The organism is Flavobacterium sp. (genome assembly GCF_017744675.1).
Taxonomy (GTDB): Bacteria; Bacteroidota; Bacteroidia; order Flavobacteriales; family Flavobacteriaceae; genus Flavobacterium.
The window spans coordinates 810,746-864,906 of sequence record NZ_JAGIAV010000001.1 but is presented as its reverse complement, the minus strand read 5'-3'; the positions used below and the strand labels follow the sequence as shown (position 1 = coordinate 864,906).

Sequence of the window (54,161 nt, the reverse complement as noted above, 5' to 3'; positions counted from 1 at the left end):
AGATTGCTTCATTCCTCGCAATGACAAGCAAAAAAAAATAAAAAAGGATATTCTCTCGAATATCCTTTTCTTCAAAAAACTATAAAACTTCTATAAAAAAATTATAGACTGTATTTGATACCTAATGTTAATCCTAAACCAGAAATACCAACGTAAGAGCTTAACTCATCCATTGGTTTACTTTGATCAACACCATTTGGATTAGTCAAAGCATTGTTTGAATTTGTGTCTAAGCGATCTACATAATGAGTATGATTTGAAGCCGTTGAACCAACTCTAAAGTTTGTATTAGTATTTAATTTATCCACACCGTTTTCAGTATATTCCGTTGTTTCTTTCGTTTTACCATGTACTGTAAAGTTACGGTATTCTAATTCAGCAAAAGCAGATAGGTTTTTTCCTAATTTATAAGAAGTACCTAAAGCCGCCATAAAACCAATTGTAGCATTAGGTTTCACCACATCTTTTGAGTATGCATCAGTTTTAGCAACTTGATTTGCGCCGACGAATGTTGTATATTCTCTATTTGTTTTAATATCCAATGTCCCATGTACAGGAACAATAACTCCAACTTTAGTGTAAGGTTCAAAACCATGAGCCTCTCCTAGAAACATTACAATTGCAGGAGCCAAATCAAAAGCTTTAATTTGTCCCTCTGCTGTAAAACTCACATAGGTAGCTGGAGTAGTTGCACTTGCTGTAGTTGGATTAGCAAGTCTATTTGTTGTTTGAGACATTGTTTTCTCATTACTAACATAATAGTTAGCAGACAATTCAACTCCTAAACGTGTAGAAAAACGGTAACCTCCAGTAATTCCACTTCTAAAACCTTGTCCAAAAGAACCTGTTACACTTTCTCTTGAAACCAATCTATTATTAGCTAAAGTACCTTCATAAACATCCCTATTTGGTAGTTGACCACCAACAACTGGAAATTCTGTTGAAGCTGTTTGATTGAAATATGATGCTCCTAATTTGAAATACCAGCTTTCTGGTTTTTCTGCTTTTTCTGTTTGCGCCATTGTGGTCATTGAGCAAACTAATAATCCTAATAATAATAGGTTCTTTTTCATAATTTTGATTTATTGATTTATACAAACTTAGACTATATTTAACATATTCTTATAGTTTGCAAAGTTAGACTTGGAACGAAAACGTTGTAATTTTGGGCAATATTACTAAAAAAGTATTATGCATGCATATTTTTAACACAAAAATTTAACATGTGTTTAAAATTTAACTGTTAATTTTTTAGTTCAATTTAAAATTAATCTGCATTTTCTCCAGTTCCTGCAATAATTCAGCTGAAATTTTAACCTTCAAGCGACGGCTTGGCATTGTCAATTTGGTTACTACTTTTATCTCTTCTACTTCATTTACAGCCTGTATTTTTGTATCCTCTAGTGCGACATCTTCATTTTCATCATCTCCATCAAAAACAGCATCTTCAGAATCTTCAAAGTCTGTTGGTGTTTCTACCTCAACCAGTTTTTTTATTTTTTCTAATTCCATGATTTCAAAAGTCACAGAATTCTCTCCTTTATTTTCATTAAATAAATGACTCAGTTTATGTATAAATTCAGGGTGAAGGTCCTTAATATTTAGTAAAACAATTAGTTTCTTGGCGAATGCTTCTAGAATATCCTGCAATTGGCGAATCTCTACAAACTGCATTCTAGGATCAGACTTTTTACCTGTATCGTGATTTACCCAACCATCTTTGATCAATATTTTCAAAAAGGCAAAATTGTTCTGAATTAAGAAATGGCGGAATTTTAAATATTCTTCCCCAAAAATCTTAAACTCATAACTTTCATCATAACCCTCTAAATTGAAAGCTGCCCAACCTTTTCCGTTTTTGGCAACACGATGCTGCACGTTATTGATAATTCCGGCAAAATGTAAATTCTTTCCAACATATTCATTCATGCTTTTCAATGCTTCTAATCGGGCATTGCAGAAGTATTTCATCTCAAACCTAAAATCATCAAGCGGATGCCCAGAAATATAGATTCCGACAACCTCTTTTTCTTTAGCCAGTTTTTCCATTGTACTCCAGTCTTCACATGGCGGCACCACCGGTTCTGCAATTTGCACTTCACTTGTTTCTCCAAATAAACTTACCTGAGATGAGTTTTCATTTTCCTGAAATTTCGATCCGTAGCGCATTGCTTTTTCATAGAAAGTGATTCCGTCACCATCATCATGGAAATATTGCGCTCTGGTAGTTCCTTCAAAAGAATCAAAACCACCTGCTAATGCTAAATTCTCAATCGCTTTTTTGTTGGCTGCACGAAGGTCAATTCGCTTCGCTAAATCAAAAATCGATTTATATCTTCCGTCTTTTCTGTTTTCTACTATAGTCTCTACAGCTCCTGCTCCTACTCCTTTAATAGCTCCCATTCCGAAACGAACAGCATAGTCATCGTTTACCGTAAATTTATAGTACGATTCATTTACACATGGGCCCAAAACCTGCAATCCCATACGTTTACATTCTTCCATAAAGAAAGAAACCTGTTTGATATCGTTCATGTTATTTGAAAGTACTGCTGCCATATATTCTGCAGGAAAATGCGCTTTCAAATAAGCCGTCTGGTATGCAATCCATGCATAACAAGTCGAGTGCGATTTGTTGAAGGCATAACTCGCAAAGGCTTCCCAGTCTTTCCAAATTTTTTCCAGAATCTTAGCGTCATGACCTTTTGCAGCAGCTTGCTCAACAAACTTCGGCTTCATTTTATCAAGTACATCTTTCTGTTTCTTACCCATCGCTTTACGCAAAACGTCGGCCTCACCCTTTGTAAATCCTGCCAAAGACTGAGACAAAAGCATTACCTGCTCTTGGTAAACTGTAATTCCGTAGGTTTCTGATAAATATTCGGCACACGCATCTAAGTCATATTTGATTTCTTCGTCACCATTTTTTCTTCGAACGAAAGACGGGATATACTCTAAAGGCCCTGGACGATACAAAGCGTTCATCGCAATTAAATCTCCAAATACCGTTGGTTTCAGATCTTTCATGTATTTCTGCATCCCAGGCGACTCGTATTGGAAGATTCCAACAGTTTCACCTCTTTGGAAAAGCGCATACGTTTCTTCATCATCAATTGGAAAGGTATCTGGATCCAGTTCGATTCCTGTTCTGTATTTTACCAGTTTTACAGTATCTTTTATCAGTGTAAGGGTCTTCAGACCCAAGAAGTCCATTTTCAGCAATCCGGCACTTTCTGCAACCGAGTTATCGAACTGTGTTACATATAAATCTGAATCTTTTGCTGTTGTAACCGGAACATAGTTTGTAATATCCGACGGTGTAATGATTACACCGCAGGCGTGAATACCCGTGTTACGCATCGATCCTTCAAGGATTTTTGCCTGCTGAATGGTCTCTCCTGCCAAATCATCTTCATTGGCAATCGCGATTAATTCTTTTACATTGTCAAATTCGTCAGAACGAAGCGCTTTTTTAACCTCTTCTTCACTTTCTGAAATAAAACGCGCCAAATTCCATTTTGACGGCATCATTCCCGGAATCAGTTTTGCAATTCTATCGGCTTCAAATAAGGGTAAATCCAATACACGAGCCGTATCACGAATTGCCGATTTGGTTGCCATTTTACCATACGTGATAATTTGTGCTACCTGTTTTTGACCGTATTTGTTGATTACGTATTCCATTACACGTCCACGACCCTCGTCATCAAAGTCGATATCAATATCGGGCATCGATACACGGTCAGGATTTAAGAAACGCTCAAAAAGTAAGTCGTATTTAATGGGGTCAATATTGGTAATTCCGAGACAGTAAGCAACCGCAGATCCGGCTGCAGAACCACGTCCTGGCCCTACCGAAACGTCCATTTTTCTAGCTTCGGCAATGAAATCCTGTACAATCAAGAAATAACCTGGATATCCAGAATTCGAAATCGTCATTAACTCAAAATCCAGACGTTCCTGAATCGATTCGGTAATTTCACCATATCTTCTCTTAGCTCCTTCCATGGTGAGATGACGTAAATAAGCGTTTTCACCGCGAACACCATTATCTTTTTCATCTTCTGGATCAACAAATTCGTCTGGAATATCGAACTTCGGAAGCAATACATCACGATAAAGTGAATATCCTTCCACTTTATCTATAACTTCCTGAATATTTATAATCGCTTCTGGCAGATCGGCAAAAAGCTTTTTCATCTCGTCTTGCGACTTGAAATAATACTCCTGATTTGGAAGTCCGTAACGGTAACCACGACCACGACCAATTGGCGTAGCTTGCTTTTCACCGTCTTTTACACACAGCAAAATGTCGTGTGCATTGGCATCTTCTTTATTTAAATAATACGTATTGTTAGTTGCAATCAGCTTGACATTGTGCTTTTGAGAAAACTCAATCAAGGTTTTGTTAACACGGTTTTCATCTTCCTGATTGTGGCGCATCACTTCCAGATAGAAGTCTTCGCCAAATTGTTCTTTCCACCAAATTAAAGCTTCTTCCGCCTGGTTTTCACCAATATTCAAGATTTTACTCGGAATTTCTCCATATAAATTCCCAGACAAAACCATGATATCGCCTTTGTATTGCTCAACGATCTTTCTGTCAATTCTAGGAACATAATAAAATCCGTCAGTATAGGCAATCGAAGCCATTTTGGCCAAATTGTGATATCCTGCTTTATTCTTAGCCATTAAAACAACTTGATAACCGTTGTCTTTTTTGCTCTTATCTAAGTGGTTGTCACAGATATTAAATTCACAACCTACGATTGGTTTGATTTCAGTTTCTGTTGGCTCTTCTCCAGCTTCAACCAAAGCTTTATTTTTAGCGGAAGCTCCTTTATTGTGGTTCATAACAGCACTCACAAAATGGAAAGCTCCCATCATGTTTCCGGTATCTGTCATTGCCACGGCTGGCATTCCGTTTTTAGCGGCAGCTGCCACAATATTTCCAACACCGATTGTCGATTGAAGAACCGAAAACTGGGTATGATTATGTAAATGTGCAAATTTTGCTGCTTTGAAATCAGCTTTATCTTCTTCTGAAACAACAGTCTGCTGACCTTCTCCCGCTAAAGCTTTCAGCTGTTCTCTGATTTTATCAGAAGCCGCTTTTAGATTAATATGCTTTAAACCAATAAGCTGAAATGGCTGCGGATTTCTTTGTTGAAAATCTTTGAAATACTCCTTTGGAACATCCAGTTCTTCTTTGGTGAAAATTTCTCTTCTAACCAATTCTAAGAAACAACGCGTAGTTGCCTCAACGTCGGCAGTTGCATTGTGCGCTTCCGCGAAAGGCTGATCGAAAAGATAGCTGTGCAACTCCGTTAAAGTTGGAAGTTTGAATTTTCCTCCACGACCTCCAGGAAGCTGCAATAAAGAAGCAGTAACTTCGGTACAGGTATCCAGAACGGGAATTGAAGCCATAGTAGAATCTACTCCCATTCTATGGAATTCGGCTCCCATAATATTAACGTCAAAACCTAAGTTCTGACCTACAATAAATTTTGCTTTTCCTAATGCAATATTGAATTTCTCTAAAACTTCAGCCAAAGTGATTCCGTCGGCTTCAGCCAATTCAGTCGAGATTCCGTGAATACGCTCAGCATCATAGGGAATATTAAATCCTTCTGGTTTTACTAAATAATCCTGATGCTCGACAAGCTGTCCCATTTCGTCATGAAGCTGCCAAGCGATCTGTATACATCGAGGCCAGTTATCAGAGTCAGTTATTGGGGCATCCCAGCGTTTTGGTAATCCGGTGGTTTCGGTATCGAATATTAAATACATAGAATTATAAAAAGTCAAATTTTAAAGCTCCAAATTTCATATCTTTCACATTGTAAACTATTGACAACATGAAACATAACAAAATACGAAATGAAAAATGGAAGAAATTCAAATTTACGCTTTTTTTGGAGAAATAACGAAACGAAAGTTGTTAACAAAAACGTTAAATGAAATCCGTCAAATGCAATTCTTAAAATTTTAAACACAGAGAAACATAGATTTTAGTTTTGTAAAAAAGAAATTTTAGAAAATCTAGATTTTCACACATAGCTATGTGTATTTAAATTGAGTGAAACGCCTTTGTAGGCATAGAGAAACTATGTTTCTATGTGTTTAAAACAATTACACTCAAAGTTTTTTAATCCAAAAAACTCCGATTATTCATTTTGAACACTCATTGCTTCAAAATGAACACTTTTAAACTGCAGTGTATACTGAACTTTGCTTCATCAAATTATAACAATAAAAAATAATAATCATGAAAACAATTTTTATCACAGGCGCATCATCAGGTTTAGGAAAAGCAACAGCAAAATTATTCCACGAAAAAGGATGGAATGTAATCGCAACCATGAGAACTCCAGAGAAAGAAACAGAACTTTCTCAATTAAAGAATGTAACGCTTTTACCTTTAGACGTTACCAATTATGACCAAATACAATCAACCGTTCAAAAAGCACTTGAAATTAGCGATATAGATATTGTTTTCAACAATGCTGGCTATGGTTTAATTGGCCCTTTGGAAAGCCTTACAGATGATCAAATTACAAAACAGCTCAACACTAATTTATTAGGAGTAATTCGCGTTACAAATGCTTTTATTCCGTATTTCAGAGAAAGAAAAAGTGGTTTGTTTATTTCTACAACTTCTATTGGCGGGCTTATCGCTTTTCCTTTAAGCTCAATCTATCATGCAACAAAATGGGGACTTGAAGGCTGGAGCGAAAGCATGGCTTACGAATTAAATCCGTTTGGAATAAACATTAAAACAGTTTCTCCAGGCGGCATTAAAACTGAATTTTTACACGGTTCTCTCGACACAGGAATTCAGCCTGAATATGAAACATTGTCAAATAAATTGTTTGCCAATGTTGACACGATGTTTGAAATGGCGTCAACAGCAGAACAAATTGCCGACGTAGTTTACGAAGCCGCAACCGACGAAAAAAAACAATTAAGATACGTTGCCGGAGAAGATGCAAAAGCAATGTACAAACAAAGACTAGAAGTTGGAGACGAAGTTTTTCGTACTGAATTTAGCAAACAATTTTTTGGAGAATAATAATTCTTATCAAGCTCCAGCGGAGCAGAATATTTATAGAAATCCATCAGATTCAAAAAGCTCCAGCGGAGCGGAATATCCACTACAATACGGACATATTTCACTCCGCTGGAGCTCTGCTCTTAATAATAAAAACGGTTTCTATAAATATTATGCTTCTCCGAAGCTGACTTTTCAAAAGCAAAGAAACTGTTCAATGCTTTTCGGAAAGGCCTCATTACTTTTTAAAATTTCATACTTTTATATCATGGAAAAGAAAAACAATACTCCAGCAAAAATCTCTTCTATCTCACAGTTTCATGACTTGCTTAGATTGCCAAAACCGCTTCATCCAATGGTGAGTTTGGTCGATAATACACAGTTGGTTATCAATGAAGATATAGCAAACCATGCTTTTTTATTTGATTTTTATAAAATCTCCTATAAGTTTTCTACGAAAGGGAAAATGGGTTACGGTCAGGGCTATTATGATTTTAATGAAGGCGGACTCCTATTTGCTTCTCCTAGCCAGTTAATTTTTACCGAAAATGAAGAAGGAGCTGAATACGGAGGTTATACGCTTTTGTTTCATTCTGATTTTATTAGAAATTATCCTTTAGGAAAAAGCATCAAGAAATATGGCTTTTTTTCTTATGACACCAACGAAGCGCTGCATCTTTCAGACAGCGAAAAAACAATTATCATTGGGTTATTAAAAAGCATCGAAAACGAACTCAATACCGCAATTGATGAAATGAGTCAAGATGTGATTGTTTCTTATATTGATGTACTGCTGAATTACAGCAATCGTTTTTACAAACGCCAATTTATTACCAGAAAAACGGTCAGTCACGATTTATTATTAAAAGTCGAAGAAACGCTGGACAACTACATTAGCAATGCTGAAACCTTAAAAAGAGGATTGCCAAGTGTAGAATTTTTAGCTTCTCAAATTAATGTTTCAAGCCATTATCTGAGTGATATGCTTCGAAACTTAACAGGACAAAATGCGCAACAGCACATTCATTCCAAACTCATTGAAAAATCAAAAGATTTCTTGATTACAACCAATCTTTCAGTGGCAGAAATCGCTTATCAATTGGGTTTTGAATATCCGCAATCGTTCAGCAAATTATTCAAAAAGAAAACAAACTTGACGCCTTTAGAATTCAAAAATTCTTTAAATTAAGTCTTCCAAAATCTTCTAAAAAATGTTTTTCTAGGACTTTAATTTTCGTGTTAAAAGTCATAAATTTTTATAAAATTTCACCTCTTGGATGTCGTAGTCTTTTGCTGTTTTATTGATTCTAAATAACAGCCTAAATAGAGAATTAAAACCTCAAAAAAAGCACAAAAACAGCCATTTTAAAAAGAAATCAAAACTAATAATTATTACTATTTTTATTTAATTTGTTACATATTTTCAAACAAAACCCTGTATTTTATAGTGCTTTTGAGATAAATTTGCAAACTATTAAAACAAAAACCAATTAGACAAAATTAGAAGTTAAAAAGAAAAACAAAATCAGTTTTTAAATCATTTTTCGGTCAAATTTGAAGTCGCAAAAGCCAATTGGCAATTTGTAATTTAGTTTGGGCATCGTATATAATGAAATATTGAAATTGACGCTTTTTTATCTTTTTTTACTTTTGTTTTGCTATTATAATGAACAGGAAATTGCTGTGGTTATAGAAATTACAATTTAAAAAAATAAAAAATGAGTAAGACATTATTTGACAAAGTATGGGATTCACATGTTGTGCGTAAAATTGAAGATGGGCCAGATGTGTTTTTTATTGACCGCCATTTCATTCATGAAGTTACGAGTCCTGTTGCTTTTTTAGGATTAAAATCAAGAGGCGTTAACGTTTTATACCCAGAACGTACTTTTGCAACTGCAGACCATAATACCCCAACCATAAACCAACATTTACCAGTAGAAGATCCTTTATCGGCAAACCAGCTGAAAGCTCTTGAAGACAATGCGAACGAATACGGAATTTCGCACTGGGGATTAGGTCACCAAAAAAATGGAATTGTACACGTAGTTGGTCCTGAAAACGGAATTACTTTGCCTGGTGCTACTATTGTATGTGGAGACTCGCATACGTCTACTCACGGTGCTTTTGGCGCTATCGCTTTCGGTATCGGAACATCTGAGGTTGAAATGGTGCTTTCTACTCAATGTATTATGCAGCCTAAACCAAAGAAAATGCGTATTAACGTAAACGGACAACTAAGTAAAGGTGTTGGCCCAAAAGACGTTGCGCTTTACATTATTGCTCAATTAACTACTTCTGGAGGAACTGGTTACTTTGTTGAATACGCTGGTGATGTTTTCGAAAATATGACTATGGAAGGTCGTATGACAGTTTGTAACTTAAGTATCGAAATGGGTGCTCGTGGAGGAATGATCGCTCCTGACCAAACTACTTTTGATTTCTTAGAAGGAAGATTATACGCTCCAAAAGGAGAAGCTTGGACTAAAGCTGTTGAATATTGGAAAACACTTAAAACTGATGCTGATGCTGTTTTTGATGCTGAATTAAACATCAAAGCTGAGGATATCGAACCAATGATTACTTATGGTACTAACCCAGGAATGGGAATTGGTATTACAAAACATATCCCGAATGCAAAAGAAGTTGAAGGCGGTGAGGAAACTTACAAAAAATCTTTAGCTTACATGGGCTTCAACGAAGATGATGTAATGATTGGAAAACAAATCGATTACGTTTTCTTAGGAAGCTGTACAAACGGACGTATTGAAGATTTTAGAGCTTTTGCTGAAATTGTAAAAGGAAGAAAAAAAGCCGATAATGTTACGGCTTGGTTAGTTCCCGGATCTCACGTTGTTGAAGCACAAATTAAAGAAGAAGGAATTTTAGATATCTTGACAGAAGCTGGTTTCGTATTACGTCAGCCTGGATGTTCTGCTTGTTTAGCCATGAACGACGATAAAGTTCCTGCTGGAAAATATGCAGTAAGTACTTCAAACAGAAACTTTGAAGGTCGTCAAGGTCCTGGTTCTAGAACTTTATTAGCGAGTCCAATTATGGCTGCTGCAGCTGCTGTTACAGGAAAACTAACAGATCCAAGAGAGCTTTTTTAATTTTAGATTGAAGATTTTAGATTTTAGATTGCTGATGTAACTGAATCTAAATGTCTTCAAATGAAATTGACTAACATTATTAAAACAAAATATTTTAGATTCAAAGTTTTACGTTTTCAAAAGAAAATCTAAAATCTAAAATCTAAAATCTAAAATTCCAAAAAATGGCATACGATAAATTTAATATACTTACAAGCAGCGGTGTACCGTTGCCAATTGAGAACGTAGATACAGATCAAATCATTCCAGCTCGTTTCTTAAAAGCTACAAAACGTGAAGGTTTTGGAGATAACCTTTTCAGAGACTGGAGATACAATGGAGACGATACTCCAAAAGCAGATTTCGTTTTAAACAATCCAACTTACAGCGGAAAAATCCTTGTAGGAGGAAAAAACTTCGGTTCTGGATCTTCTAGAGAGCACGCTGCATGGGCAGTTTACGATTACGGATTCCGTGCTGTAGTTTCTAGTTTCTTTGCTGATATCTTCAAAGGAAACTGTTTAAATATTGGTGTTTTGCCAGTACAAATCAGTCCAGAATTCTTGGAAAATATTTTCAAAGCAATCGAAGCTGATCCTAAAACAGAATTAGAAATCAATCTTCCTAACCAAACTATTACTTTATTGTCAACTGGCGAGCAAGAATCTTTCGCTATTAACGGTTACAAAAAGAACAACCTAATTAATGGTTTTGACGACATCGATTATTTACAAGATATGAAGGAAGATATTAAAGCTTTCGCTGATAAACTTCCTTACTAATAGAAATATCATTCAGTCTATTAGACCCGAAAGGCTTCAAAACCTCTCGGGTCTTTCTAAATTAATAATACAAACCCGCTATCATTTCGAAATTAAGGAAATATAGATTGTCAATATGGAAAAAAGAAAAATTGAAATAATGGATACGACGCTTCGTGATGGTGAACAGACCTCAGGAGTATCATTTTCTGCTGCAGAAAAACTGACCATTGCGCAATTGTTGTTGGAGGAATTGAATATTGATAGAATCGAAATTGCTTCGGCGCGTGTGAGCGAAGGAGAATTTCAAGCCGTAAAGGGCATTACTTCTTGGGCTGAAGAAAAAGGATACATCAACAGAATTGAAGTCCTAACATTTGTTGATGGAGGAGTTTCAATCGATTGGATGAAAAAAGCAGGTGCTAAAGTTCAAAATTTATTGACAAAAGGTTCAATGAATCACTTAACGCATCAGTTAAAAAAAACGCCCGAACAGCATTTTTCAGAAATTGCTCAAATAATTGTTTTAGCCAAAGAAAATAACATTGAAACCAATGTTTATCTAGAAGATTGGAGCAACGGAATGCGAAATTCTCCTGAATATGTCTTTCAATTTTTGGAGTTTTTATCAACTCAGCCAATCAAAAGAATTTTACTTCCTGACACTCTAGGAGTTTTAATTCCGTCTTTGACTTTTGAATTTATTTCTAATATTAAGGAAAAATATCCGCAGATCCATTTCGATTTTCACGCACACAACGACTACGATTTAAGCGTTGCCAATGTAATGGAAGCCATAAAAGCTGGAATTAACGGACTTCACGTAACGGTAAACGGAATGGGAGAACGTGCCGGAAATGCACCTCTTGAAAGTACAGTTGCGGTTATCAACGATTATTTGCCACAAGTAAATATCAACGTAAAAGAAACTTCATTGTATTCTGTAAGCAAATTGGTTGAAACGTTTACGGGTTACAGAATTCCTGCAAATAAGCCAATTGTTGGCGACAACGTTTTTACACAGACAGCTGGAATTCACGCTGATGGAGACAACAAAAACAATCTTTATTTTAATGATCTTCTTCCAGAACGTTTTGGAAGAAAACGTAAATATGCTCTTGGAAAAACTTCTGGAAAAGCCAATATTGAAAAGAATCTTCAGGAATTAGGTTTAAAACTAAACAACGAAGATTTGAAATTGGTTACTCAAAGAATTATCGAATTGGGCGACAAAAAAGAAACCGTAACTAAAGAAGATCTTCCCTACATTATTTCTGATGTTTTGGACAGCCATACTTACGAAGAAAAAATCAAAATCGAGTCTTATATATTAGTTCACTCAAAAGGAATGCGTCCGTCTACTACTTTGTCCTTAAATCTTAATGGAGAAATAATTGAGGAAAATGCTCAAGGAGACGGTCAGTTTGATGCTTTTATGAATGCTTTATCTAAAATTTACAAAAGCAAAAAGCTAACACTTCCAAAATTGATTGACTATGCCGTGAGAATTCCGCCAGGAAGTAGTTCTGATGCCTTGTGCGAAACCATTATTACATGGGTCAACAACGGTAAAGAATTCAAAACCCGCGGATTAGATTCAGATCAAACTGTTGCAGCGATTATTGCAACGCAAAAAATGTTGAATATTATTACTTAAGGTACTAAGAGGCTAAGGTTCTGAGGCTCTAAGATTTTTCTTTGACCTTAGAACCTTAGTCACTCAGAACCTTAGAACCTTAAAAAAACTAAGCTACTAAGATTAAAAAACTTAGAACCTTAGCAACTCAGAACCTTAGAACCTTTTAAAAAATATAGAATGAAATTAAACATAGCCCTTTTAGCCGGAGACGGAATCGGACCAGAAGTAATCGATCAAGCAGTAAAAGTATCAGATGCTGTTGCGCAAAAATTTGGACATGAAATTACTTGGAAACCAGCTTTAACAGGTGCTGCCGCAATTGATGCAGTAGGTGAACCTTATCCAGATGCAACACACGAAATTTGTAAAAATGCTGATGCCGTTCTTTTTGGAGCTATTGGCCATCCTAAATACGATAACGATCCTTCTGCGCCAGTTCGTCCAGAACAAGGTTTGTTAAAAATGCGTAAAGCTTTAGGTTTGTTTGCAAACGTAAGACCAACTTTTACATTTCCATCTTTATTAGACAAATCGCCGCTAAAAAGAGAAAGAATCGAAGGAACTGATTTAGTTTTCTTAAGAGAGCTAACAGGCGGAATTTACTTTGGTGAAAAAGGAAGAAAAGACAACGGAGATACAGCTTACGACAATTGTGTTTACACAAGAGCAGAAGTACAGCGTTTGGCTAAAAAAGGTTTCGAACTGGCAATGACTCGTTCTAAAAAACTTTGCTGCGTTGATAAAGCAAACGTTTTGGAAACTTCACGTTTATGGAGAGAAACAGTTCAAGCAATGGAAAAAGATTATCCAGAAGTAGAAGTGAGCTACGAATTTGTTGACGCTGTTGCTATGCGTTTGGTTCAATGGCCAAACTCTTACGATGTATTAATTACGGAGAACTTATTTGGAGACATCTTAACAGATGAGGCTTCTGTAATTTCTGGTTCAATGGGATTAATGCCTTCTGCATCTATGGGAGCTGAAGTATCTTTATTTGAGCCTATTCACGGTTCATATCCACAAGCTACAGGATTAAACATTGCTAACCCAATGGCGACTGTTTTATCTGCTGCCATGATGTTCGAAAACTTCGGATTGATGGAAGAAGGAAAAGCAATGAGAGATGCTGTAAACAAAGCTTTAGAAGCTGGAGTAGTTACCGAAGATTTAGCTAACGGAGGCAAAGCATACGGCACCAAAGAAGTTGGCGACTGGTTAGCTGCGAATGTATAAAAGTTAATTTTGTTTCAGGTTTCAAGTTTCAAGTTGTGGAACGTGAAACCTGAAACTTGACCCGAGGCTTTAGCCGAACGGGCGAAGCAAACAAAAAAAAGGGACCAACTTTCGTTGATCCCTTTTATATTTTAGAAAAAAAACATTAATATTCTCTTCTGTTTCCGCGATCTCCACCACGGTTGTTTCCGTAACCTCCACGATCGTTTCCTCCGCGGTTGTTATTAAAACTTCTTCTTTCGCCTTCTGGTTTTGGTTCAGATTTGTTTACAACAATTGTACGTCCTGAAACAACAGCTCCGTTTAATTCGTCAATTGCTTTTTGAGCTTCAGCATCATTTGGCATTTCAACAAAACCGAATCCTTTACTTCTTCCAGTAAATTTATCAGTAATAATTTTAACAGAGTCAACTGCACCATAAGCCTCAAAAGACTCTCTTAAATCTGCTTCCTCAATACTGAATGGAAGGCTTCCAACAAAAATATTCATAGATATTTATTTATAATAATACACAAATGTAATCTTATTTCTATCTAATCCACCATGTTATGAGTTTATTTAAGTTTTTATTTTGATTTTGAAGGCTTAACTCAAACAAAAGCTTAGTTGACAGGAACAAAATTTCCTTGTGGTGTTATTGGAATTTTATAAAAAACGCCTTCCGAAAAATACATTGTTTGTTTTTCGGAAGTAGGATCAGTATTAACTGCCGTAAATTTAAACGTTCCAGAAATAGTATTATCTTCCTTATTATATTCAGTCACAACAATCTGTCCGTTTCCTTTACCAGTTCCCGTACTAAATTCTGCTTCTTGTCCTTTATATGTGTTTTTATAAGTCGCTTTTGTAACGTCGTCTACACCCAATACAAAGGTTTTTTCAGATGGTTCAGCAAGCTGAAACCGTATTTGCTCATAACCTAACGATCCTTCGATAACAAAAGTCCCATTCGATTCTGTTTCGCTTGTGTAAACTTGAGCCCGCCAAAAATTGTTATCTTTTAAAGTCTGAAAAGCTGGATTATTAAATCTTATATCCTCTGTACAAGATACAAACAGCAGTAAAAATGACAAAAAGTAAAAGTATTTTTTCATATTTAAAATGAATTTGATGCAAAAGTATCGCATTAAGCGCTAAATACTTAAATTAAAAAGTCAAAAAAATGCTAAAAAAACAACTTAAATGTATTTAATCTTTTTTAGAAACGTCTTTTTCATAAAAAAATTATATCTTTGCGCCCTTAATTAACAGAGGTCGAGTACCTCAAAATTTAATCAATAAGATTATGTCAGTAAAAATTAGATTACAAAGACACGGTAAAAAAGGAAAACCTTTTTACTGGGTAGTAGCTGCAGATGCACGCTCAAAAAGAGATGGTAAATACTTAGAGAAAATCGGTACTTACAATCCAAACACTAACCCAGCAACTGTTGAGTTAAACCTTGACAGCGCAGTTCAATGGTTACACAATGGTGCTCAACCAACTGATACTGCAAGAGCTATCCTTTCTTACAAAGGTGCTTTATTGAAACACCACCTTGATGGAGGAGTTCGTAAAGGCGCTTTAACGCAAGAGCAAGCAGATGCTAAATTAGCTGCTTGGTTAGAAGCAAAAGCTGGTAAAGTTGATGCTAAAAAAGATGGTTTATCTAAAGCTAAAGCTGATGCTAAAGCTACAGCTTTAAAAGCAGAGAAAGAAGTTAACGCTAAACGTGTTGCTGATGCTGCTGCTGCACAAGCTGAAGCTGCTGCCGCTGCACAAGCTGCTGAGGCTACTGAAGAAGTTGCTGAAGTTGAGGCTGCTGAAGAAGCTCCTGCTGCTGAAGAGAATAACGAAACAACTGAAGCATAATTTTTATTTAGCGATAATGCGTAAAGAAGATTGTTTTTATTTAGGTAAAATCGCTAAAAAATTTAGTTTCAAGGGTGAAGTTTTGGTCTATTTAGACACAGACGAACCTGAGTTATACGAAAATCTGGAATCAGTGTTTGTTGAACACAACAAACACTTGGTTCCTTTTTTTATTGAAAATAGTTCTTTACACAAAAACGACTTTTTAAGAGTTCGTTTTGAAGATGTAAATACCGAAGAAGATGCCGATGCTATTGTAGGAAACGGCGTTTATCTTCCTTTAACTATGTTGCCAAAACTTTCAGGCAACAAATTCTACTTCCACGAAGTTATTGGTTTTGAAATTGAAGACAAACGTTTGGGTGTTTTCGGAAAAATAACTTCTATAAACGATTCAACTGCCCAGCCTCTTTTTGAGGTTTTAAATGGAGAAGTTGAAATCTTAGTTCCAATGATCGATAATTTCCTTGTAAAAATCGATCGCGAGAACAAAAAAGTAATCATGGATCTTCCTGAAGGATTGGTAGAAATGTACCTTTAAATAGACTTCTTAGAATATTAGATTTTTAGATTTAATTCTAGAAAAATCAAAAATCAGCACTCATTAATCTTAAATCTTAAATTAGTGTTTCAGTTTAAACAATTTTCTGTCAAGCAAGACAAAACCGCTATGAAAGTAGGAACAGATGGCGTTTTACTCGGCGCTTGGGCTCCTATCCATCACAATCCGTTTAGTATTTTAGATATTGGAGCTGGAACAGGAATTATTGCTTTAATGCTGGCACAGCGAACAAATGCCGAACAAATTGATGCATTGGAAATTGATGAAGATGCTTACGAACAAGCAGTAGAAAATTTTGAATCTTCTCCTTGGGGCGATCGATTATTTTGCTTTCATGCGGGTTTAGATGAATTTATTGAAGAGCCAGAAGACGAATATGATTTGATTGTTTCAAATCCGCCTTTTTATGCTGAGAATTACAAAACAGAAAGCGAACAACGTGATTTAGCTCGTTTTCAAGATGCAATGCCTTTTGAGGAAATTGTTGAAGCTGCCGATTTGCTGCTTTCTGAAAACGGAATTCTAGCTGTTATTATTCCTTTTAAAGAAGAAGAAAAATTCATTGCTTTGGCTAAAGAATTCGAATTATATCCACTAAAAATAACTAGAGTTAAAGGAACTCCAAAAACTGAAATCAAACGTAGTTTATTGGCTTTTAGCCGAAATGAAGTTTCTGAGATTGAAATTGATGAACTAATTATCGAAATTGATCGTCATGTTTATACTCCAGAATATATTGAACTGACAAAAGAGTTTTATTTGAAGATGTAAAAAACATCTTTGTCAAAGTTTTAACCTTGACAAAGATTCTATTTAAATTTTTTATTTGCCATTTTTAGCAAAAAGAATCGCTCTTTCCAAAATTTCGTCTCTTCCTTGCTGGATTCCCAAAATAGTTGGTTTTACTTCAATATCTGGAACAATCCCAATTCGTTGTGTTTCTTTTTTATTCGGATAAAAGACACCATAACAAGTAAATGAAGTATAAAATCCTTTTATAATTGGAAAACCATAATTTGCACCATCTGCACCGCCAGTTTGGCTTCCAATCACTTTAACTTTTGGAGCTGTTTGTAAACTCATCGCATTAAATTCTGCATGGCTCACTGCTTTTTCATTTATTAAAACAATTACTTTTCCTTTGTAATATTCTGGATTATTTTTACCACACTTTAAAGTTTCATTTCTCCATAAGTAACGTCCTGGATAACTTACATCTGGATCTAAGAACTTCACAAACTCTTTCTGTTCAGGGTTAAGCCAATCTGAAATTGCATACATAACATCATGAGGACGCTCTCGATTATCGAAAATAACAGCACTTGTATTATTCAATGCTGATATGAGAGCAGGAACATCCCTTTCTTCTAAAGCATCGTAATTAACATAACCGATATTGCCTTCTAGTATTTTCCATTTTTCACGATCTGGAAACTGAATTTTTAAGTCTTTATACTTGTAACGTTTAATAGATTTTACTTCAGACTTTCCATTTCGAATAAACTCCACCTCTACTGCATCTGATTTTCCATTAAAAATAGTCCAATAAGCATTTCTTAAAATAGATGGTTCATTGGATCCCTCAACATACTTTCTGTTTTCTTTTAAAAGTTCTGCTACCAATTTTCCGTTAACTTTTGTAAATACATCTCCGATTTTAATATCGCTGACTTTTGCCAAAGAATCATTTTTCAAACCAACAACAATTGCTTTCTCATCTATAAAACTGACATCGGCTGGAATAAATTTATCCCCAAAATATTCGAACAATTGAGGCATTTGAGTTGAAGCGTGAGTGTCATTTAACTTTATAGAGATTTCACGCATTGCCAAATTAAAATCCTTTTCAGATTTTGGAGCATAAAACCTCGGCAACATTTCTGTTAACACTTTATCCCAATTTTCATCCATTTGATATTTGTATGGAAAGAAATATTCAATATAGTTCCAATATCTAAAAAGAGCTAAAAGGCGCATTTTCTCATCTTCCCATTTAAACTCTGTGTACTTTACTTCATTTTTGAACTGCAAAGGCATTCCTCCACCAAGCTTGAAGTCAACGTAGTATTGTTTATCTTGAATCCTGTTTTCTTCAATAAACTTTAATTTCTTCGAAAGTGATTTCGAAAACAAATCATTTTTATTGAGCCAAGACAAATCAAAATTTTTATCAAAGTATTCTTTTTTAGTTTTTGTGTTTTCCTGCTTTTTGATTTCGCCTAAAGAAACAATCCAATTTTCTATCACTTGAGAAAATGCTTCAGAAGTTTGGGCTTCTTCAACTTTTGGTAAGATTTGAAACAATTGTTCGTCCCAATTTTTACTTCCATCAGTAACATTTGGATGATAATATTTTAAAAAGCCCCAAACTTTGCAAGTTGCGGCTAACTTTTGAGTTTCAGTTATTGGTTTAGAAAAAGAAATTTGAAATAATAATACAAAAGTAATAAGTAGTGTTTTTTTCATTTAAAATTTGTGGCTTGGGTTATGGTTAGATTAGAATTACTTTTAAACTTGTTCAAATATGCTTTTAAACTGATACAGAATCCTTTCAATTAAGCGGAGATCTTCGGTTACAATTTCTGCGCTTCCTTTCATTTCCTGCTGAAAAGTAATCTGTTTATCGTAGGATGTTTTTAAACCATTTGGAAGAGCAACATCTATAAGAAGATTGCCATCTTTATCTGGGACTAGCGAAATATTTTTGATTTCGCCTTTTAGAACGCCAAATTCTCGATCTGGATAATTGGCCAAACGGATATTGACTCTCTGCCCTATTTTTATCTTTCCAGAATTTAAAGCCGGCGCTTTCACTTTACCGATAAAACTATTTTTTGCATCTGGAATTATCGAAAATACATTATCTCCAATAGTTATAGTCTGGTTTTCATTCCAAACTTGTAGAAAAGTAACCTTTCCGCTAATCGATGATTTCAAAGCATAAGCCAGCTCCCAATCGCGTATTACTTTTTTTAACTGATAAAAAGACTGCGAAACGCTGCGCCCAAGGTTAACTTCTTCTTTGGTGCTGTTTATCTGCAGGCTCTGGCTTGATTTTGCATTGTCGATAAGAGAAGATTTCAATTGGGAAATCGACGATAATAAGCTTCTGTAATTCTTTTGCGCTTGAAGGAAATTTAGCTTTTTCACTTCCATTTCCTGCGCAGAAATAATTCCTTTATTAAACAGCGTTTCAAAACGGGCCACTTCATTTTTCTGAAGTTCCAATTCTCGTTCGTTAATCAATTTCTGCTGCTGCAAAATTTCTATCCTTTCCGTTATCTGAACTTTTTCAGACTGCTGCGCTCTAGTTTCGACTTGAAAAGGATGCAGGTCTTTATTTAGTTCCTGCGCTTGATAATCCTTCTGAAATGCCGCATATGCGCTTTCGATTTCGCCCAATTGCGTGTTTTTTAAAAGCCCAAAAGGAAACTCTTTTTTAGAATTGTTTATATCATATTGCTCTACAATATCTTTTAACAGAAAAACATCTTTGTAATTGGCTGTGTTTTCAATTATGGCCAGCGTGCTGTTTTTAGCAACAAACGTTTTATTTTTAACCAAAATAGCTTCAATGCGCCCAGACGATTTTGACACTATTTTCTCTGGCGGAATATTGGTGGTAATTACAATTTCAGTTTTAACAACATCTGGGTATTTGACAAACCAAGAGACAAAAAAGAGCATTACGATAATAGAAAATATCAAAACTGTTCCCCATCGTATCATCCAATGCGGCACTTTGGTGAGTATATCCTGTACTTCTTCACTTCTTAATTCAAATGTATCGTTATTTTCTGCCATAATTAATTGCCTAACTGTAATTGATTTTTAACCAATTCAAAATAATTTCCTTTTTGCTCAACGAGTGCGGTATGGTTTCCAATTTCGATGATTTTGCCTTTGTCCAAAACCACAATCTGATCTGCATTCATTACCGTACTTAATCGATGTGCAATTACAATCACTGTTTTGTTTTTAAAGAAAATATCCAATTTCTGCATAATTTCTTTTTCGTTATTGGCATCCAAAGCTGATGTTGCTTCATCAAAAAACAAAATTTCAGGATTTTTATACACTGCTCTGGCAATAAGCAGACGCTGTTTCTGTCCTGTACTCATTCCTAATCCTTCTGCACCGATTTTGGTATTATACCCCAAAGGAAGTTCGCTAATATACTGCTTGATATTTGCCACATCTGATGCATAAACCAACCTTTCTTTATCAATTTTGTCTACTCCAAAGGCAATATTGTTGGCAATCGTATCGCTAAAAATAAAACCTTCCTGCATTACAGAACCGATAGCAGACCGCCAGGCCTTTTGCGAAATATTTTTAAGCTGCGAATTTCCAATACTTATTTCTCCTTTTTCGGGTTCGTAAAATTTTAGCAGGAGTTTCATAAGCGTCGTTTTGCCGCTGCCACTTACTCCTACTATTGCCGTCACTTTATTGGCTGGAATTTTTAGGCTTAAACTATCTAAAACAGGGGTATCTGAACCTAAATATCTATAAGAAACATTTTTTAGTTCGATATCCGAATCATAAGGCACATCATTAGACTGGTGTTCTTCTTGCTGCGTTTCATCTTCTTTTTCGTGAATCTCAGAAAGTCTTGCCAATGAAATTTTAGCATCCTGAAGTTCCCTCACAAATTGAATAAGCTGTGTAATTGGTCCGTTTAAGCTGCCTACTATCGAACTGATCGCCAGCATCATCCCTAAGGTGATCGAACCGTCGATAACCAGCTTTGCAGATAAGAAAGTGATAAAAATATTTTTTAATTCATTTATTACTGACGAACCTATAGTTTGTGACTGTTCTAAAACCAGTCCTTTTATTGAAACTCTGAAGAGTCTTGCCTGAACATATTCCCAACCCCATCTTTTTTGTTTTTCTGCGTTATGAAGCTTAATTTCCTGCATCCCGTTTATGAGTTCCATTACCTTGCTCTGCTCATTAGAAACTTCAGCAAAACGTTTGTAATCTAAAACTTCTCTTCGTTTTAAAAACATGGTTATCCAGCCAAAATAAAGAAGGCTTCCTGCAAAAAACACCAAAAATATCTTAAGGTTAAAATAAGCTAGAACTGCTCCCAATACGAACATATTAATAATAGAAAACAGCACGTTTAAAGACGATGTGGTAAGTATCTTTTCGATTCTATGGTGATCATTTATCCTCTGCATGATATCACCGGTCATTCTTACATCAAAAAAAGAAATCGGCAGATTCATTAGCTTGATAAAGAAATCTGAAATTAAGGAAATATTGATGCGCGTGGAAAGATGCAGCAATATCCAGCTTCTTATGAGTTCCAGACCTGTTCTTCCAGCAAAAAGAAACAGTTGGGCAAATAATATCAGATAAATGAAATTAATATTCTGATTCTGGATTCCGACATCGACAATACTCTGAGTCAAAAACGGAAAAATCAAACTGAGCAAACTGCTTGCAAGGAGCCCTATTGCAAGTTGGATAAGAAAAGATTTATAACGAAGCACATATTGTGACAAAATTCCAAATCCTAATCCCTTATTATCTTCTTTATCAAATTCAGACTGAAAAAATTTTGGTGTTGCTTCAATCAATAGCGCAATTCCTTCCTTTGTTTCACCGTCAGCATTATTGCCAATCCAGAATTTTAAAAAATCTTCTTTACTGTATGTAATAAGTCCAAAAGCAGGATCAGAAATATAGTAAATTCCTCTTTTTATTTTGTAGAGCACCACATAATGGTTATTGTTCCAATGCAGGATGCATGGCAGAGGCGCTTCTTCCAGCCTTTCTAAACTTAATTTTACTCCCAAAGTTCTAAAACCAATTTTCTCAGCAGCATCGCTCAGAAAAAGCAAATTACTTCCCTCACGAGTTGTTTCGCTAAAATCTCTCAACTCCTGAATATTGATTGTTTTGCCGTAATGTTTTGCAATAATTTTTAAACATGTAGGGCCACAATCTTTATGATCTGCCTGTTTGTAATTGGTGAATTTTTTCAACTATAATTGGGTTTATCTTACAACAATATTATACAAAAATTCTTAAAAAAACAGTTCAATGTTTAATTAATTGGTTAAAAATTCAACTTTCAATTGATTTAAGCAAATTCTAAAAAGGAAACTGAAAAAAGAAAGGCTTTGTTAAAACAACAAAGCCTTTCTTTTTTCAAACTTACTTTAAATTAGTGGTCCAGCAAACAGCCTTCTTCGATAACCGACTGGCAAGTCTCACCTTCGTTTACATGTATAATTCCTGCAAAAGAACCATCAGGGCAATAGCATGCCTCAACACCGCCTCCACCACCAAAAATATTTTTCTTTTCAATAACACCTAAAACTTCAACTCCAAATAGGTCTTTTAATTTTTTCATAATTTGTTTTTTGATTTGTTATTGCTTCAATCCTTTTAAGACATTTGAAGCTTCTGTCTTTTCTGTTAAATCATATAAAAAAAAGCAGTAAGAAAAGAATTTCTAACTGCTTATAATTATTTCAATTATTTGACATTTAATTTCTCTAGGATCTGCCACTGGTTAACCCTAACCAATTAAAATTAACACAGCGGCCAACTTCCTGAGAATCCCGACACCAATCATCAATGTTGGGATAATTGCTCAATGTTCCACGATCGAGCGCCTACGAATTAAAAAAAACATGACTAAATTTTAAAAAGGCTTTATTTTTATATTACTATTATAATCTTCAAATCAACAACAAAGACGACTTGTATCACAAATACCAGATGACGTATTTAGCGGACAAGTTTCGCCTGGTGGTATTAAAAAGCATCCTGCTTCTAAAGCATAAACCCAACATTCTGGAATTCCTCCTTGCATGGTCTTCTGTTCACTTTTATTAATGAGCTGAACATCTTCTAAGCTTAAAATTTTCTTTAACATCTTAATACCGTTTTTATACAGCAATAGTTCTACTACTGCTTAAACATAAAATTAGCAAGCATATTTTTCGACAGCAGCATCGTTACAATTGAATTCTTGCGAATATTCACTAGCCAAAATGTTTTTCTGCTCTTTTTTTGTCAGCTTTCTCGTTTCTTTGCTTTTTAAAATTTTTTCTAACATAACTGGTTATTTACATTTTTTGAGTTTAAGCCTCAAATCCCTAATAACTTGATACTTAAAAATTTCTTCCTTTAGCAACTTCCAACATAATTATTTGGTATACAATCCCAGTGTGCTGGCACTGTTCCAAATTCTGTACATCTTTTAGCCTTAAATCCATCTTCACAAATAGGAGGATAATCTCCATTCATTGTTTTCTGCTCATTTGCAGTCAATTCTACTGCACCTTTCAATTTCAAAATGTTCTTTAACATTATTGCAGGTTTAAATTGGGGTTAACCGCTTGTTTTGACATAAAAGTCAAAACTTATTTTTAATTTATGCTGTTTTCTCTAAAACTTGAACTTCCTCTACATAATCATTTAAGAAATATTTCAATTCATTCAATTCATATTCATTTGGAAACAGCCTTTCATTTACAATTTTAATGGGTGTATAATTAAAATTGTTTACCGAGCACCAATCATATTGCTTCTGAATTTCTTGATTTATCATCATGCTCACAGAGTCAACATTCCATTTTTTAAGCCATTTTTTGTGTGACATTCTTTTAATATACCAATCTGAAATTGCTTCGACTGTTTTTCCAGGCGTTGTTCTATTAATTGTTAAAAGTCTTTCTACAACAGCTTTATATGGATTATCATTATTTTCTGGATTAATATTAAAAAGAACGTTCAAAAATATTTTATCTGGAAACTTCAATACCAAATCAAAAGCCTCTTGAAAAGTTTTATAACAATGTCCGCAACTTGGACTAAGAATTACAGAAAGTCTAACTCCTGCGTTTTTATTACCAAATGTCAAACCTCTTAAATCTTCAAATCCTTTGTTATATTTAACTTTTTTAGACAAGAAATTTAATAGCGAATAATTTCTTTTAAACTTCTTTAGTTCTTTTAAAGAGTTTTCATTATCAAGCATTTTTCTAATCATTACCTTAACTGCTGCCCAAATTGGTATTAAAAGCAATAAAGAAAAAACGTATGGAAAAACTGTATTAAAGCTAAAACTTAGTGTAAAGAGGTCTGAAGAAAACCAGACAACACTCTGAACCAATATTAAAAATGATATTGCCAAACACAGTATACACCATTTTTGAATCTCGAATTTTTGAATCCAAATCGAGCAAACTATTATTGGAATGGCTAACAGACTTAAAAATCCAACAAAAACAGATGAACTTAAAGGCTGTACCAATATGGCAATTATACTTGAAGCAAAAAACAACAATGGTAAATCTGAAAAACTAATCCATCTATTTGCGATATCATCATTGAAACTAATTACAGATTCACAAGAAGAACTAGAACTTAGATTACAGAATTTTGAAATCACCGTGTTTTTAACTCCCCATCTCTCCTGTACAATAAATATACTTACAATTAAACCCAGAACAGATGTTACCAAAAATGAACCGCTAAACAAATCAAAACGATTATAGAAAAAAGATAATCCTGCTAGAAGTGCAAGAGGCAGAAAATATTTTAACCAATTGTATTCTATTTTCAGATTCTCTCTTGCGACTACGTTGTTTGGCTCAATGGCAACAATTACTCCGTTCCAGTCTAAAAGGAATTTATCATAAGATAATTTTTGCGTTCCTTTTTTTGTGGTTGTAATTCTAACACCGCTTTTAATCTTTTCTACTAATATTAATTCATCTTTAAAATACGCCAAAAAGTTAGCTGGCAAATCTTCTATCTGTTCTTTCGAAACTCTCACTGCTGCATTCTCTACAGAAAGCAAATCAAACGAGTCTGTAATGGCAAACAAACTCGGATAATTTGGATGAGACAAAAACAGATCCTTAAACTCAGTTTTGATATCTGAGTAGCGATTAATTTGTAGAAATTTTTGGACCAGTTTTAACATCGTTTTTGATCGTTTTTAAATCATAATTACACTGCAAAGATTGGAGTTTTTATTGATAAAAATCACACCAACACACACATTTTATTAATTATACCACATACAATTTATAAATTATACCAAGTATAGTGCTTCACACAAGTTGTTGTATTACAAGACTTTACATGTTTATTTTTCATACAAAAAGCCTCAAAACCCTATTTTCGATTAACGGTTTTGCTTTTTATCTAGTTTTGGATAGGCAATAATCTAAACATTAAAAAATATGAAAAATAGACCCCTAAAAACAGATGATTTTTGAAGAAAAAAATCATAGAATAGGCTTGCAAAAGAGACATAAAATAGCCAAGACTTAAGCCAAAAAAAACTCCGAAAAACAATCTGAGCAGTATACTTTTTAATAGAATTAACTTACAAAAAAATATCTCTACTGCTTTTAAACCAAACAAAAATCTCACGTAAAAATCCATTTTTTATACGCTTTTATATATCAATAAGACTCACAAAAATTTTACAAAGGGATTTATAGTACTAATTTTTTTTTAATTCAAATAATTCAAGTCATGAAAAATAACAAATTAACATTCGAAGATTTTCAATTAGATACAATTTCTAGAAAAGAGCAAAAAACAATTAAAGGAGGATCGTTCGAAGATCCAACAGATTCAACAGATCCTAATAGATATAAAGGTGGTGGAAATAATTAAGCAGAATTTAAAACTTTTAAAATAAACCCAAAAAATCAAGTCATGAAAAATAGCAAATTAACATTGGAAGATTTTCAAGTAGAAATAATTTCTAGAAAAGCAAAAAAAACAATTAAAGGAGGAGATGAAGAGAAACCTGAAATAAACGAGCCAAAAAAATTGCCTGGTGGTGGAAATACATAAGACACGAATTATCCTTGCTAAATATTATTCGCAAACTGAGCTGGAGATACTCCAGTTCTTTTGCGAAATGATTTTGCAAAAGAAACTGCATTTTTAAATCCCACGCTTTCTGCAATTGCCTGTGTAGAATATTTACGATATAAATGATTAGTAATCATTTGATTAATAACATAATTAATTTTCAACTCATTAGAATATTCACTAAAAGATTTTCCAAATCTTTTATTCACCACATAAGACAAATAAGTTGTATTGGTTTTAATTTTTTTAGCTGCATATGAAAGCGTAAAATCGGCATTTAAGTATTCTAGTTTTTCTTCTAGAGCAAGTAATTTTTCTACAATTTTATTTTCCTTAGCCTCATCAATGCTCAAATTCGCATTTTCCTTTTTCAAAGCAACATCTTCATTTTCTAGAACTTCAACAGTTATTTCTTCCGCAGGGACTTTCTCTATGTCTGTTTTTCCCAGCTCTTTTCTTTCTAGATTAGCTTTAAACTCTTCAATTAAAGCATTCATTTTCTTTTGAGCTTTGTTTTTATCCCTAATATTTTTGATAAGGAAAAATACAATTCCGATTACCAGAATTACATAAAATATTTTCAATGCTTTATTCCAAAAAACCTCGTATTTATAACGTTCCTGAACGCTTAGCATCTCTGCACCAAGATCTGCCGTACCTAGTTTATAGTTAACCTCCAAAGTTTCTTCTCTTAGATTTCCTTCATATTTTTCATAAGAATCTAAGTACATCTTAGAATGCTTATAAGCCAGTTCCGGCTCATTTTTTATACTGTAAATTTTGGCTTGTATATAGTTAGACTTAAAAAAACTATTATCAATCGTTTTATTTTTTTCGCTAATAGAATCTACCTTCTTTAAAAATACAAGTGCTTTATCATATTTTTTAATTGAATAATAAAGATCTGCTAAATTATAACTGGCAACTTGATACAGCGACTCATTATCAGCCTGTTTAGCATAAAAAACTATATCATAATAAATCTTTTCGGCATTTATAAAGTCCTTTTTAAATAGATAAATATTACCCAAACTAAGTTTAGCAGTAATTTTATTGTCGATAAATTTATCCGAATAAGCAATACTTTTTTTATAAAAATATTCTGCAGAATCTAATAAATAGGTCTTTTCACGATTTTTATTGTAATATCCTTCATAAGAATTTCCAAGATTGCTATAAGTATTACTTTTAGCATTTTGAAACTGCTCTTTTTCATATAAACTCTCATTCTTATCAAGAAATAGCTCATTTTGCCTTAAGATTTTTATCGATAGCTGATAATTACCAACACTTTCATTTAGTAAAGCAATATTTGCTTTGAATTTTATAATTTGAACAACATCATTTATCTTAGAAGATAACTTAACTCCTTCCTGATAACTGCTAAGGGCTTTACCATAATTAGATCTCTTCCAGTAAGTAAGGCCTCTATAATTGCATAAATAGGCCTGTAATTTTGTTTTATCATTTGACTCTGGGATCTTATTCAAATATTTTACTGCTTCATTATACATTTTTTCAGACTTATCTGAATTTCCTTTTAATTGATACAAATAGGAACCCGCTCCATAGGCAAAAGCCATATGGATCTCATTTTTAGACTTAAGCATCTGATTAACATAAGTCAAACCTTCATCATAACTTCCGTTTACACTAAATCGGATTTTATTCTGTAATTCTAAGTACTTTTCTTCTGTAAGCTTTCCATTAGTCTGTGCGACTCCATTGCCTAACATAAGTAGTAAAAAGAAAAAAGAGATAATCAGCCTCATTAAAGTTTATTTTTGGTATTCAAAAATAGTTCATAAATTATCAAAAAACTACAATTAATTTCCCAAATTCCTATTAATTTTATTTTTATCATTTATAAATATAACAATTATACATCTATTTGTTATATTTTTATTATGTAAATTTGCTTTGATAAAATTAGACAACATGAAACCAGACCTATTTCAATCTCCAGATTACTATAACTTAGACGATTTGCTAACAGACGAACACAAATTAGTTCGCGAATCTGCACGTGCATGGGTTAAAAGAGAAGTTTCTCCAATTATAGAAGAATATGCTCAAAAAGCAGAATTTCCAAAACAAATTATTAAAGGTCTTGGCGAAATAGGCGGTTTTGGCCCTTATATTCCGGTTGAATATGGCGGAGCTGGATTAGATCAAATTTCTTATGGACTGATTATGCAAGAAATTGAAAGAGGCGATTCTGGTGTAAGATCGACCTCATCTGTACAATCTTCTTTGGTAATGTACCCAATTTGGAAATACGGAAATGAGGAACAGCGAATGAAATATCTTCCAAAACTGGCTACAGGTGAATATATTGGGTGTTTTGGTTTAACAGAACCAGATCATGGCTCGGACCCTGGGAGCATGATTACCAATTTTAAAGATATGGGCGATCATTATCTTTTAAATGGTGCCAAAATGTGGATTTCAAATGCACCTTTTGCCGATATCGCCATTGTTTGGGCTAAAAATGAAGAAGGCCGTATTCACGGTTTAATTGTAGAACGTGGTATGGAAGGCTTTACAACTCCAGAAACTCACAATAAATGGTCTCTTCGCGCATCTGCAACAGGCGAACTGATTTTTGATAATGTAAAAGTTCCAAAAGAAAACCTTTTACCAAATAAATCGGGACTAGGAGCACCTCTTGGATGTTTAGATTCAGCTCGTTACGGAATTGCTTGGGGAGCAATTGGAGCGGCTATGGATTGCTATGATACGGCGTTAAGATATGCAAAAGAGAGAATCCAGTTTGGAAAACCAATTGGAGGAACTCAATTACAGCAGAAAAAACTCGCAGAAATGATTACCGAAATCACAAAAGCGCAATTATTAACTTGGCGTCTAGGTGTTTTAAGAAATGAAGGCAGAGCAACAACTGCTCAGATTTCTATGGCAAAACGCAACAACGTAAACATGGCCATTACCATTGCGCGAGAAGCAAGACAAATGCTCGGAGGCATGGGAATTACTGGCGAATACTCTATCATGCGCCACATGATGAACCTAGAAAGCGTTATTACTTATGAAGGAACTCATGATATTCATTTATTGATAACCGGAATGGATGTAACAGGAATTCCTGCCTTTAAATAATTGATAATTATTAAAATATACACAAAATCGATACAAAAAGCTTCTTCTAACAAAGAAGCTTTTTATCTTTGCATCAAAATTTTTTAAAATGAATATCGAAGCTATAAACAAAAGCATCCAACCACAAAAAGATCAACTATTAAACCATTCTTTATACAATAAGATTCAAACCATAGATCACTTACACAGCTTTCTAGAAACTCACGTTTATGCTGTTTGGGATTTTATGTCTCTTTTAAAAGCTTTACAAGCCAAACTTACTTGTACAACAACACCTTGGTTTGCTACTAAAAATCCTGAAACTCGTTATTTAATCAATGAAATTGTTCTTGCAGAAGAAACCGATTTAACAATTGACGGTAGAAGACAAAGCCATTATGAAATGTACTTAGAAGCAATGGAAGCTTGCGGAGCTGATACAACAGGTGTTTTAAGCTTTTTATCAGAAGTGCATTCGCTTCATAATATATTTGTTGCCATCAAACAAAGTTCATTGCATCCGAATGTCAAATCATTCTTAGATTTTACGTTTAGAGTTATCGAAGAAGGAAAACCGCATGAAATTGCAGCTGCATTTACTTTTGGAAGAGAGGATTTGATTCCGAGTATGTTTACCCAAATATTGAAAAATTTCCAGAAAAACCTTCCTGATACAGATTTAGCAAAATTGCTTTACTATTTTGAAAGACACATCGAATTGGATGCTGACGAACACGGTCCAATGGCCATGCAGATGATTACAGAACTTTGCGAAGAAGATGCTCAAAAATGGAAAGAGGTTGAAGACGTTTCAATTCTTGCACTAGAAAGACGTATCGCACTTTGGAATGCCATTGAAGAAGAAATTCTTTTAAAAGCAGAAATGGTCTAAAAATGTTAACGAGGTATTTTTTACCTCGTTTTTTATTTTAAAAATAACCAAAAATGTTTTCCGTATCTTTGATATTCATTGATTGTAAACTAAATACAAAATGAAAATTATAGATTTCAGTCCGACAGAATCACTAAAACCTTTTGTAAAGACTTACAGAATTATCGAAAGTCAAGATGAATTGGTTAATCGGGTTTTGCCGGGCACTTCTCTTACAATCGCTTTTAGATGTAAAGGAGAAGTCAATTATATTAAAGAAAACCTTCCCGACAAATTACCCGTTTCTACAATTTCTGGAATACGTAAATCTGTACGTTTAATCCAATATTCTAAAAATACAAGCAGTCTGGTTATTCTATTTAAAGAAACCGGAGCAACTGCATTTTTTAAAGAACCTCTCCATGAATTGTTTGAAGAGAGTGTTTCATTGGACAATTTTTTTCCGCAGCAAAAAATAAAACTAATAGAAGAACTCCTAGCCGAGGCAAAAAACAACAATCAAAAAATTGACATTATAGAACAATTTTTATTATCTAAGCTATACAACTACAAGCCTGACAAATTAATTGCTGCTGCTATCGCAATCATTCAGTCCAAAAAAGGAATTGTCAAAATAAAAGAACTTGCTGATATTCTTTTTATAAGTCAAGACGCTTTCGAAAAAAGATTTAGAAAAACAATAGGATCATCGCCAAAACAATTCTGCAATGTGATCCGAATGAAAGCAATTATCGACCAAAAACAACAAAATAAAAACCTCATCGATCTAGCAATTGATGCAGGATACTTTGATCAGCCTCATTTTAATAAAGATTTTAAATTATTTACAGGACAAACTCCAACAGAATTTTTCAACTTTCCTTCTTTTTGGTAAATCAATGATTTTTTACAATGATTTAGTTTTAGCAATTCTGAATTTTACTTCAACAAAAATGAAGAAATATGAAAACAAATCTTTTAATCGGAATCTTCTGCCTGACCTTGTCTGGTTACAAAACAATTGCACAGACAACAGGAATCAATTCGCAAATAGAAACCAAAAAATCGGAAAACATGAAACAGATCTTTATTGATAAATTTACAGTGCCCCAAAAATCAAAACAGGAATTTCTGAAGAGAGTAAGCATTAATAGAAATATCATAAAACAATTAAACGGATTTATAAAAGATGATGCTTACGAACGTACAGATGAAAAAGGAAATTTAATTTATATGACCATTGCCGTCTGGCAAAACCAAACTGTTTTAAAAAAAGCAAAAGAAATCGTTCAAGCCGAATATAAAAAAGAAGGTTTTGATATAGCTGAAATGTTTGCAAGATTAAACATTACTATGGAAAGAAATACTTATAACGAAACTGAAAAACCATAACAAGTTATTTAACGTAACTATTTGTTTAAAGCGACTAGAATCTAATTTAAACAAATTATGAAACCACATTTTAAACAAATAGTTATCGTTATACTTTCAGTATTTCTTCTAAGCTGCAGTTCAGATGACACCTCTACTCCTGCTACCACAACTCCCCCAGTTTCAACACCTCCAACTTCTTCAAATCCGCCCATTGCGAGTTCCGTAAATTATTTAGCCTTAGGCGACAGCTATACCATTGGTCAAAGCGTTTGTGCTACATGCCGTTTTCCAGAGCAATTAAAGACAAGTTTAAACGTAATGTACTCTAGTGCCATTTCGCTTAAAATAATCGCTACAACGGGCTGGACAACATCCAATTTACTTTCTGCAATCAATTCCCAAAACCCAGAGCCTAATTACGATTTGGTAACACTTTTAATTGGCGTAAACAATCAATATCAGCACAAAAGTTTCTCCATTTACGAAAAAGAATTTCCAGAATTGGTCAACAAAGCAATAATGCTAGCAAAAGGCGACAGAAAAAATGTTGTGGTAATATCTATTCCAGATTACGCCTACACTCCTTACGGAAAGAGTCTATTTGGAACTCAAAGCAGCACAATTTCAGCAGAAATAGACCAATACAATACTTTTGCCGAAAAATACTGCGAAAATAATCAAATCGCTTTTGTATCTATTACAGATATTACCCGTCAAGGACTTAACAATCCAAGCTTGGTTGCCGCAGACGGTTTACATCCTTCAGAATCTGCCTATAAAATGTTTGTTGATAGAATGATGCCTAAGATTAAAGCAGCTTTACAGAATTAATTTTGCTCTTATTTAGAAGCAGAACATTCATTTTTCAAAACAACCTTAGTCCCGCTATTCACTATATCTTTTGTGTCTCGTTAGAAAAAAACGAGACACAAAAGGATGCCGTTACTATCGGGGCTAGATTAGAAGTTTTATTTTTCTGAAGAATAAAAATCCAAACCTTACTTTTTAGATTTCCAAATAAAACCATCCAACAAATAATGTGTAAACTGGGGCACCGTCAACAAAGGAACCAATAAAATCTGCCAGCTCGAAAAATCAAAATTCGTTATGCTGATGTTTTCATTCCAAACAAAAAGCTCCCAAAGAAATTCTTCTGAAAAGGCAATTATTAAAAGAATTCCAATATAAATTAAAAGCCCTTTATATTGTTTTAAAAAAGATAAACGTCCTAATTCTGAATCTGATTTTCCGTCAATTTCTTTAAAATAAACTAAGGCCATATACGGAATTCCGTGCGAAACGACATTCAGTAAAGTAAAAATCAAATCATCGTTAAAATAAACAATTCCAAAATACCACGAAAGCGCCGTTCCGAGAATAATGCTGTTTTTGGGAATATTAAAAAATTGATTTCGGATAGATTTTACAGCTGTATAAACCACATACAAAATCAAAATTCCAATATAAATCCAAAAAAGAATTTGTAAAATCAATTGACTTTCAAATCTAAAAAATTCATTTTCGACAAACCAGTTGAACTTTCGCTTAGACGAAAAAAACCAATACAACATTGGATATCCGGTTGAAGCATAAATCACTAGATTATCCATCCAAATCGAAATTTTATTTTTAACTTCTTTTCTGGCATACAATCTCATGAACCCGTATTGCTGTCTGATGAAATGAAAAACGGCCACATAAGCCAAAAACGACCAGAAAACTAAACTCCCAAAAGAGAAAAGAATAATTCCGGTGACAAAGCAAAAAAGAGGTAAAAGAATTAGCCTTCGTTTCTGTTTCTGAAATTCGTCGGCAACAAAATAAGTTTTGAACAGCGTTGCATAAACATGTGCCACATCTATAAAAACAATCAGAAAAAGCCAGGTATAAAAAGAATAATTTTCTTCAATTGTAGCAATATAATCCTGAAAAATAAAGATGATCGCCAACACAAAAAAGGATGGTCCAATAATAAAACCTAAATCGGTTTTGGCTTTATGAATCCATGGTTGTTCCATCTAAAATCTCATTTACAACGCTAATTCCCTGATGAAAAGCTTCTTCAAAAATCGAAATTCCAGACAAATCGCTGTGAGCGAAATAAATCTTCTTTTCAATATTTTGCTTAGCTTGCTTTTTCGCATTTCCAAAAATAAAACCTGGCGCAGGCGAAATCATTCCGTGACCTAAAAGAAAAATCTCAATGTCTTCTGTATATTCCTCAATATCTGGATGAGCAATTTTCAAATCATTCAACACAAACTGTTTCCAATATTCTTTGTCTTTTTTATAAAGTTCTTTTCTAGTTTTCTTCAAATCTCCAGACGAAAAACTAAAATAATACGTAATCACTTTTTTATCCTGAACCTGATTTAAAGTCTGATGCTGATCGTAAACATAACCCAAACCCTTAGAACCGTAAATAACATTATCCCACGACAATGGAAAACTATTGTTATCAGGAAGTTCGTCTACAATTAAAGTTGCCAAAAGCCATGGCGTGTAATGAAAATCTTTTGTAAATGCCTTTCGATTTGGCATCAAATACTGATTTACAAATTGCGGAGAGGACATAATTATTTTGTCTGCAATAATCTCAACTGAAGTTTTTGTTGCATCGTCAAAAGCTTTTGCCACAACTTTTCCGTTCTCCATTTTCACTTCATAAACCAGATGATTTTTAAGAGATTTATCTGTAGTATATTTTTTCAAATGAGTAGCAAGACGCGCATTCCCTTCTGGCCAAGTCAAAACGCTGTCGTGTTTTTTGGGCGTGCTGTCTTGTTTTCTTCCGGCAAAATAATGAATTCCAGCCCAAGCCGAAACGTATTCAATTCCTAAACCAAAATCGTCTTTACAACAGTAATCGATATAATTGAACAAAGGTTCAGAAGTGAAATTGTTTTCCTTAAACCACTGCTTCATTGTTATTTTATCTAAACTTCTTATTGCTTCGTCTTTAGAAGAAAGGTAAATTGGAATATCAAATAAGTACTTTTGATCTTCACCTTTTCCAGATCTAAAAATATCCATTTTTTTGAAAAATTGGTCAAACTCCAAATCATCAGTAATCAGATTTCCATTTTTCGGAACTACGCCTTCCTGCCAGTTATTTTTATAAAACAAACGTTCGTCTGGTGCAAAAGTCAATTGCAATTCATCAAAAATGGGGAATCCTTTTTCGTTATAGCCCAAAATTATTTTTTCTTCTTCTAAAAATCGAAGCAATTCTTTGTCTTGAAAATTCGGCAAAGGCAAATAATGCGCCCCCAACGGATATTTCGAATATTTGTTTTCGCCGTTTGATGAATTTCCTCCTAAATGATTTTCCAATTCTAGCATTAAAAAATCTGAAATTCCTCTTTTTTGAAATTGTCTTGCAGCGCTCAAACCCGAAATTCCTCCTCCAACAATCAAATATGGAATCTGGATTTGTTTGGTTGGTTTCGGAAAATCTTTAATCCATAAACGATGTCCGAGCAAATGTTTGGTTCCAGATAAACGAATCATCAGCACCGCAATTTTATCAGAACAAAACTGCAGAAACGGAACGAGAAGCAAAGAAGCGCCAACTCCTTTTATGAAATTCCTTCTCGATTTATTGCATTTTTCCCCACTCTTCATCAAAATAGCGTACTAAAATCTGGTTGTCTAAACGATTAATTTCAATTTCATTCGAAATCATATCGTTTGTAAAATAATTGAAACGGTCAAATTGATAATTGTAGAATTTCAATTTGTCTGCTTTTCGGTTTACGGAATTAAAAGTCGTCCCAAAACCGTTTATAGCAATTGTATAACCCCATTCTCCAAACGACGGAACGTACGCGTGATATGCATCGACCTGCGGAAAAGCTTGCATTACGGTTTTATTGATACACCAAAAAGATTTCGGCGCAAAATAAGGCGAAGTAGTTTGAATTACCACCGCCGCATCTGGCTTTAAAATGGTTTTTATGGTCTGATAAAAATTTAGCGAATACAATTTCCCTAAACTATAATTAGACGGATCAGGAAAGTCGATTATAGCAGCATCAAACTGCTCTTTACAGCTTTTTGCCCAAATGTAGGCGTCTGTATTGATTACAGTAACTTTTGGATTGTTGAGCGAGTTTTGATTGAAATTGGTTAAAACTGTATTGGTTTTAAACAATTTCGTCATTCCTTCGTCTAAATCAACCAACGTTACTTTTTCAACGTCTTTATATTTCAGGATTTCGCGAACTGCCAATCCGTCCCCTCCTCCCAAAACCAAAATATGTTTAACGCTTTTTGCTATCGACATAACGGGATGCACTAGAGCTTCGTGATAACGATATTCGTCCGCGGAACTGAATTGTAGGTTATTATTCAAATAAAGCCTGTAATCGCTCTTATTATGCGTTAAAACGATACGCTGATAAGGTGTTGAGTTGGTATAAATGATATTTTCTCCGTACAATTTCCCTTCTGAATAGGCTAGAATATCATTCGAAAAAATAAAAACGGCCAATAATAGCACAAACGAGAAAATGGCTTTTGCTTTCAAGAAATAAACATTCTTTAATTCTCTCTTCAGTAAAAAACACAAAACAATGGCAATGCTCACATTAATCATTCCGAAGAAAAGAGAGGTTCCCATGATGCCTAATTTCGGAACTAGAACTAACGGAAATAAGATTGAAGCCAACAAAGCTCCTATGTAATCAAACGTAAAAACATTCGAGACAAGATCTTTAAATTCGACTCTGTCTTTTAAAATGTTCATTAAAAGCGGAATCTCCAATCCGACCAAAAACCCCGTTACAAAAACGAATAAGTATAAAATGAACTGAAATGACCCAACATTTTCGAATAAGAGAAATAAAACCACCGAACTCAGACCTCCAATAAGTCCGACCAAGATTTCTATTTCTACAAAAGTGTTGAGAAGATTTTTATGAAAAAACTTTGAGAAAAATGAGCCTATACCCATAGAAAATAGATATACGCCAATAATAAACGAAAATTGTTTTACTGAATCTCCCAATAAATAACTCGCCAAAGTTCCTGCAACCAATTCGTAAATTAGTCCGCAAGTAGCAATTATAAATACGGCAAAAAGTAAAAGAAATTCAAACCTAAGAAACTTTTTACCCATGAATTGCGGCACTAATAATCATTGAAATTCCAATAATAAATGCTGCCAGGACAATCGCAACAGCAACATTATTTTTTTCTACAACTTCTTTCCAAGTGTTTTCTGGAGTTAGTTTTTCAATAATGTAATAACCGATTAAGAGAATTACAATCCCTAAAAAAGAATAGATAATCGAGTTTACTATTGGCTGAGCATGAAATAATTCCATAGTGATAGTTTTTATTTGTGGTAAAAATGATTGTATGATGAACGGCTTCCGCTCGTTGTTGATTTATAGCTTTCTGTAGTTTCACAATCACAGATTCTATTTCCTGCGAGAGTAAAATACATATAAACGCCAAAGCAAAAAACTCCAATTATGAAAGGAGGTAAATTTTGCAGTATAAAATCAGATATTTTCTTCATGTTAATTTTCAGGATAAGGAGAATAAGAGCTGTCTGCCCATCGGCTTTTTTCAGATTGGTACTTAAAGAAATAGATCACCGCAAATATACCCGCCATAAAAAGAATTACAAACCAAGCATTACGGCTAGAGGGCTGATTCCAGACTGCTGTAACCTGCATTTCAGTATTGGTCAAATCTTCAGGTGCTTTAAGAGGTGTGATCAAAAGATGATATTTACCAGATTTTACACCGCAAATATTAAATTTTTCAACAGAACTTCCTTCTGTCCAAGATTCGCCATCAGAATAACCGTGGTAATATTCGATGTCTTTATTGGCATAAATTTCGTCATTTGTTTCTTCGTTGATCAAAGCCACATTTACATTTGCCCAAGAATTATCAACACCTGTAGAAACTTGTATTGTCATAGGCGACGAGCCTCCATTAAGCACAAAACTTTCGCTAGTAATTTCTTTATTATCAAACTCAGTAAATTTCATAGTTTTCGAAAAAACCTGCTGTTCTACCTGATCTCTGTAAATAAACCAATTCGTAATAAGAATCAACAAAGCAATGAGACAGAAAATAATAGCTGTATTTTTCACATGAAATGGAAAAGGCTGGATCATATTTGTCCCCGTCTGATACGGAAGCACCGCCCTTGGAAATGCTTTTTTAATCTCGCTTTTATTAACATATTCTCCATAATAGGCTGTTTCAACACCATTCATTCTTTCAACAGAAATGATGTTTGGAGGATTGATATATTCAACTAAATGAATTAATTTGTTTTGAGGAAGTTCAAAATCAAAAAATCCTTTTGCATTTATAATTTCGGCATCAGAATATTCAAATATATCAAAATACACTCCTTCGTGGTCTAATACTTTAGGATGGTCATGAACGACAAAAGTTTCCTCCATTTCTCTTAACATCATCCAGTGTCCATTAGAAACCGAAAGATAGATAAACTCTTTAGCGTCGTTTTGAAGTATAAATTCAATCCAATCAAAATCGGGATGAATGTTCTTTCTTAGAATTCCAGTAACTTTATATTCGTTCCCTCTAAAGTTTCCAACTTCGCCAATTACGAGTGGACATGCAAAATAAATATTTTTATATTGAGATCTTTGGCGAAACTGTCCATCTTTATCAGCAACATATAAAGTCTGGCAATGTGGACAGACAAAATTGACTACTTCAAAATCAACATCTAATTCGGTTTCGATATCACAGATATAACAAGGAATCTTCATATCTTATCGGTTAATTTCAAAATCCTTAATAATTTCTGCTTCAAAATAAGCCACATAATCAGCCATTACAGCACGCACTTTTGCTGTATTATCTTGGAGATAATTGCACAAATAAACGTCTAAAGTAAGCTGATTGTATTCTGGCCAAGTGTGTATACAAATATGCGATTCTTTCAGGCAGTACGAAATCGTAAAACTATCATTTTCAAAATCGTGAACCACTGCCCCAACCTTCTCCAATTCGTATTTTTCTAAAATAGAATTGGTAACCGCAACAAAACCTTTACTATTGGTAAGCTTCGAAGTTTGAACGACATTTAGAGTAACCAGTTTATGCAATCCTGGCGAATAAGGAGGTAAATCCATCAAGTTATTTATATTACGCAGGAGCCAAATATATAATAATTCTAGAACAAAATAATGTGGAAAACCGTATTCAAACAACTTTTTACGACTATGTATTTGTGCTTTTTAATCAAAAAAAACAGCTAATTTTGTTTAAATGGTTTCGTCAAATATTTAATCATGCAGGTTTTACCATCAAAAGAATTAGCTCCCTATATTAAACATTATCTATTTTTAGAAAATACGGATCGTGCTATTCAAAAACTTCGACTATTTTCTGATGGCAATACCGGAATTGTATTTTCTTTCCAAAACAGGCTTATCTCTGGCATTAATAAAGAAACAAAAGAATATTTGCCGAGCTCTTTTTTATACGGACAACTAGATGGTTTCAAGGATATTTACTCTGACCATGAATTTACTCTAGTAATTGTAGTTTTTCAGCCCAATGGTATGAACCAGCTGCTTCAGATTCCTGCTTACGAATTTCAGAATTCAATTCTTAACTTGGAAGATATATTTGATCAAAAAGGCTTAGATCTTCAGGAAAAACTATCAGAAGGAGTTAATTACGGGCAAAAAATCGAACTTCTAAATCATTTTTTCAAAACACTTTTAGACAAAAAAACCTTTTCAAATCAGCTCATAATAAACACTTCTTTAGATTTTATTCTTGCTCATAAAGGATACTTTTCTTTAAAACAATTAGCAGGCTATACCAACTACACGGAAAGACATCTGGAACGAAAATTCAAAGAATGTGTCGGGCTAAGTCCTAAAAAATTTGGCAGTGTTGTACGCCTTCATCATTTTCTAAAACTGCTTAAAGACAAAACATCAGATGTCAATCTAACATCTATCGGTTACGATGCAGGGTTTTCGGATCAATCGCATTTGATAAAAGAATTTAAAAAACATACCGGAATAACTCCAAGGGAATACTTGTACAGCACCAAAAAATTAACCAACAATCTGATCAAGACCTCTTCTTCTCTTGTATTTTAAAATGTCGGTTTTGTACAATTTTTAAAACACCGTTGCTACTATTTTTGGTCTACATTAATAGTATCAATATGAAAAATCTAAAAATAGCCACCGCTCAGTTTGAAAATAAAAGTGGCGATAAAAACTATAACTTATCTGTAATTGAAAAACTTTCTCAAAAAGCATCGTTAGAAGGCTGCAATGTGATTTCTTTTCACGAATGTTCTATTACTGGATACACTTTTGCAAGAAAGCTATCAAAAGAGCAAATGTTAGACTTAGCAGAAATAATTCCGAGTGGAGAAAGCATTCAAAAATTGATCGAAATTGCGAAGAAAAATAATATTGTAATATTGGCTGGACTCTTTGAAAAAGACGAAAATGATAATTTGTTCAAAGCCTATGTTTGTGTTGATAAAAATGGTTTAGTGGCCAAATATCGCAAACTACATCCTTTTATCAATCCGCATTTAACTGCTGGAAACCAATATTGCATTTTTGAAATAGAAGGTTGGAAATGCGGTATTTTAATCTGTTACGACAATAATATTATTGAAAACGTGCGAGCTACAAAACTTCTGGGTGCCGACATTATTTTTATGCCACACGTTACAATGTGTACACCTTCTACTCGCCCAGGTGCTGGTTTTGTTTCGCCTCAGCTTTGGGAAAATCGAGAAACGGATCCAACTTCGCTAAGATTAGAATTTGACGGAATGAAAGGCAGAGACTGGTTAATGAAATGGCTTCCTGCAAGAGCTTATGACAATGCGATTTATGCCGTATTTTCAAATCCGATTGGAATGGACGATGACCAATTAAAAAATGGCTGTTCTATGATTATTGATCCTTTTGGAGATATTCTCGCAGAATGCCGCACTTTTGAGGATTCTTTTGCGACGGCCGTACTTACTCCCGAAAAATGCATTCAAGCTGGAGGAAACCGATATTTAAAAGCTAGAAGGCCAGAACTATACAAAGACATTATTGGCCAAAATCATAAATCTGAACAAAATGTAGTTTGGTTAAACTCTGATAAAAAAAATAAATTAAGCATTTCGATTCCTTAAAGCTGCTGAAAGATTTATCTTTGAAGATTCATTAATTTACAGAATAAAGCCCAATAATGGAATTTTTTGAAACTACAATTCAAGATATCGATGCCGTTTTCGATATTTATAACCAAGCTACCTCATATCAAAAAACGGTAAACAACAAAAGCTGGAGAGGTTTTGAAAGAGCATTAATAGAAAAAGAAATTGCGGAAAACCGTCATTTTATAATCAAAGAAGAAAAAGAAGTTGCCTGCACATTTGTACTTACTTTCAACGATTTAATTATCTGGAAAGAAGCCAGCAAAGATCCAGCAGTTTATTTGCATCGCATTGCTACAAACCCAAAGTTTAGAGGACAATCATATGTTAAAAAGATTATAGAATGGGTGAAAGAATATGCCAAAGAAAACGGCAAAAAATATATTCGACTTGACACACACAGCGGAAACGAAAGAATAAATAAGTATTACACCAGCTGCGGTTTTCAATACAAAGGAATAAGCACTATTGAATGGACAAACGAATTACCAGAACATTATAAAGAAGGCTCTTTTAGTTTATTTGAGATTAAATTGTAAATACATGAACGTTTACTGCAATCTGAAAAAGATAAAAATGAATATTTAGAGAAGTTGATTAAAGGGAAACAAATTCTTTTGATTTATAAAAATTCAAAAACCGCGATTCCATTTTGATGAAATTGCGGTTTTTTATTTTGCAGAAAGGAAGAAATTCGAACGCCACTACAAAAGGATACCGCTACTATCGGGGCTAGATTAGAAGTTTGTTATCTATTATTAAATTCTAAATATTAGCTTTACCATTATTTTTTCTTTGGATTTAGCATTTTACTTGTTTCTTCTATATTTTTTATAAAATGTTTTTCAGCTTCAGAAAGATCGTTTTTAGTCTGCTCTTTGAATTTTACATATTCATCATTCGCCTTATCTAAAGCTTTTTGATGGCTTACAGAACCATTATGTTGTAAAATTTCATTACCTGTAATTTTAATAAAGTCGTCCAGCTTATCTATCCAAGTTTTCATATACATTGGCTTTCTATTTAAAGCTTGTATTTCAGCAAGATCCAAATAAGCCGTTACCATTCGATTTAAAATATTTAGTTCATCTTCATTCAAATAATTTTTAGCTATCTCTGTTTCTTGTTTCGTTGGCTTTTCACCTCTAAAACTGGTCAAACCTAAATTTGGTAATTGGGCATTTATACGTTCATAAATAATTTCGGCTGCTGTATGCCCGTGAGCTGCCCAGTGCATTTTATTCTGTATAGTTTGAAAAAACAATTTGCTGCTTTCGGCTTTAGGATCATAATCAATACTTGTTGCATAAATATCTAAAACCTTTCTCCAAAATACTTTTTCAGACGAACGAATGTCGCGAATACGCGCCAATAGTTCTTCAAAATAACCATCTTTATCTGTTTGTTTCAGCATTTCGTCGTTCATTGTAAATCCTTTTACAATATATTCACGAAGCCTTGCGGTTGCCCATTGACGAAATCGAGTTCCTTGAATACTCTTAACCCTATAACCTACTGAAATTATAACTTCAAGATTATAAAACTTAACTGGTTTGTCTGAATTTGCAATGTGCAAAATTTGCACATTGCTTTTTTCTTCTAACTCACCTTCCTTAAAAACATTTGCAATATGTTTGCTAACGACACTCCTATCTTTACCAAAAAGCTCTGCCATTTGTGCTTGCGTAAGCCAAACAGTATCATTTTCTAATCGTGTTTGAATCTTAATCAAACCATCAATTGTACTATATATTAAAATTTCACTTTTTGTCATTTTTCTTTTTATTAATTTCTACAAAATCAATCATTCTAAAAATTACTCATTTTTTTTTAGTCATCAGACAGTTAAAAAAGTAATCTATTAATTTAAAAGAAAGTTATAAAAAAACCTCGAAATCTTCATTTCGAGGTTTGGTATTATCTTAAATTAAAATTTCGCAGAAAGGAAGGGATTCGAACCCTCGATACAGTTACCCATATACTAGCTTTCCAGGCTAGCTCCTTAAACCACTCGGACACCTTTCTATTGTGGTCTGCAAAGAAACAAAAAAAATCGAGTTTACAAAGTCAAAATTCTACTTACTTATATGCTTTTTTTAAATTCTTCCATAAACAATTTTACGGCTTTTTTCTGGTAACCTCCCATTGTCAGCATATACGAATCTCTTTTGGTAGAAACACCTGTAATCTGTATTGCTCTAAGTTGATCCCAATCTTTCAAAGCCATTTCGGCTACAATAGTAGCCCAATCGCTGTTTTCTACCATTTGCAATAAGGCATGAATAGATTGAAGTTCTATCGAAATTTTAGGTTTCATATTAAATTTCTTAAACAGCTCTTCGACATACTCTCGCGAATTGGATCCTTTTCCGGGCAATATCAACGGAATCTCTTCTATTTTCTTAAAAGCAATTTTATCCAAATGTGCCAAAGCATGATTTTTAGAAACCACCAAAACCATATTTGAAGTAAATAGAGGCACTTTCTGTATCAGGCCCTCAATTTGATGTGAGGAAATAACTAATACCAAATCCAATTCGTTATCGATCAATTTTTGTTCAAGAGTTTCTGTTGTTCCATATTCTACAATGATTTTAAGGCTTTGATATTTCTTAGCAAATGCATTTACAACTGGCAGAATCAATAAACCAAAAATATAAGTCACACCAATTCGCAATTCGCCGCCAATCATTTCGTTTAAATCCTCGATTGCCTGTTTTCCGTTTTCTACATTTTCTACCACTTTTTTGGCATGAATTAAAAAAACCGAACCCGCTTCTGTCAATTGCACTTTTTTTCCAATTCGCTTAAACAAAGGCAAACCGAGTTCTTCTTCGAGTTTTTTTATTTGCTGCGAAAGTCCCGATTGTGTCACAAAACACAATTCGGCCGCTTTTGTAAAATGCAAAACCTCAGCTGTTTTAATAAAATACTGCAGTTGGTAAATTTCCATGTTGATAAGTTTTATTACTTATTATCAGTAAAATTATTAATTTTTCTAATGCTATCATAATCCCGACCTTTGTATAAAATATTTAGGATTATGTTCAAGGCGTTAAAATCAAAAAATTTCAAGTTATTTTTCTACGGTCAATCTGTATCTCTCATCGGAACCTGGATGCAGAAAACAGCAGTAAGCTGGATGGTTTACAGCATTACAGGATCTGTATTTTTATTAGGTTTAGCCACTTTCTTAAGCATGATTCCGTCTTTGTTTCTAGCACCTTTGGCAGGAAGTATCATTGGGCGTTACGACAGACACCGCGCCATGATAGTATTGCAATCTTTGGCAATGCTTCAGGCAGGGACTTTAGCTTTGCTTATTTATCTCAAAATTTATAATATCAATTTTATTCTGGCATTGAGCCTTATTCAAGGAATTATCAATGCTTTTGATATGACCTGTCGTCAAACCATGATGATTGATATTGTAGACAATAAAGAAGATTTGCCAAATGCCGTGGCACTGAATTCAACGCTCAACAATTTTGCTCGAATTGCAGGACCTGCCCTTGCGGGAATTATTCTGCATCAATACGGAGAAGATGTCTGTTTTATTGGAAACTTCGTCAGTTATGTGCCTGTTTTGATTTCATTAATGATGATGAAAATTACGCCACACATTAAAGCCGAAAACAAACTGAATATGCTAGACGATCTTATCCAAGGTTTGGATTATGTGAAGAAAGAAGCAGAAATGGCCAGAATGCTTTTGATGCTAACTTGCAGTAGTTTGTTTGTAATTTCTTTTAACACTTTGATGCCGGTTTTTGCAAAAGACATTTTTAGCGGAAACGCTCAAACTTTCAGCTGGTTTGAAAGCGCTGCCGGAATTGGTTCTATTTTATCTGCGATTTATCTAGCCAATCTAAAATCTGCCGAAAATATGAGCAAACTAATGATCTCAGCAAGTTTACTTCTTGGTTTCAGTGTGATTATTCTGGCTGTTTCAAACAGTATAACCATCGCTCTAATTTGTATGACATTAAGCGGAATCGGAATGATGGGACAAACTTCTTCTATCAACATTTACATTCAAACTCATAGTTCTGTTCATATGCGTTCCAGAAGTATCAGCTATTACATGATGGCTTATCAAGGAATGATTCCTGTTGGAAGTTTGATTATCGGTTATGTATCTCACTTTTTAGGCGTAAGAGCTACAGTTGCCATTCAGGGAATTATCTGTATTATTTCTGTGGTTGTTTATTTGCATTACAAAAAAAATAAAGCTATCGAGGATTTGGAGACTTGCCCGGTGCCCTATCGAAATTCCAAAAATTAAATTCCAATTCTAAGAAAATTCCAAAATAAAAAACCCAAATTCCAATATTGGAGTGGAAATGACAAACTGAACGTGTTCAACTTTGTCAAAGTTTGAAACTTTGACAAAGTTCTTACCATTCCAATTATCCACAATCTTGTCATCCTGACGAAGGAAGGATCACACTAGTAATTCCGAATGTAAAAGATTCAATCTTTGGCGAGTTTCTGGTGTGATCCTTCCTTCGTCAGGATGACAAACCAAACGCTAATTCTTTAAAAAAAATCCAAATTCCATCTTTTGTTTTATACAAAGTATTGGAATTTGGAATTTAAAAAATTGGAATTTTTATCTACGAAATTTCTCCGCGAAGAGCCGTTTCAAAAATATCTTTAAACTCATTTTGCGGAATATCATGTCCAAGCAAATACATCAGTTTTGTAATTGCGGCTTCTGTCGTAATGTCTTTTCCAGAAATCACGCCTAAAGATTTTAGGGCTGTACTGGTTTCGTATTGTCCCATATTCACACTTCCGCCTGAACATTGTGTTACGTTTACGATATACATTCCCGATTTGATGGCTTTTTCGATTAGGTTTAAAAACCAATCTTCGGTTGGTGCATTTCCAGAACCGTAAGTTTCTAAAACGATTCCGCGTAAGCCTGATGTTGCCAAAATTGAAGCGAGAACAATTTCGCTCATTCCTGGAAACATTTTTATGATCGCAACATGATTGTCTAAGTTTTTATGAACGATTAGTTTCGCATCCTTATTTACAGGAAGAAATAAATGTCTGTTTAAGGTTAAATGCACTCCAGATTCTACCAATTCTGGATAATTTGGTGCCGTAAAAGCTCTAAAATGTTCTGCATTTACCTTAGATGTTCTATTTCCTCGGTATAATTTGTATTCAAAATACAAGCAAACTTCAGTAATAACTGGTTTTCCGTTTTCTTGAAGAGACGCAATCTGAATTGCTGTAATCAAGTTTTCTTTGGCATCGGTACGCAAATCTCCAATTGGCAATTGCGAGCCTGTAAACACAACTGGTTTTGCTAAATTCTCCAGCATAAAACTCAATGCCGAAGCCGAATACGACATGGTATCTGATCCGTGAAGAACTACAAATCCGTCAAAAGAAGCGTAATTTTCCTCAATCATTGTGGCAATTTTGGTCCACATTTGCGGATTCATATTCGAAGAATCAATTGGATGTTCAAATGAAATTGATTCAATTTCGCAGTCCAATTGTTTGATTTCTGGAATTTTCTGAATTAATTTACCAAAATTGAAGGCTTTAAGTGCTCCAGTTTCAAAATCTTTGCTCATACCGATCGTGCCTCCGGTATAAATCAATAATATTTTTGCTTTAGATGACATCTTGGTATTTTAATTTATTGACAACAGGATTCGCATACATAGCTAAAAATCCTTGTCTTGTCACAGGATTATCGCTTCCGATACGCATTTCTAAACGGCGTTCAAAAAGCTGTTTTTCGCTCTCTTTGTATTTGTGAGCGAACTTGTCAGTTTCGTTTAAAATATCGTAAGCAATAAAATTTGTTGGCCATAACTGATAGTTTTTCAAAATAACATCATCAATAGTTTGTGCCAAAGCCTGAACTTGTTTGTTTGCATTGTCATTTTCTGCCACAATCTGATCGATTTCTGCATCTAAAACATCGCCAACAGAAATGTGTATTCTTTTCTTAGTTCCCATGATACCGCTTAAAATGGTCATGAAATCTTCGTTTTTATCTTTTACGTAAACTTCGTTGTTTGCTTCTGCCATTAATTGTGGCATTTTCAAGACATCGGTAGGATCATATTCGTAAGAAATAGAAACCGGAACGATTTTTAATTTCTTAAAATAATCCATTAAGTTTTCTTCATCAGAACCCATTCCAATCATTTTTAAAACTCCTGGATTGGTTTCATCGTTTCCGTCTTTTGTTCTTCCTTCTCTTTGTGCAATCCAAACCGAACGGTTTTCGCGAAGCAATAATTGTCCCATATATTCAGACAATAATTTTGAGCTTTGCAACATTTCTCGAGGCGTTAATCCTCTTAAAACCAAAAAGTTTCGGTTTAATTTTGCTAAAGTCGCCAAGAAAGCTTTCTTTACCAAATTGTCTCCAATTGCCGAAGCTGTCATTACCAAACCATGCTCAAACAAGCAAACATTCAATAATGTGGTATCCAAAAGAATATCTCTATGATTGGAGATAAACAAATAAGAAGTATTAGGTTCTAATTTTTCAAAACCTGAAGTCGTTAGGCCTTCAGAGCTTTTTTCTAGAACTTTCTGAATGGTATGGTAAATAAAATTGCACTGAAAATCACGAATAGAATGTGTTTTCTTCAATTGTTCCTTCCAAACCTCATCTTCTACATCCGGAAAAGTAAAGTTCATCATGGTTTTCATCATTGGATGATTTACCACACCATGAAGTGCTTCGTTTATTTCGGAATCATAAAACGGTCGAATGGCATCAAATTTCTGCATTATTTATTTGGGTTTAAGTGGGCAAAAGAACAAAAAAAAAATTAAAGTTTTGTAAGGTACAAGTTAAATCCCGAAAACGTCTTTGGAATTTTGGGTTGTAATTGCTGCAATTTCTTCTGCAGAAACGCTGTATATATCGCTTAATTTAGCAATAACATTTACCAAGTAACTGCTTTCGTTTCTTTTTCCTCTATACGGAATTGGTGCCAAATAAGGAGAGTCTGTCTCGAGAACGATGTGCTTTAAATCGATTTGATTTAAAAACTGATCGATTTTTCCGTTCTTAAAAGTAACCACTCCGCCAATTCCTAATTTCATTTTGTAAGAAATCGCACGCTCTGCTTGTTCTAAAGTTCCGGAAAAACAATGAAAAATCCCAAATAAATCTTCAGATTTTTCTTCTTCCAGCACTTCAAATATTTCATCAAAAGCTTCTCGGCAATGAATTACGATTGGCAATTTGTATTGTTTTGCCAGCTGAATTTGTCTTTTAAAAGCGATTTGCTGTTCTTTCAAATGTGTTTTATCCCAATATAAATCGATCCCGATTTCGCCCACTGCATAGAATTTTCTTTTAGACAATTCTGCTTCTACATGTGCCAATTCGTCCAGATAATTATCTTTCACGTAAGTGGGATGCAACCCCATCATTAAGAATATATTTTCAGGATAATTTTTCTCTAAATCGTACATAGATTGTGTTGCGGCAGCATCAATGGCAGGAATAAAAAAGCGTGTAATTCCAGCATCAATGGCGCGCTGAATCATAGCGTCGCGATCCTGATCAAATTCTTCAGAATATAAATGGGTGTGGGTATCGGTAATAATAGGTGTTGAATTCAAGGCTATAATTTTAAAGCGCCAAAATTACGACAATATTAAAAGAATAGCAATTCTGTGCGATTGGCACGCGGATGCAACGGATTCACTTCGTGAAAACGCGGATTGTCACGGATTTTTTATTCCGGTTTTGTCAGGCTGAGCGAAATCGAAGCCCATATAGCTAATCACTAAACTTTGTCGATTCTCAACGCGATCCTTTCCTAAAGCGTTGGATCGCTCAGGATGACACAAAAAAAACCTTTGTCAAAGTTGTAAACTTTAACAAAGGCCAGAATAATAATCACCTAATGTCATTCTGAGGAACGAAGGACCTCACAAGAAGCTTCGAAAAGAAAACCCCCATTTTTTCTCTCGATCAGCTAGTGCGATCCCTCGTTCTTCAGTACGACCAAATAGGTTTTATTTTCCATTTTCTATATATAGCAAAGCCCGTTCCAAAACTTCATCTTTGCCTTGCTGAATGCCTAAAATTGTTGGTTTTATTTCAATATCAGGTACAATTCCTACACGCTGTGTCTCTCTCCCGTCTGGGTAGTAAACGCCAATTCCTGAAAAACCTGTATGAAATCCCTTGAAATCAAATTCAAACACATTGCCATCTGCTCCAGCAGTTTGACTTCCTATAATGGTAGTATTTCCAGCCGTCTGAAAACACATTGCAGTCCATTCTGACTGACTTATAGAATCTTCATTCAGCAATACAACGACTTTCCCTTTATAATAATCTTTATTTTCAAATCCTGTACTTCTTCCTTCTGTCCAATAATACCTTCCTGGATAATTTAAATAAGGATATGTATAAATGACAAACTTCTTTTCCTCAGGATTCAAAAAATCTGAAATGTCTTTATAAGTTCCGTTTGGGTAATTTCGCATATCAAAAACTATTGCTTTTGTCGATTTAAGAGCTTCAATCATATCGGGAACATTTTTGGGTTTAATAACACCCATGTTTACATAACCAATATTATTATCCAAAAGTTTAAATTTATCTTTCTTTTTCTGAGCTCCTTTTTTATACTCATTTCGATGCGAATCGTGATAATTAAACCAAGTCATTGATTTTGTTTCGTATTTTCCGTCTTTTAAAAATTCTACTTGAACCTTATCCGATTCGCTCATTAGAATCATACCTATAACTTTGTCCAAATAAGAAACCTCATTTGAAGCAGGAATCAATTCTCTTTTCTCTTCAATAATTTCTTTGATGCTTTTATCGTTAATTTTAGTAATAACTGTACCAATTTTAATATTATCTGCTTCTGCTAAACTGTCTCCTAAAATCTCTGTGATAACAAGCTTTTCTTCCATTATTTTGCCTGTTGCTGGAAAATAATAGAAACTCTTTTTTAATGTTGATGAAGTTGGATATATGTGAAACACAACATGGCTATCATCGAGTTTTACAACTGCTTTTCGTAATATTTTATAAAAATCTTCTGAAGTCTTTGACTGAACAACAGAAGGTAAAATCTCATTTAAAGTTTGATCCCATTTCTGGTCCATTATATATTTATACGGAAAATAATATTCTACTACATTCCAATACGCGTAAAGCATTAAAAGCTTTGAATTTTTATCAGTACACTCTAGATTAAAATAATTTTTCTCGTTTTTAAAACCGTCAAAGTTTGGTCCAAATTCTTCATTACTTTGAAACCTGTTTTCTTCAATAAATTTTAATTTCTTAGAAAGCTTTTTAGAAAACAGCTTATTATTAAACCAGCTTAAATCAAAATTCTTGTCAAAGAACTTAACGTCTTTTGGCACAGCTATCAGTGCAATTTCTTTTACTGGCCCTAGATCATCAATCCAATTTTCTAAGATTAACGAAAATTCTTCTTTGGTTTGCGCCTTTTCTATTAATGGCAATTTCTCCAAAAGCTGATTGTCCCAATTCAACTCTCCACCGGCAACTTTCGGATGATAATATTTCAAAAATCCCCATACTTTACAAGTTGCCGCTAGTCTTTCAGTTTCAGTAATTTTATTGAAACTAAAAATGGTTTGCGAAAAAACAAATAGAAATAGTAGGGCAACTTTTTTCATTTTGGGTTCATTCGGGTTCGGTTAGTTTGTTTTTTGGGCTGATCTTTAAAAAGAAAATCGAATTTAGAACTAAAATTCCAAATTCGATTGAGGTTTCCCGTAAAGCGAGAAAATTTTTTCTTATTAACTACAGTTTTAGTCCAATTCTTCCAAAAGCTGTTCTACGTCATCATAGTCTTCGTAGTCCTGCGAAATGGTCTGTAAAATGGCTTTACATTCGTTATATTTTCCTTGTTTTAGCTTAGACAAGGCCAGATTCCATTTTGCTTTTTCTTTGTAAACCGAATTTCCAGCTTCCAATTCTTTAAAAATAGTTTCTGCTTTTGCGTATTTGCTTACCTGCAATAACGAAACGGCATAGAAATATTTAATTTCGTCTGAATTGTTCTGTTTTAAAATCATTTCAAAAATCGGAATCGCAGTTTCGTATCTTTTTCCGTTAAAATTATTCTCTGCTTGTTTTAAAATTGCTTCAGAAACGCCTCTTTCTGTAAAATAAGCGCTTTCTGGATGGTTATAATCGTCAAAAGAAGGATTATGCCTGTAATCGAAGAAAAACAACCCGAACATAATAATTACAGATGCTGCCACGGCAAAATACCAAGGTTTAAGAGATACTACTTTATGATTGTTTTTATTGAAGTATTTATCCGAAATTCGAGTCAGATTTTCTTCAAAAACTGCTCGTTCCTGTTGTCTTCCAAATTTATTTTCCAGCTGAAAATGCATTTCCTTGAAACTTTCAAACTCAGAGGCCAATGCTGCATCTTCAGATAATTGTTTCTCAAAATTGTTTTTTTCATCAACGGTCAGTTCGCCTTGAAGATATTGGTCAAATAATATATAGCGTTCTTCGTTCATGACTAATTGTTTTTTAAAGAGTTAAAATTTTTCGCTTCCCGAATCCACTGCGTTAGCTGACCTACACACAACGATTTCTTTTTTCGGACATATCCGTAAGTTACGTTGAGCTTTTGAGCTACTTCTTCCATCGATTTTAAAGAAAAGCTGAGTTTCAAAACTTCTTGGCATTTTTCTCCCAGTTTTTCAAACATGGTTTCAAAAAGCTTCTGTTTTTCATCAAATTCTTCGGCTTGTGCAATCAATTCGTGAGCAGATTCATTTATAGATACCACATTCTCATAAATTGTTACCCCTTTATTGGCAGAATTTTTCAGCTCGTTCAGCCAGCGTCTTTTGCACAACAAGAAAAAGTAAGCATCAAACGGACAGGTTAAAAGAAGTTTTCCGGCTTTTGCCTGATTAAAAAGCAAAATCATGATTTCCTGAATCACATCCTGAGCTTGATCTTTATCTCCAGAGTTATTGGTGATAAACTGGACCACTTTGGGCGCAAATTTCTTATATATCATTTCAATCACTAACGAATCATTTGCAGCAAGTCCGTCGATATATTTTTGATCAGGATGAATTTTATTTAGATCCATAAAAAAACATTTTACAGCTAATTTAAAAAAAGAATCTTAAAAATTTTAAAAAACAAGAGGTAACAATATTACAGTCAATTGTATATATCCAAACAAAAGTCTTTTAAAAACCTTTAAAAAATTAAAAGAAATGGAAAGTTACCAATTTATTACTGAAAAAAACCTAGATCGATTTTACGAAATAATCGCCGCCAAAACACGCAACGGTTTTGTTATTACAGAACAAAATGAGAAACTGCCTTATGTGGTTTTGTCTAAAGAAAAGAAGACCATCAATCATAGTTTTCATTTCTTTTTGACCATCGCCACCCTGGGTTTCTGGCTGATTGTTTGGATTTATCTTATTGTGAAATTTTCCCGTAAAAAAGACATTTTGGTTGCTGTTGACGAAGACGGTAATCTGTTTGAAGACAAATGCATTTCTATTTAAGGGGTAACAAATTTTAAAGCCTGCTGATATACTCCTATAAAAACTTTTAAAAATATTTCTCAAACCAAGGGTAACAAAATCAAACCCAAATTGATTTACGATTAAAATTAATTAACCAAATCTGAAATTGCCTGAAACATTCAGGTCAGATTTTAAAACTAAACATTATGAAAACAAATTTTAAAAAAATCGGACTTTTAATACTAGCAATGACGGTTTTTGCAAGCTGCGATAATACAGACGGAGACGAAATCAAACTTTCTCCACCGACTTCTGCAGCATTTAAAAGCATAAGCGAAAAAGGAGTAAAAAGAAATACCCAAAATTTTACCATGACCGCAGGAAATGGCGTTGTAACCTTAACCTCTGCAAAGGGTGTAAAGCTTTACATTAATGGAGATTGTTTGACCAAAAACGGAAATCCTGTAACAGGACAAATTGATATTGAATATATTGAGCTTTTTGACAAAGGAAATATGCTGGTAACCAATAAACCGACAATGGGAATTACAGCAGACGGAAAGAAAAATCTTTTAATTTCTGGAGGAGAATTCTTCATCAAAGCAACTCAGGGAGGAGTCGAATTAAAAACTTCTTGCACAATGAACATGATTGTTCCAACGGCACTTACAAATGGTTTTGATAATTTAATGACTTTATGGACTGGAGTTATAGATGAAAATGGCGAATTGGCTTGGAGAGAAGCAAAAGCAAATGCAGACGGAACTGGCGGAAAAGGCGGTGTACAAGGCGAAGGAAACAATTATTATGTGACTTTCGGAAATTTTGGATGGACCAATGTAGACCGTTTTTACAGTGATCCAAGACCAAAAACAACTCTTTTGGTTGATGTTCCTGACGGATACAATAATACGAACAGCGCCGTTTATCTTTCTTATGATGGAGAAGGCACAAATGCCCTTGCCAAATTGGACACTTATACTGCTGAAGGATTGTTTAGCGAACATTACGGTCAAATTCCGATTGGATTAGCGTGCCATATCATTTTTGCAACAGAAGATAACGGAAACTGGCGTTATGCGATAAAAGGCGTGACAATTTCTGCAAATGCGGTTTACGAATTTAATTTGGCCGAAACAACAGTCGGCACAGAAGCTCAACTGGTTGCTGCTATTAATGCCATACAGTAACTTAATAAATGCTTTTTTTGAGAAAAAGTGGTGATTTGCTCATCACTTTTTTTTACATTTAATCTTGTTTTAAAATTGATTTTGATGATTTTAAGGCCAAAAACTGTCTAGTTATGAAACCACAACTGTCTATTTTCTTTATTTTATTTTCTATTCTTGCAATAGGTCAAACCAAAGTAAAAGACACCATAACCCGAAGAGCCAATATTGGTTTTACTCAAAACGGAAATCAGGTTATTTTTAAACCCGAAACTCCGCCTTTGATTCCTATTGCGGGTGCGCCAAAACCAAGTTATTCTTATTTATGGGAACTTGGAGATGGGCATTATAGCAAAGAAGCCGAACCTAAACATGTTTATAAAAACAAAGGCACATACACCACGAGACTTGCCGTAACCAATAATTATGACAACGGAAAACCTCCTGCGACGCGTCCGAAAAAAGTGGCTGTAAATGATCTTACCGATACCAATTATAAAGATATTGCTTCTATAGCCGACCAGAACGGTTTTGCCATTATTAAAAACTGTGATCCGATTCCAGAACAGGAAATGGTAGTTGTGGTAAGTTATCAGAATTTGGAGAATTATGTTTCAAGCGGTAAGCTGTATCTTTTTTACAACGAAAAGCAATTTAAACACAATAACTTTGAATTAAGCGATTTTAGAACGTATGCTGGCGAACGAGAGGTAAAAGAAAAACTAGTTGCTTCTGTTGATGATCTTAACGATTCAAATACTTTTTTGGCTTCCGCCGAAGCGAACTTCAAAACCAAGAAATACCGAAATACTACGACCGAAGAAGATTTGGATGCCTCTCTTTTAGATGCCAATAAAACGTATCATAATGTGTCGATTTTAGAATTTGATGATGCCAATCCTGGCGAAAC

At 34.1% G+C, this 54,161-nt stretch carries 50 protein-coding genes and 1 tRNA gene (1 of these 51 cut by a window edge); 23 read left to right on the top strand and 28 right to left on the bottom strand.

The window, feature by feature from the left end:
* Positions 1 to 101: 101 nt before the first annotated feature.
* Both J7574_RS03800 and dnaE read right to left on the bottom strand, forming a co-directional pair.
* The gene (locus J7574_RS03800; protein WP_290964431.1) at positions 102 to 1,073 is read right to left on the bottom strand and encodes an outer membrane beta-barrel protein; all 972 of its coding nucleotides are present in this window, start codon (positions 1,071 to 1,073) and stop codon (positions 102 to 104) included.
* Between the two features lie 178 nt (positions 1,074 to 1,251).
* Positions 1,252 to 5,790 carry a DNA polymerase III subunit alpha gene (gene dnaE, locus J7574_RS03795; RefSeq protein WP_290964428.1) on the bottom strand — a complete coding sequence of 1,513 codons (4,539 nt, stop codon included), beginning with the start codon at positions 5,788 to 5,790 and terminating at the stop codon, positions 1,252 to 1,254.
* A 478-nt stretch (positions 5,791 to 6,268) separates the two neighbouring features.
* Here dnaE and J7574_RS03790 point away from each other — a divergent pair, with 478 nt between their 5' ends.
* The 6 genes from J7574_RS03790 (at position 6,269) to leuB (ending at position 13,776) form a co-directional block, all read left to right on the top strand.
* Positions 6,269 to 7,072, top strand: coding sequence for an SDR family oxidoreductase (locus J7574_RS03790; protein ID WP_290964426.1), 804 nt, complete (start codon positions 6,269 to 6,271; stop codon positions 7,070 to 7,072).
* 247 nt (positions 7,073 to 7,319) lie between these two features.
* Entirely contained in the window at positions 7,320 to 8,240 is a 921-nt protein-coding gene (locus J7574_RS03785; RefSeq protein WP_290965411.1) for an AraC family transcriptional regulator, read from the top strand.
* Between the two features lie 529 nt (positions 8,241 to 8,769).
* Positions 8,770 to 10,164 carry a 3-isopropylmalate dehydratase large subunit gene (gene leuC / locus J7574_RS03780; protein WP_290964424.1) on the top strand — a complete coding sequence of 465 codons (1,395 nt, stop codon included), beginning with the start codon at positions 8,770 to 8,772 and terminating at the stop codon, positions 10,162 to 10,164.
* Between the two features lie 164 nt (positions 10,165 to 10,328).
* Positions 10,329 to 10,925 (top strand): 3-isopropylmalate dehydratase small subunit, encoded by a 597-nt coding sequence (gene leuD / locus J7574_RS03775; RefSeq protein ID WP_290964421.1) that lies wholly within the window; start codon positions 10,329 to 10,331, stop codon positions 10,923 to 10,925.
* Between the two features lie 115 nt (positions 10,926 to 11,040).
* A complete protein-coding gene (locus tag J7574_RS03770; protein WP_290964418.1) occupies positions 11,041 to 12,561 on the top strand; it encodes an alpha-isopropylmalate synthase regulatory domain-containing protein in 1,521 nt (506 codons plus the stop codon).
* A gap of 159 nt (positions 12,562 to 12,720) precedes the next feature.
* On the top strand, positions 12,721 to 13,776 hold the full coding sequence (leuB, locus tag J7574_RS03765; RefSeq protein ID WP_290964415.1) for a 3-isopropylmalate dehydrogenase: 1,056 nt from the start codon (positions 12,721 to 12,723) through the stop codon (positions 13,774 to 13,776).
* Positions 13,777 to 13,921: 145 nt separating this feature from the next.
* Here the strand turns inward: leuB and J7574_RS03760 are convergent, their stop codons facing one another.
* Positions 13,922 to 14,266: an RNA-binding protein gene (locus J7574_RS03760; RefSeq protein ID WP_095929711.1), complete on the bottom strand. Its 345-nt coding sequence runs from the start codon at positions 14,264 to 14,266 to the stop codon at positions 13,922 to 13,924.
* Positions 14,267 to 14,379: 113 nt separating this feature from the next.
* A complete protein-coding gene (locus J7574_RS03755) occupies positions 14,380 to 14,871 on the bottom strand; it encodes a DUF6252 family protein (protein ID WP_290964411.1) in 492 nt (163 codons plus the stop codon).
* Positions 14,872 to 15,062: 191 nt separating this feature from the next.
* Here J7574_RS03755 and J7574_RS03750 point away from each other — a divergent pair, with 191 nt between their 5' ends.
* The 3 genes from J7574_RS03750 to J7574_RS03740 all read left to right on the top strand — a co-directional run bounded on the left by J7574_RS03750 (position 15,063) and on the right by J7574_RS03740 (position 16,962).
* On the top strand, positions 15,063 to 15,629 hold the full coding sequence (locus J7574_RS03750; RefSeq protein ID WP_290964408.1) for a 30S ribosomal protein S16: 567 nt from the start codon (positions 15,063 to 15,065) through the stop codon (positions 15,627 to 15,629).
* A 16-nt stretch (positions 15,630 to 15,645) separates the two neighbouring features.
* Complete coding sequence (rimM, locus tag J7574_RS03745; RefSeq protein WP_290964405.1) at positions 15,646 to 16,170, top strand: ribosome maturation factor RimM; 525 nt, start codon at positions 15,646 to 15,648, stop codon at positions 16,168 to 16,170.
* An 84-nt stretch (positions 16,171 to 16,254) separates the two neighbouring features.
* Complete coding sequence (locus J7574_RS03740; protein ID WP_290964402.1) at positions 16,255 to 16,962, top strand: methyltransferase; 708 nt, start codon at positions 16,255 to 16,257, stop codon at positions 16,960 to 16,962.
* Positions 16,963 to 17,013: 51 nt separating this feature from the next.
* On the opposite strand, the gene J7574_RS03735 is transcribed toward J7574_RS03740, so the two are convergent.
* The 8 genes from J7574_RS03735 to J7574_RS03700 all read right to left on the bottom strand — a co-directional run bounded on the left by J7574_RS03735 (position 17,014) and on the right by J7574_RS03700 (position 25,147).
* Positions 17,014 to 18,657, bottom strand: a complete 1,644-nt coding sequence (locus J7574_RS03735; protein WP_290964399.1) for a S41 family peptidase — start codon at positions 18,655 to 18,657, stop codon at positions 17,014 to 17,016.
* A 42-nt stretch (positions 18,658 to 18,699) separates the two neighbouring features.
* A complete protein-coding gene (locus tag J7574_RS03730) occupies positions 18,700 to 19,995 on the bottom strand; it encodes an HlyD family efflux transporter periplasmic adaptor subunit (RefSeq protein WP_290964397.1) in 1,296 nt (431 codons plus the stop codon).
* A 2-nt stretch (positions 19,996 to 19,997) separates the two neighbouring features.
* Positions 19,998 to 22,190, bottom strand: a complete 2,193-nt coding sequence (locus J7574_RS03725; RefSeq protein WP_290964395.1) for a peptidase domain-containing ABC transporter — start codon at positions 22,188 to 22,190, stop codon at positions 19,998 to 20,000.
* Between the two features lie 182 nt (positions 22,191 to 22,372).
* On the bottom strand, positions 22,373 to 22,561 hold the full coding sequence (locus tag J7574_RS03720; RefSeq protein ID WP_290964392.1) for a hypothetical protein: 189 nt from the start codon (positions 22,559 to 22,561) through the stop codon (positions 22,373 to 22,375).
* A 336-nt stretch (positions 22,562 to 22,897) separates the two neighbouring features.
* Entirely contained in the window at positions 22,898 to 23,089 is a 192-nt protein-coding gene (locus J7574_RS03715) for a hypothetical protein (protein WP_290964389.1), read from the bottom strand.
* 51 nt (positions 23,090 to 23,140) lie between these two features.
* Entirely contained in the window at positions 23,141 to 23,272 is a 132-nt protein-coding gene (locus J7574_RS03710; RefSeq protein WP_290964386.1) for a hypothetical protein, read from the bottom strand.
* Positions 23,273 to 23,343: 71 nt separating this feature from the next.
* Entirely contained in the window at positions 23,344 to 23,526 is a 183-nt protein-coding gene (locus J7574_RS03705; RefSeq protein ID WP_290964383.1) for a hypothetical protein, read from the bottom strand.
* 64 nt (positions 23,527 to 23,590) lie between these two features.
* Complete coding sequence (locus tag J7574_RS03700; protein WP_290964382.1) at positions 23,591 to 25,147, bottom strand: vitamin K epoxide reductase family protein; 1,557 nt, start codon at positions 25,145 to 25,147, stop codon at positions 23,591 to 23,593.
* Positions 25,148 to 25,707: 560 nt separating this feature from the next.
* On the opposite strand from J7574_RS03700, the gene J7574_RS03695 reads away from it, so the two are divergent.
* Both J7574_RS03695 and J7574_RS03690 read left to right on the top strand, forming a co-directional pair.
* The gene (locus tag J7574_RS03695) at positions 25,708 to 25,851 is read left to right on the top strand and encodes an rSAM-modified peptide (protein WP_290964380.1); all 144 of its coding nucleotides are present in this window, start codon (positions 25,708 to 25,710) and stop codon (positions 25,849 to 25,851) included.
* A gap of 42 nt (positions 25,852 to 25,893) precedes the next feature.
* Positions 25,894 to 26,034 carry a hypothetical protein gene (locus J7574_RS03690; protein ID WP_290964377.1) on the top strand — a complete coding sequence of 47 codons (141 nt, stop codon included), beginning with the start codon at positions 25,894 to 25,896 and terminating at the stop codon, positions 26,032 to 26,034.
* A gap of 17 nt (positions 26,035 to 26,051) precedes the next feature.
* Here the strand turns inward: J7574_RS03690 and J7574_RS03685 are convergent, their stop codons facing one another.
* Positions 26,052 to 27,638, bottom strand: coding sequence for a helix-turn-helix domain-containing protein (locus tag J7574_RS03685; RefSeq protein ID WP_290964374.1), 1,587 nt, complete (start codon positions 27,636 to 27,638; stop codon positions 26,052 to 26,054).
* 355 nt (positions 27,639 to 27,993) lie between these two features.
* On the opposite strand from J7574_RS03685, the gene J7574_RS03680 reads away from it, so the two are divergent.
* From J7574_RS03680 to J7574_RS03660, 5 genes are all read left to right on the top strand, one after another.
* Positions 27,994 to 29,172 (top strand): acyl-CoA dehydrogenase family protein, encoded by a 1,179-nt coding sequence (locus J7574_RS03680; RefSeq protein WP_290964372.1) that lies wholly within the window; start codon positions 27,994 to 27,996, stop codon positions 29,170 to 29,172.
* An 88-nt stretch (positions 29,173 to 29,260) separates the two neighbouring features.
* Complete coding sequence (locus J7574_RS03675; RefSeq protein ID WP_290964370.1) at positions 29,261 to 30,043, top strand: DUF3050 domain-containing protein; 783 nt, start codon at positions 29,261 to 29,263, stop codon at positions 30,041 to 30,043.
* A gap of 100 nt (positions 30,044 to 30,143) precedes the next feature.
* Complete coding sequence (locus J7574_RS03670; protein ID WP_290964368.1) at positions 30,144 to 30,917, top strand: helix-turn-helix transcriptional regulator; 774 nt, start codon at positions 30,144 to 30,146, stop codon at positions 30,915 to 30,917.
* Between the two features lie 68 nt (positions 30,918 to 30,985).
* A complete protein-coding gene (locus tag J7574_RS03665) occupies positions 30,986 to 31,414 on the top strand; it encodes a hypothetical protein (RefSeq protein ID WP_290964367.1) in 429 nt (142 codons plus the stop codon).
* Positions 31,415 to 31,471: 57 nt separating this feature from the next.
* Positions 31,472 to 32,227, top strand: coding sequence for an SGNH/GDSL hydrolase family protein (locus J7574_RS03660; protein ID WP_290964366.1), 756 nt, complete (start codon positions 31,472 to 31,474; stop codon positions 32,225 to 32,227).
* Between the two features lie 167 nt (positions 32,228 to 32,394).
* On the opposite strand, the gene J7574_RS03655 is transcribed toward J7574_RS03660, so the two are convergent.
* The 6 genes from J7574_RS03655 to J7574_RS03630 all read right to left on the bottom strand — a co-directional run bounded on the left by J7574_RS03655 (position 32,395) and on the right by J7574_RS03630 (position 38,523).
* Positions 32,395 to 33,414 (bottom strand): hypothetical protein, encoded by a 1,020-nt coding sequence (locus J7574_RS03655; protein WP_290964363.1) that lies wholly within the window; start codon positions 33,412 to 33,414, stop codon positions 32,395 to 32,397.
* The gene (locus J7574_RS03650) at positions 33,392 to 35,020 is read right to left on the bottom strand and encodes an NAD(P)/FAD-dependent oxidoreductase (RefSeq protein WP_290964360.1); all 1,629 of its coding nucleotides are present in this window, start codon (positions 35,018 to 35,020) and stop codon (positions 33,392 to 33,394) included. Before J7574_RS03650 ends, J7574_RS03655 begins: the two co-directional genes overlap by 23 nt.
* Complete coding sequence (locus J7574_RS03645) at positions 34,995 to 36,515, bottom strand: polyamine aminopropyltransferase (RefSeq protein WP_290964357.1); 1,521 nt, start codon at positions 36,513 to 36,515, stop codon at positions 34,995 to 34,997. Before J7574_RS03645 ends, J7574_RS03650 begins: the two co-directional genes overlap by 26 nt.
* On the bottom strand, positions 36,508 to 36,723 hold the full coding sequence (locus J7574_RS03640; protein ID WP_111286191.1) for a DUF350 domain-containing protein: 216 nt from the start codon (positions 36,721 to 36,723) through the stop codon (positions 36,508 to 36,510). The genes J7574_RS03645 and J7574_RS03640 overlap by 8 nt, the downstream gene beginning before the upstream one ends.
* Before the next feature lie 198 nt (positions 36,724 to 36,921).
* Complete coding sequence (locus J7574_RS03635; protein WP_290964352.1) at positions 36,922 to 38,157, bottom strand: DUF4178 domain-containing protein; 1,236 nt, start codon at positions 38,155 to 38,157, stop codon at positions 36,922 to 36,924.
* A 3-nt stretch (positions 38,158 to 38,160) separates the two neighbouring features.
* On the bottom strand, positions 38,161 to 38,523 hold the full coding sequence (locus tag J7574_RS03630; protein ID WP_290964350.1) for an S-adenosylmethionine decarboxylase family protein: 363 nt from the start codon (positions 38,521 to 38,523) through the stop codon (positions 38,161 to 38,163).
* 159 nt (positions 38,524 to 38,682) lie between these two features.
* Between J7574_RS03630 and J7574_RS03625 the strand changes: the two genes are divergently transcribed.
* The 3 genes from J7574_RS03625 (at position 38,683) to J7574_RS03615 (ending at position 41,119) form a co-directional block, all read left to right on the top strand.
* Positions 38,683 to 39,507, top strand: coding sequence for a helix-turn-helix domain-containing protein (locus J7574_RS03625; RefSeq protein WP_290964348.1), 825 nt, complete (start codon positions 38,683 to 38,685; stop codon positions 39,505 to 39,507).
* Positions 39,508 to 39,575: 68 nt separating this feature from the next.
* Entirely contained in the window at positions 39,576 to 40,556 is a 981-nt protein-coding gene (locus J7574_RS03620; protein WP_290964346.1) for a nitrilase family protein, read from the top strand.
* 56 nt (positions 40,557 to 40,612) lie between these two features.
* Positions 40,613 to 41,119 carry an N-acetyltransferase gene (locus tag J7574_RS03615; RefSeq protein WP_290964344.1) on the top strand — a complete coding sequence of 169 codons (507 nt, stop codon included), beginning with the start codon at positions 40,613 to 40,615 and terminating at the stop codon, positions 41,117 to 41,119.
* Between the two features lie 245 nt (positions 41,120 to 41,364).
* Here J7574_RS03615 and J7574_RS03610 read toward each other — a convergent pair whose 3' ends face one another.
* From J7574_RS03610 to J7574_RS03600, 3 genes are all read right to left on the bottom strand, one after another.
* Complete coding sequence (locus J7574_RS03610) at positions 41,365 to 42,354, bottom strand: virulence RhuM family protein (RefSeq protein WP_290964342.1); 990 nt, start codon at positions 42,352 to 42,354, stop codon at positions 41,365 to 41,367.
* Between the two features lie 164 nt (positions 42,355 to 42,518).
* Positions 42,519 to 42,605: transfer RNA gene (locus J7574_RS03605), tRNA-Ser, on the bottom strand.
* Positions 42,606 to 42,663: 58 nt separating this feature from the next.
* The gene (locus tag J7574_RS03600; RefSeq protein ID WP_290964340.1) at positions 42,664 to 43,533 is read right to left on the bottom strand and encodes a LysR substrate-binding domain-containing protein; all 870 of its coding nucleotides are present in this window, start codon (positions 43,531 to 43,533) and stop codon (positions 42,664 to 42,666) included.
* A gap of 90 nt (positions 43,534 to 43,623) precedes the next feature.
* On the opposite strand from J7574_RS03600, the gene J7574_RS03595 reads away from it, so the two are divergent.
* Complete coding sequence (locus tag J7574_RS03595; RefSeq protein ID WP_290964338.1) at positions 43,624 to 44,865, top strand: MFS transporter; 1,242 nt, start codon at positions 43,624 to 43,626, stop codon at positions 44,863 to 44,865.
* Between the two features lie 331 nt (positions 44,866 to 45,196).
* On the opposite strand, the gene J7574_RS03590 is transcribed toward J7574_RS03595, so the two are convergent.
* The 6 genes from J7574_RS03590 to J7574_RS03565 all read right to left on the bottom strand — a co-directional run bounded on the left by J7574_RS03590 (position 45,197) and on the right by J7574_RS03565 (position 51,691).
* Positions 45,197 to 46,225: an asparaginase gene (locus J7574_RS03590; protein ID WP_290964335.1), complete on the bottom strand. Its 1,029-nt coding sequence runs from the start codon at positions 46,223 to 46,225 to the stop codon at positions 45,197 to 45,199.
* Positions 46,215 to 47,351 carry a 1-acyl-sn-glycerol-3-phosphate acyltransferase gene (locus J7574_RS03585; RefSeq protein WP_290964333.1) on the bottom strand — a complete coding sequence of 379 codons (1,137 nt, stop codon included), beginning with the start codon at positions 47,349 to 47,351 and terminating at the stop codon, positions 46,215 to 46,217. Before J7574_RS03585 ends, J7574_RS03590 begins: the two co-directional genes overlap by 11 nt.
* Positions 47,352 to 47,414: 63 nt before the next feature.
* Positions 47,415 to 48,194 (bottom strand): TatD family hydrolase, encoded by a 780-nt coding sequence (locus tag J7574_RS03580; protein WP_290964330.1) that lies wholly within the window; start codon positions 48,192 to 48,194, stop codon positions 47,415 to 47,417.
* A 399-nt stretch (positions 48,195 to 48,593) separates the two neighbouring features.
* Positions 48,594 to 50,243, bottom strand: coding sequence for a S41 family peptidase (locus J7574_RS03575; RefSeq protein ID WP_290964328.1), 1,650 nt, complete (start codon positions 50,241 to 50,243; stop codon positions 48,594 to 48,596).
* 135 nt (positions 50,244 to 50,378) lie between these two features.
* Complete coding sequence (locus J7574_RS03570) at positions 50,379 to 51,104, bottom strand: tol-pal system YbgF family protein (protein ID WP_290964326.1); 726 nt, start codon at positions 51,102 to 51,104, stop codon at positions 50,379 to 50,381.
* Positions 51,105 to 51,106: 2 nt separating this feature from the next.
* Positions 51,107 to 51,691, bottom strand: coding sequence for a sigma-70 family RNA polymerase sigma factor (locus J7574_RS03565; protein WP_290964324.1), 585 nt, complete (start codon positions 51,689 to 51,691; stop codon positions 51,107 to 51,109).
* 130 nt (positions 51,692 to 51,821) lie between these two features.
* On the opposite strand from J7574_RS03565, the gene J7574_RS03560 reads away from it, so the two are divergent.
* From J7574_RS03560 to J7574_RS03550, 3 genes are all read left to right on the top strand, one after another.
* The gene (locus J7574_RS03560; RefSeq protein WP_290964321.1) at positions 51,822 to 52,121 is read left to right on the top strand and encodes a hypothetical protein; all 300 of its coding nucleotides are present in this window, start codon (positions 51,822 to 51,824) and stop codon (positions 52,119 to 52,121) included.
* A gap of 167 nt (positions 52,122 to 52,288) precedes the next feature.
* Positions 52,289 to 53,272: a hypothetical protein gene (locus J7574_RS03555; RefSeq protein ID WP_290964320.1), complete on the top strand. Its 984-nt coding sequence runs from the start codon at positions 52,289 to 52,291 to the stop codon at positions 53,270 to 53,272.
* A gap of 113 nt (positions 53,273 to 53,385) precedes the next feature.
* A protein-coding gene (locus tag J7574_RS03550) for a PKD domain-containing protein (protein ID WP_290964317.1) crosses the window boundary here: on the top strand, positions 53,386 to 54,161 show its 5' end (the start). 1,177 nt of this gene lie beyond the right edge of the window; 776 of the gene's 1,953 nt are visible here — the first part of the coding sequence; it begins with the start codon at positions 53,386 to 53,388; its stop codon lies off the right edge, out of view.

Excerpts from the sequence above, each read along its gene's own strand:
- J7574_RS03730 (WP_290964397.1), bottom strand. The coding sequence starts at position 19,995 with ATGGCAGAAAATAACGATACATTTGAATTAAGAAGTGAAGAAGTACAG.
- J7574_RS03615 (WP_290964344.1), top strand. The coding sequence starts at position 40,613 with ATGGAATTTTTTGAAACTACAATTCAAGATATCGATGCCGTTTTCGAT.
- J7574_RS03650 (WP_290964360.1), bottom strand. The coding sequence starts at position 35,020 with ATGAAGAGTGGGGAAAAATGCAATAAATCGAGAAGGAATTTCATAAAA.
- J7574_RS03700 (WP_290964382.1), bottom strand. The coding sequence starts at position 25,147 with ATGTTAAAACTGGTCCAAAAATTTCTACAAATTAATCGCTACTCAGAT.
- J7574_RS03560 (WP_290964321.1), top strand. The coding sequence starts at position 51,822 with ATGGAAAGTTACCAATTTATTACTGAAAAAAACCTAGATCGATTTTAC.
- J7574_RS03655 (WP_290964363.1), bottom strand. The coding sequence starts at position 33,414 with ATGGAACAACCATGGATTCATAAAGCCAAAACCGATTTAGGTTTTATT.
- J7574_RS03640 (WP_111286191.1), bottom strand. The coding sequence starts at position 36,723 with ATGGAATTATTTCATGCTCAGCCAATAGTAAACTCGATTATCTATTCT.
- dnaE (WP_290964428.1), bottom strand. The coding sequence starts at position 5,790 with ATGTATTTAATATTCGATACCGAAACCACCGGATTACCAAAACGCTGG.
- J7574_RS03715 (WP_290964389.1), bottom strand. The coding sequence starts at position 23,089 with ATGTTAAAGAAAATTTTAAGCTTAGAAGATGTTCAGCTCATTAATAAA.
- J7574_RS03785 (WP_290965411.1), top strand. The coding sequence starts at position 7,320 with ATGGAAAAGAAAAACAATACTCCAGCAAAAATCTCTTCTATCTCACAG.
- J7574_RS03760 (WP_095929711.1), bottom strand. The coding sequence starts at position 14,266 with ATGAATATTTTTGTTGGAAGCCTTCCATTCAGTATTGAGGAAGCAGAT.
- J7574_RS03755 (WP_290964411.1), bottom strand. The coding sequence starts at position 14,871 with ATGAAAAAATACTTTTACTTTTTGTCATTTTTACTGCTGTTTGTATCT.
- J7574_RS03675 (WP_290964370.1), top strand. The coding sequence starts at position 29,261 with ATGAATATCGAAGCTATAAACAAAAGCATCCAACCACAAAAAGATCAA.
- J7574_RS03690 (WP_290964377.1), top strand. The coding sequence starts at position 25,894 with ATGAAAAATAGCAAATTAACATTGGAAGATTTTCAAGTAGAAATAATT.
- J7574_RS03710 (WP_290964386.1), bottom strand. The coding sequence starts at position 23,272 with ATGTTAGAAAAAATTTTAAAAAGCAAAGAAACGAGAAAGCTGACAAAA.
- J7574_RS03620 (WP_290964346.1), top strand. The coding sequence starts at position 39,576 with ATGAAAAATCTAAAAATAGCCACCGCTCAGTTTGAAAATAAAAGTGGC.
- leuD (WP_290964421.1), top strand. The coding sequence starts at position 10,329 with ATGGCATACGATAAATTTAATATACTTACAAGCAGCGGTGTACCGTTG.
- J7574_RS03565 (WP_290964324.1), bottom strand. The coding sequence starts at position 51,691 with ATGGATCTAAATAAAATTCATCCTGATCAAAAATATATCGACGGACTT.
- J7574_RS03630 (WP_290964350.1), bottom strand. The coding sequence starts at position 38,523 with ATGGATTTACCTCCTTATTCGCCAGGATTGCATAAACTGGTTACTCTA.
- J7574_RS03660 (WP_290964366.1), top strand. The coding sequence starts at position 31,472 with ATGAAACCACATTTTAAACAAATAGTTATCGTTATACTTTCAGTATTT.
- J7574_RS03600 (WP_290964340.1), bottom strand. The coding sequence starts at position 43,533 with ATGGAAATTTACCAACTGCAGTATTTTATTAAAACAGCTGAGGTTTTG.
- J7574_RS03720 (WP_290964392.1), bottom strand. The coding sequence starts at position 22,561 with ATGAAAAAATTAAAAGACCTATTTGGAGTTGAAGTTTTAGGTGTTATT.
- J7574_RS03680 (WP_290964372.1), top strand. The coding sequence starts at position 27,994 with ATGAAACCAGACCTATTTCAATCTCCAGATTACTATAACTTAGACGAT.
- J7574_RS03590 (WP_290964335.1), bottom strand. The coding sequence starts at position 46,225 with ATGTCATCTAAAGCAAAAATATTATTGATTTATACCGGAGGCACGATC.
- J7574_RS03625 (WP_290964348.1), top strand. The coding sequence starts at position 38,683 with ATGCAGGTTTTACCATCAAAAGAATTAGCTCCCTATATTAAACATTAT.
- leuB (WP_290964415.1), top strand. The coding sequence starts at position 12,721 with ATGAAATTAAACATAGCCCTTTTAGCCGGAGACGGAATCGGACCAGAA.
- J7574_RS03705 (WP_290964383.1), bottom strand. The coding sequence starts at position 23,526 with ATGTTAAAGAACATTTTGAAATTGAAAGGTGCAGTAGAATTGACTGCA.
- J7574_RS03695 (WP_290964380.1), top strand. The coding sequence starts at position 25,708 with ATGAAAAATAACAAATTAACATTCGAAGATTTTCAATTAGATACAATT.
- J7574_RS03685 (WP_290964374.1), bottom strand. The coding sequence starts at position 27,638 with ATGGCTTTTGCCTATGGAGCGGGTTCCTATTTGTATCAATTAAAAGGA.
- J7574_RS03575 (WP_290964328.1), bottom strand. The coding sequence starts at position 50,243 with ATGAAAAAAGTTGCCCTACTATTTCTATTTGTTTTTTCGCAAACCATT.
- rimM (WP_290964405.1), top strand. The coding sequence starts at position 15,646 with ATGCGTAAAGAAGATTGTTTTTATTTAGGTAAAATCGCTAAAAAATTT.
- J7574_RS03555 (WP_290964320.1), top strand. The coding sequence starts at position 52,289 with ATGAAAACAAATTTTAAAAAAATCGGACTTTTAATACTAGCAATGACG.
- J7574_RS03610 (WP_290964342.1), bottom strand. The coding sequence starts at position 42,354 with ATGACAAAAAGTGAAATTTTAATATATAGTACAATTGATGGTTTGATT.
- J7574_RS03645 (WP_290964357.1), bottom strand. The coding sequence starts at position 36,515 with ATGGGTAAAAAGTTTCTTAGGTTTGAATTTCTTTTACTTTTTGCCGTA.
- J7574_RS03570 (WP_290964326.1), bottom strand. The coding sequence starts at position 51,104 with ATGAACGAAGAACGCTATATATTATTTGACCAATATCTTCAAGGCGAA.
- J7574_RS03770 (WP_290964418.1), top strand. The coding sequence starts at position 11,041 with ATGGAAAAAAGAAAAATTGAAATAATGGATACGACGCTTCGTGATGGT.
- J7574_RS03585 (WP_290964333.1), bottom strand. The coding sequence starts at position 47,351 with ATGCAGAAATTTGATGCCATTCGACCGTTTTATGATTCCGAAATAAAC.
- J7574_RS03595 (WP_290964338.1), top strand. The coding sequence starts at position 43,624 with ATGTTCAAGGCGTTAAAATCAAAAAATTTCAAGTTATTTTTCTACGGT.
- J7574_RS03635 (WP_290964352.1), bottom strand. The coding sequence starts at position 38,157 with ATGAAGATTCCTTGTTATATCTGTGATATCGAAACCGAATTAGATGTT.
- J7574_RS03790 (WP_290964426.1), top strand. The coding sequence starts at position 6,269 with ATGAAAACAATTTTTATCACAGGCGCATCATCAGGTTTAGGAAAAGCA.
- J7574_RS03735 (WP_290964399.1), bottom strand. The coding sequence starts at position 18,657 with ATGAAAAAAACACTACTTATTACTTTTGTATTATTATTTCAAATTTCT.
- J7574_RS03800 (WP_290964431.1), bottom strand. The coding sequence starts at position 1,073 with ATGAAAAAGAACCTATTATTATTAGGATTATTAGTTTGCTCAATGACC.
- J7574_RS03670 (WP_290964368.1), top strand. The coding sequence starts at position 30,144 with ATGAAAATTATAGATTTCAGTCCGACAGAATCACTAAAACCTTTTGTA.
- J7574_RS03665 (WP_290964367.1), top strand. The coding sequence starts at position 30,986 with ATGAAAACAAATCTTTTAATCGGAATCTTCTGCCTGACCTTGTCTGGT.
- leuC (WP_290964424.1), top strand. The coding sequence starts at position 8,770 with ATGAGTAAGACATTATTTGACAAAGTATGGGATTCACATGTTGTGCGT.
- J7574_RS03750 (WP_290964408.1), top strand. The coding sequence starts at position 15,063 with ATGTCAGTAAAAATTAGATTACAAAGACACGGTAAAAAAGGAAAACCT.